The sequence below is a fragment of the Streptomyces sp. NBRC 110611 genome, from assembly GCF_001590865.1.
In the GTDB taxonomy this organism is placed as follows: Bacteria; Actinomycetota; Actinomycetes; order Streptomycetales; family Streptomycetaceae; genus Streptomyces.
On record NZ_BBUY01000003.1, the window covers coordinates 404,057 to 460,662 of the forward strand.

Below are 56,606 nucleotides of genomic sequence, written 5' to 3' on the forward strand. Positions count from 1 at the left end.
GCGTGAGGCCGGACTGAAGAAGATCCCCGCCATCGTCAGGGAAACCGACGATGAGAAACTCCTCCTTGACGCGCTCCTGGAGAACCTGCACCGGGCGCAGCTCAATCCGCTGGAAGAGGCCGCTGCCTACGACCAGTTGCTGAAGGACTTCCAGTGCACGCATGACGAACTGGCCGACCGGATCGGGCGCTCGCGTCCGCTGGTCTCCAACACCCTGCGTCTGCTGAACCTCTCGCCGTCGGTGCAGAAGCGGCTTGCCGCGGGAGTGCTCTCCGCAGGACATGCCCGAGCCCTGCTGCCGGTGGAGGACTCGGAGGAGCAGGATCACCTGGCACGCCGCATCGTGGCGGAGGGGCTGTCGGTGCGCACGGTCGAGGAGATCGTGAAGCTGATGGGCTCGACGCCGAAGAGCGCGAGCAAGGCGAAGGGTCCCCGAGCGGGCACCCGGGTGTCCCCGGCACTCACCGATCTCGCCACTCGGTTGTCCGATCGCTTCGAGACCAGGGTGAAGGTCGACCTGGGGCAGAAGAAGGGAAAGATCGTTGTCGAGTTCGCCTCGATAGACGATCTGGAGCGCATTCTCGGCACCCTCGCTCCCGGTGAGGGGCGTGTCCTGGGCAAGTCGCTGGCCGAGGAACAGAAGGACGACGAGTGAGCTGACGCCTCTGGCCCCGGGGGCGGGGTGTGTTCCGGCAGCTCTGCCGGAACACACCCCGCCCTTTGCTTTCTCCCGGTACCCGTGCCCGTAAAGGGTGGATACGATGCGTTCGGGTATGGCACGCGTCCATGTGGAGACACCTCATAGCGAGGAGACGGCCATGCGATCGGTGAGCCGCACCGGACTGCTGGCAGCGGGTTTCGGTCTTGCAGTCGTGGGAGGGTTCGTTGGTGGTCTGCTCAGGGAGCAGGCGGCGCTGACGGCGCTGCGTGGTGCGGCAGGCGAGAGAAGTGAGGACCTGGTTTCATGGGCCGTCGGCTCGTACCGCTCACGCTGGACAACCTTCCGGATCTCCCCAAGCGCTGTCGCTCCTGCGTCTTCTGGGAGCTCGACCCCGTCAGTGGCGAGGCCGCGGTAAAGGCGGGGCGTCCGGAGCTGGAGAAGGAAGCCTGGATCTCGGCGGTACTACTGGAGTGGGGATCCTGCGGGCGGGTCGTTTATGTCGACGAGGTACCCGTGGGGTTTGTGATGTACGCCCCGCCGGCCTATGTGCCGCGCTCCATGGCCTTCCCCACCAGTCCGGTGTCGCCGGATGCGGTGCAGTTGCTGACGGCGTGGCTGATCCCCGGCTACCAGGGACAGGGGCTGGGACGGGTGATGGTCCAGACAGTCGCCAAGGACCTCATCCAGCGGGGCTTCAAGGCCATCGAGGCGTTTGGCGACGCCCGCTGGACCGAGCCGGCCTGTGTGCTGCCCGCCGATCATCTCCTCGCGGTCGGGTTCAAGACCGTACGTCCCCACCCCCGCTTTCCCCGGTTGCGTCTGGAGCTGCGGGCCACGATCTCGTGGAAGGAAGATGTGGAGCTGGCGCTCGACCGTCTGCTGGGAGCCGTTCAGAAGGAGCCGGCCCTGCGGCCGCTGTAGGGCCGGGCGATCGCGCGGCAGGATGTTTCACGTGAAACACGGCGCTCTGTTTCACGTGAAACAGCGAACGGGCCCGCCCCTCGATGTGGGCGGGCCCGTTTCACGTGAAACAGCGACGGCGTGCCTCAGGCGAGGAAGTCCTCCAGGTCGCGCTCGATCGCGGCCTTCGCCTTGGCGCCGACGATGGTCTTCACGACCTCGCCGTCCTTGTAGACGTTCATGGTCGGGATCGACATCACACCGTACTTGGCGGTGGTCGCCGGGTTCTCATCGGTGTTCAGCTTCGCGATGACGATCTCGTCGTGCTCGGCGGCAATAGCCTCCAGGGAGGGGGCGATCTGGCGGCACGGGCCGCACCAGGTGGCCCAGAAGTCCACGAGGACGGGCTTGTCGCTCTTGAGGACGACCTCTTCGAAGTTGGCGTCCGTGACGGTCACCGTGGCGCCTGCCATGGCAATCTCCTTACTGCGTGGGTGATGGGAAAGCTGGGTGCGCGAGTCAGACGGAAGCGGTCTTGTCCGGCTCGGCCACTGCCTCGCCGTCCGACATCGCAGCGAGGAACCGCTCGGCGTCGAGGGCGGCGGAGCAGCCCGTGCCGGCCGCGGTGATGGCCTGGCGGTAGGTGTGGTCGACCACATCGCCGGCGGCGAAGACGCCCGACAGGTTGGTGCGGGTGCTGGGCGCGTCGACCTTGAGGTATCCCTCGTCGTCGAGGTTCAGCTGGCCTTTGAAAAGCTCGGTCCGCGGGTCGTGCCCGATCGCGATGAAGAGACCGGTGACGGGGAGCTCGGAGTTCTCGCCGGTCTTGACGTTGCGCAGCGTCAGACTCTCCAGCTTGCTCTCACCATGGATCTCGGCGACCTCGCTGTCCCAGATGAACTTGATCTTCGGGTCGGCGAAGGCACGCTCCTGCATCGCCTTGCTGGCCCGCAGGGCGTTGCGGCGGTGGACGACCGTGACCGACTTGGCGAAGCGGGAGAGGAAGGTGGCCTCCTCCATCGCGGTGTCACCACCACCGATGACGGCGATGTCCTGGTCCTTGAAGAAGAACCCGTCGCAGGTGGCGCACCAGGAGACGCCACGGCCGGACAGCTCGTCCTCACGGGGCAGGCCGAGCTTGCGGTGCTGAGAGCCGGTGGCGACGATGACGGCCTTCGCGCGGTGCACCGTGCCCGCGGTGTCGGTGACCGTCTTGATCTCGTCGCTGAGATCGACCGCGACGATGTCGTCCGGCACGAGCTCGGCCCCGAAGCGCTCGGCCTGAGCGCGCATGTTGTCCATCAGGTCCGGTCCCATGATGCCGTCGCGGAAACCGGGGAAGTTCTCCACGTCGGTGGTGGTCATCAACGCTCCTCCGGCGGTGACGGCACCTTCGAAGACGAGAGGCTTCAGGGACGCACGGGCGGTGTAGAGCGCTGCGGTGTAGCCCGCGGGCCCGGAGCCGATGATGATCACGTTGCGGACGTCGCTCACGGGTGTCTTCCTTGTCTCTGCCGACTGCTTGCTGGGGCCTGGGGAACTCTCACCCCACCCAACGGATCCTACGGGGCGAGCATTCCCGGAGTGGCACAGCGCACTTCTCGCCGCTCAGTCTCGCGGGTACGAGCGCGACAGCAGCACCTTCCCAGAAGCCGGCGGTGTGGCGGAGGCACAGGAGGAAGCCACGACATACGCCGAGACACGCTGGGGGTCGGCCGGATCCGGAAGGATGACGAGGAATGCGTCCTCGCCCTGGTACCGGGTGCGGCTGGACACCAGTGGTGCCTCCGGGCGCCCTATGCCCTGGCGGACGCACGCGGGAATCGCGTCGGTGGTGCCCCGAAAAGGGGTGTCGGGGGAGCTGCGCGCGCCGATGCCCGGGGACATGTGCGGCCTCTTGGACGCGAGCAGATCGCGGACATGCGCTCCAAGGCTGGCGGCGGTGAGACCGGCCGCTCCGTCCGAGCTCTTCGGTGTGGCGATGGCCTCATCCTGGCGTGCCCGGGTGCCGTCCATGGCGGCGTGCTGGACGAGCAGGCCACCCAGGCTGAGGACCACCGCGGCCGCTGCGGTGGCCAGCAGAATGCGGTGCCGGCGCCGTGAACGGGGGGATCGGCGGTCCGGCGTGTCCCTGCCCGGTCCGGTGGCCCCCCGTGGGCGCCCCGCGGGACGGCTGGACGGTGTTCCGCGGTCGTGAGAGGCGGCGTCGGGGGCACGGTCGGTTTCGGTGCCGGTTTCACGTGAAACGGAGACGGGGACGGAAGCAGGGGCAGTACCGGTTTCACGTGAAACAGCGAGGGGGACGTCGTCCGCTTCACGTGGAGCGGAGACCGAGGTGACAACTGTTTCATGTGAAACATGGCCGCCCGAGCCAGGGGCGGTGGCATCCAGCAGCGCCTCGGCGGCAAGGGCGGCGTCGATGCGCTCGGCGATATCGGTCGGCATCCGTGACGGGCTGGGAAGCGTGCCGAGCAGTCCCCGGATCTCTTCCAGCGACGCATAGACGTCCTCGCACAGCTCACAGGCCGCGAGATGGTCGCGCAGATCCGCGGTGCGGGAGAGGGAGAGCAGTCCGTCGGAGAGTTTGCAGATCTCGGAGACCTCCGGGTGCTCACCCGTGCCGGTCGTCGACGTCACGCTCGCCCACCTCCGTCCTTCACGGCACCGGTGCCCGTTGGTCCTGCCGTGGGTGGGACGGATGTCCCCGGCGCCCGGTTCCTTCCCCTGCTTGCCGGTTCGCTACCCCCGTCGCCGGCGCGCAGATGGGTGACCAAGGGGAGGAGCCGAGCACGGCCTCGTGCGCAGCGGCTTTTCACTGTTCCGGTCGGGACATCGAGGATCGCGGCGGCTTCTGCGACCGGATAGCCCTGCATATCGACGAGGACGAGCGCGGCTCGCTGTTCCTCGGGGAGGGTGTGCAGCGCGCGGAGCAGTTCACGATGCAGATCCTCGCGTTCGGCGGGGGCCGCGGCGGACTCCTCCGGCTCGAGGAGCTGCTCCAGCCGTTCGGTCTCGGCGACGGGGGAGGTACGCCGGGAGGCGGCCTTGCGGGCCCGGTCGAGGCAGGCATTGACGGTGATGCGGTGCAGCCAGGTCGTCACGGCGGACTGGCCACGGAAGGTGTGCGCCGAGCGATAGGCGGATACCAGGGCATCCTGCACGGCGTCAGCGGCTTCCTCGCGGTCGCCGAGGGTCCGCAGTGCCACGGCCCAGAGCCGATCGCGGTGCCGCCGGACGATCTCCCCGAACGCGTCGGGGGCGCCTTTCACATGCAGGGCGAGGAGATCGGCGTCGGTTGGTGTCGAACCTGCGTCGCTGTCGGTGGACACGGGCCCCCCGGCCGTAGCTGCCTGATCTCGGGTCCCATTGAAGCCCGCCGGGTGCAGAAAGTAAATGAGCCGAACGACCGCCGAACCCGGCTGACCAGCGGGGCACGGCCAGATGTCCGGCCGTGCCCCCTGGCCACTGCTGGGTGTGTGTCGTAGGAGTCAGCTGGTGAACGAGACCTCTGTGATGCCCTGCTTATAGCCCGGATCGCTGAACTCATCCGTCGGCGCATAGGGCATCGCCGTGATCCACACGACCACGTAGCGTGCCGTGGCAGGTTTCTCCAGTTTGATCTTCGCGGTCGAGCCCGACGTCTGGCTTGAGCCCAGCTTGCGCAGGGAGCTCACCGGCGCGGATGGTGAGAACGAATCGGAGGCATAGAGCGTCATGGTGGTGTGACCGCCGAGGTAGTGCAGTCCTACCGATGCGCTGCTCAGCTGCTGTTCCGAGCCGAGGTCGTAGATCAGACCGACGCCCTGCTTGAAGGCCGGATTCAGATCGGGGCCCTCTCGGTAGCTCTTGCTGCGCCAGTAGGAGCTGGGGTCGCCGTCGTAGGTCTTCCGTGCCTGCTCGGGGTTCTGGGGCCTACCGTCCGGGTAGTACTCCTTGGCGTTCTCGATCTTGACCGGTTTGCCGCCCGGCTTCTTGGCGGGGCCTTCGGCCGGCTGTGAGTTCCGCGGGTCGTCCTGGTCGTTCTCCCGCTTCAGCAGGGTGTCCGCAAGCTGCCAGCTGCCCAGTCCCAGTGCCGCGATGAGCAGTGCGGAGACGGACCACTTCAGTGCCCGGCCGGTACGGCTCTGCAGCGGAGGCGGGGGCGTCGGTACCGGCTGAGTGCGGCCGGCCGAGCCGGTGTGAGCGGACGTCTGGCGGTAGCTGCCCTGCTGGTACCCCGTGCGCTGGTACGGCGGCGGTGTGGTGAACGCCGTCTCCGGAGGCCGGATGCGCGGCATGGCGGCGACGGCCTTGGCCAGCTCCTCCGGCGTGGTGCAGGGCGGCTCCTGGCGGGACGCCGTGGCGCCGTCGTTGATCAGAGCGCGCATGGCGAGCTCGGACAGCCCGCGGTGCACACCGGCGCGTACCTGGTCGGGCGCGATCAGTCCGACGCCCTTCGGCAGGCCGGTCAGGCCGTGGGCATCGTTCTCGTACGGCCAGCGCTGGGTGAGTGCGGCGTACAGCAGCGCGCCGATCGCTTCGGTGTCCGTGCGCTGCGGGTGCTCGCTGGTGATGCCGCGCAACGCCGCCATGACGGCCAGCCCGCGGATGCGGTACTGCCCGGTTTCCGTGCGCAGTACCGAACCGGGAGTGATCCGCAGATGGGAGAGGCCTTCGCGGTGCGCGGCGGCCATGGCCTGGGAGACCTGGCTGACGAGCTGGTAGGCGTCGTGCGGCTCAAGGGGGCCGCCGGCGAGCACGGTGGTGAGTTCGGTCGCGTCCGGCAGCCATTCATGGACGACGTAGACGAGGTCGTTCTCCTCGACGGCGTCGAGGACCTGGACGAACCGGGGGTCGCCGAGCAGCGCCGAGGAACGGGCGGCGGAGAGCACCGGGCGGGCTCGCGGATGGTCGGCGGGCAGGATGTGGACGCCCACCGCCCGGCGCAGTTTCTCGTCGACCGCACGCCAGCTGCTGAATCCGTCCAGACGGGTGACGCACTCCTCGAGGCGGTAGCGTCTGGCGAGCTTGTGGCCGCTGTGTAGTTCCGGTGGCTGGGCTTCGGTCGCGTCGGCACGCTTCTCGTCGGTGCGTGCGGCGTCCATCTCCCCGCCGGATACCTTCTCGGCCCTAGCACCGTCGTCCGTGGCCTTGCCCGCCTTGGCGGGCAGCGGTTCCGCACCGCTCGTGTCGGCCACGTCGACGGCAGCCGTGCTCCGTTCCGCCACCGTCGTTCCTGCCTCCCCATCCGTTGCAGGCTCAATGAGCCAAGACAATTGTGCCCACAGTCCGCCACTATGCACGACACACGGTGGCAGTCGATGGTTGTGCCCGGTCAACGCCCAAGCTTCGACCGGACCATGCCGACCAGAGCGTTCATTTCCTCGATGCGCATTTTGCGTGCGGCGACGTAGAACACGGCCAGAAGCGCGGCGGCACCGACGATCAGAGCGGTCAGCGAACCCAGGAATCCACTCCCGAGCAGCTGCATCAGGGCGTAGACCACGGCCCCGGAGACGAGCGTGGCCGGGATGCTGGCCCCGGCCAGCCGCGCATAGGTCCGCACGACACGAGTCGTGTCCAGGTCGTCGTCCATCCGCTTGCCCAGTCGGCGCCAGGCCACACCTACACCGATGACGTACGCCAGACCGTACGAGGCCGCCATGCCGACCACCGCCCAGCGTGCGGGCAGGATCAGGAAGCACAGTCCGGAGGCCGCCGCGTTGACGGCGGCGACGATCACCGTGTTGTAGAAGGGCGTGCGGGTGTCCTCGTACGCGTAGAAGGCGCGCAGGACGACGTACTGCACCGAGAACGGGATCAGGCCCACGCCGAAGGCCATCAGCATGTAGCCCATCGGGATACCGGCACCGGACGAGCCGTAGACCAGCATGCACAGCGGGATGCCGAGCGAGAGGAAGCCGAACGAGATCGGGACGATGGCGACGGCGGAGGTGCGCAGGCCCTGCGAGATGTCGTCCCGCACGGCCCCGGTGTCACCGTCGTGTGCGGACCGTGCCAGCCGCGGCAGCAGCGCCGCCATCACGGAGACGGTGATGATCGCCTGCGGCATGTTCCAGATCAGCTGGGCGCTGGCGTACGAGATGAAGCCGGTGCCCGGGTGGCCCTGCCGGTCGGCGGTGTTGCCGGCCCAGGTGGAGAGCTGGGTCACGACCAGTACGCCCGCCTGGTTGGCGAGCACGAACAGCACCGTCCATTTGGCCAGCTTGGCGGCCTTGCCCAGGCCATGGCCGCGCCAGTCGAAGCGCAGACGGAGCGCGAAGTCGGCGTCGCGCAGGTACGGGATCATCGCCAGCGCCTGGACGACGAGCCCGAGGAGGGTGCCGATACCCAGCAGCCGGATGCCCTCATCGGGGATGGTGGTGACGCCGATGTGCGAGGTCGTCGCCGTGCCGTAGACCCAGATGAACAGGCCGAACGTGGCGATCATGACGATGTTGTTGAGGACCGGGGTCCACATCATCGCGCCGAAGCGGCCGCGGGCGTTGAGGATCTGCCCCAGCACCACATGCAGACCCATGAAGAAGATCGTGGGTACGCAGTAGCGGGTGAAGGCGACGGCGACCTCGTTGGCCGCCGGGTCACGTGAGATGTCGAAGGAGACCAGCTTCACCAGGATCGGCGCCGCGACCACCGCGAGCACCGTCAGGGCGCCGAGGACCACGACGACCAGCGTCAGCAGCCGGTTGGCGTAGGCCTCGCCGCCGTCGTCGTCCTCCTTCATGGCACGCACCAGCTGCGGGACGAAGACGGAGTTCAGCCCGCCGCCGATGGTCAGGATGAAGATCATCGTCGGCAGCTGGTAGGCGACCTGCCACGAGTCACCGAGCACCGCACCACCGAGCGCCGCGACGATCAGCGCCGAGCGGATGAAGCCTGTCAGGCGGGACACCATCGTGCCGGCAGCCATGACCGCGCTGGACTTGAGCAGGCCGGACGCGCGGCCGCCGGACCGCTTGCCGGTCGCCGCCACGGGCGCGGGCTCCGGCGGTGCGCTCTGCTGCGGAACGGGGTCCGGGGTCTGCACCGCACCGGCCGCGGGCGGGCCGACGGGTGCACCGGCAGGCGGCCCGGCGGCCGGGCGCTGGGGCTCATAGGGCTGCTGGTCCCGGTAGAGATGCGCAAAGGCATTGGGCTCCGGGCGCTCGTCGGCGGCCTGGCGGAACGGCTCGTCGACGCCCGCGAACTGGGTGGTCGCGGCGGCGTCGCCGTATGAGAAGTGGTGGGCCGGCGCCTGCGGCTCGGGCGGCGGGGGGGAGGGCCACTGCTGTGGGTCCGGAATGTGCCCGCCCGGCGCGGGCTGATGGTAGAGCGGCTGCGTGGGCTGCCCTGGGGGCGATGGCGGCGACGCGGGGCGGTCGTGGCGCGCCTCGGTCACCGGTCCTTGGACCGTGGGGTCCTGGGGCCGGTATGGATCAGTGCGGTGGGTGTCCTGGGCAAAGGGAGCCCGGTCCGTGGGGAACGGGGGCGTCGGAGGGACCGGCCCCGTGGGGTCGCCATCGGCGCCCCGGCCCCGGTCACCGTCGTACGGCGCATTCATCGCTGCTGCCCCACCTCATCCGTCGCCGGCCATCCGGCCCCGCCATATATCAACGGTCCACTTTCTCACCTGAGCCGGACGGGCCGGAGTTTTCCGAACCGGTGTCCGGCGTGGGGTCACTCGGCTGCTCAGGGGTTTCTCCGTCCGTGCCGCCGTTGTCCCCGTCCATGCCTGCCGTGCCGTCGGTACCGTCGCCGTCCGCCCCTTCCTCGGCGCGCCGGGCCGCTGCCCGCTTGCGCTGGAAGTAGATCCGTACGCCGGCGAGGACGAGCAGCAGCACGCCGCCCGCGATGACGAGCATCACGGTCGCGGTGATCTCCGTGACGTTCACCTGGAACGTCATGGGGGCACCGTAGGGCTTTCCGTCGGCCGAGTAGAGCTGTGCGGTCACCCACACCCGGCCGTTGGCGTTGGCCGTGGTGTCGAACTTGAACGACTGGCTGTGCCCGCCGTCCACCGTGATCTGCTGCGGCTTTCCCACGTCCAGACGGTTGGGCTGGGAGGAGGTCAGTTTCAGCGTCATGTTCTTGACGCCCTGGAGCAGGTTGTTCTGCACCGTCACCGGAATCGTGGCGCTGCGCCCGGAGAGCGTGGCCCCCGACTTCTGGATCAGGTGGACCTTCTTCGTCAGTCCGTCGAGATAGCTGCGTACGGAGCGCCGGTAGGCGGCGGCACCGGAGGCCTCTCCCCGCCACCCCGTCGACATCTCCCGCATTATGGCGTTGCCGAACGGGGTCACCACGCGCTCCGGCTGGGCCAGGTTTACCCGGAAGTCGTCCAGCGCGGTCTGGGTGCCCTGGATCTGCCGGAAGGCATCGGTGGGGAGCTCCTGCTTGCGCAGCCAGTACGGGTAGGCGCTGCCGCTCGGCACCTGCCGGTCGGCCGCGGGGTCGGGCTTGGCCTTGGTCGCGCCGCTGAGGTTCAGCGCCTGGGTCCAGCGTCCGGCGTCCTCCAGCTGCCGCAGCGCGGTGGCCATGGCGTGGGCCTGGCTGACCGACGGCATGCGCTGGGGGGCGACGACGATGCTGCGCTGACGGTCCGGGTCCTGGAGGTTGATCATCTGGGTCTGGGCGAGGAACTCCTGCACCGCATGGATGGCGTCCGTGGCCTTCGACATATCGCCCTCGAAGGCCCGGGAGAGCTGTGCGTCCGCGACGATCGCGGTGTTGCCGCCGCCGATGGGGCGGGCCGCCGTCGGCGTGTACGACAGCTCACGTGTCTCCTGCAGGCTGTCGCTGCGGGTGATCACGTTGTGGGCTCCGGCCGAGGTGGCGACGTCGACGATGGAGCGGTCGATCGCGCCGTTCACAGGCCAGGCGAAGTCCGTACGGGGCTTGACGCCGAGGACTGTGTCAACGGTCTTGTCGGCCAGCTTGGTGGCGGGGCCGAGGTGGCGGAGCGCGCTGGGTACGCCCTTGCCGTGGTGGGCCAGCGAGGCCAGGTCGGGGTCGGCGAAGGGCAGCGCGACGACCTCGTGCGTCTTGACCGCCTCTTCGAGCTCGTGCAGCCACTGTTTGGCGACGGCCTGGTTCCTGCCCATCGGGCCGTCCGGACCGTTCACCCGGTACGGCCTGGTCATCGCATCGACGGTGGCGAGCAGGTCGGGGTCGATGACGAAGGTCACCGGGAGGTTCTTGCCCAGCGTGACCATCTGCTGGAGCCGGCCTCCCGGCGCGAGCTCAGCGGCGAGGTCGTCGTCGCGGAAGACCGGCGTCTGCTGGGGATCGGCCCCGGTCTCGGCGGTGAGGTGAGTGGTGGAGATCAGCGGCCACAGGTATGTGAGCTGCGTCTTCTTGTCGGCGTTGGCGGACTGCCAGGGGAGGAACGTCCGGTCGATGCCGAGAATCTGCTCGGATGGCGAGGCCTGCGAGCGCCCGGACAGCGAGACGCCGATCTGATACACGCCGTCATCATTGAGTTCAAGATCCTTGACGGGCAGGCTGAGAGTGAAGGGGCGGCTGACGCCCGGTTCCAGCTTGTCGACTTTCTCCTGGTGCCCCTTGATCTCCTGGCCGTCCACTCCGGGCAGATAGCCGGTGCGATGCGTCGCGGCTTCGATGGCGCTGCGGCTGCTCAGTGCTCCGCCGACGCGCAGACCCACATGCGCGTCGGTGATCGTGCTGCGGCCGTCGTTCTTCAGGGTGCCGGAGACGGTGACCGTGTCGCCCTTGCCGGGAGCGGACGGGGACATCGAGTCGATGGAGACGTCGACCGTCCGGGAGCCGGTCGGGGCCGCCTGGGCGGAGGCGGGGTGCGGGAGCTGGAGCAGCCCCGCGAGCAGGGGCACGCCGGTGAGTACGGTCACAGTCCTTCGCAGCCATCGACCACGCGGCCGTTCACTCCCCTGGAACCCTGCCGCCTCGGCCACGCGCTCGCCCGTCCCTCGTCGTCGTCAGTGGTCGTCGGAATGTGCGTCCACGAATGGTAACGAGGCCCGGCGCGCTGGAGTGCCGGGGACTGCGCCACATGATCGCGAGGCCTGACTGCCGGGTGACCGGCCTGTCCCCTTTATTACGTGACGCCTCGCGCGGCGCGGCCACGTACCCTGTTCTGTTGTGCCGAACGCCAACGATGACCTCTCCACCCCGCACGCCGAGCGGACGCCGCAGTCGACGAACGCGCTGAACCATGTGCAGCGGCGCGCCGTGAGCGAACTGCTGCGGGTGTCCCCCGTCGCGGATGACCTGGCCCGTCGATTCCAGGAGGCCGGGTTCACGCTTGCCCTGGTCGGCGGCTCGGTCCGGGATGCATTGCTGGGCCGGCTCGGCAACGATCTGGACTTCACCACGGACGCCCGTCCGGAAGACGTCCTGAAGATCGTCCGGCCGTGGGCGGACGCGGTCTGGGAGGTCGGCATCGCCTTCGGCACCGTCGGCTGCAAAAAGGACTCGTTCGACATCGAGGTCACGACCTACCGCTCCGAGGCGTACGACCGGACCTCCCGCAAGCCCGAGGTGTCCTACGGCGACTCCATCGAGGAAGATCTCATCCGCCGGGACTTCACGGTGAACGCCATGGCGGTCCTACTGCCGCAGAAGGAGTTCGTCGATCCGCACGACGGGCTGGAAGACCTGGCTGCCCGGGTGCTGCGGACGCCGGGAACTCCGGAGGAGTCCTTCTCCGACGATCCGCTGCGGATGATGCGGGCGGCCCGTTTCGCTGCCCAGCTGGACTTCGAGGTCGCGCCCGAGGTCGTGGCCGCGATGAAGGCGATGTCGGACCGTATCGAGATCGTCTCCGCAGAGCGTGTACGGGACGAGCTGAACAAGCTGATCCTGGCGCCGAACCCGCGCAAGGGGCTGAGGCTGCTGGTCGACTCGGGTCTGGCCGGCCACATCCTGCCCGAGCTGCCGGCCCTGCGGCTGGAGAGTGATGAGCACCACCGCCACAAGGACGTCTATGAACACACGCTGACGGTCCTGGAGCAGGCGATCGGCCTCGAAGAGGACGGGCCCGATCTGGTGCTGCGGCTGGCGGCCCTGCTGCACGACATCGGCAAGCCCAAGACGCGGCGCTTCGAGCTGGACGGCCGGGTCTCCTTCCACCACCACGAGGTGGTGGGCGCGAAGATGACCAAGAAGCGGATGACCGCTCTGAAGTACTCGAATGACATGGTCAAGGACGTCTCGCGGCTGGTGGAGCTTCATCTGCGCTTCCACGGCTATGGAACGGGCGAGTGGACGGACTCCGCGGTCCGTCGCTATGTCCGGGACGCCGGCGCGCAGCTGGAGCGGCTGCACAAGCTCACCCGCTCGGACTGCACCACCCGCAACAAGCGCAAGGCCGCTGCGCTGTCCCGCGCCTATGACGGGCTCGAGGAGCGCATTGCGCGACTGAAGGAGCAGGAAGAGCTGGATGCGATCCGTCCGGACCTGGACGGCAACGACATCATGCAGATCCTGGGCATCCGTCCGGGGCCGGAGGTCGGCAGGGCGTACAAGCAGATGCTGGAGATTCGGCTGGAAAACGGTCCGATGGAGCGCGAGACGGCGATCGCCGCGCTGAAGGAGTGGTGGGCGACTCAGGCCGATGAGGGCTCTCAGGGCTCTTAGTGCTGCTGTTTCACGTGAAACGAACGGTCGGGCGGCTCCGGTGTTTCACGCGAAACAGGTCGGATGGGCCCGGCGTTTCACGTGAAACACCGGGTGAGCGAACCGGGGTGGTGTTTCACGTGAAACACCACCCCGGTTCGCTCACCCCTGTGTGCGGTCCGGCTACTTCTTCACCGTGGTCAGGCAGAGCACCATGGCGGTGTCGGCACGCCTGCGCCGGTGTGTTGTCTTGACGTAGGACGGCTCCCCCGCAGGGCACACGGAGGTGTCCGAGGTGCCGTTGTGCACCGCGGTCACCTTGTACTGGGCCTTTGTGTCGCTGCAGTCCACCACCTCAAGGCCGTCGTCGAGCGAGCTGCTGGATTTGTGCACACAGTCGCCGGCCTCGGCGGAGCTCGCGTTGTCCTGACTGCTGAACCAGGCGACCGCGACGACGATCACTGCGACGACGGCGCCGATCCCCCGCAGAATGCCTTTGACGGACCGGCGCTTGGCGGGCTGCGGCGGAGGTACCGGAGCTCCGCCCTGCATGTGGGGCTGCTGCGGTGGCACGGGGTAGCCCGGCTGCGGCTGCGGTGGGCCGTACGGAGCCTGCGGCTGCTGGGGGTACGGGTATCCGCCCTGGGGTGGCTGGCCATAGGGAGGCTGAGGCGCCGGCGCCGGCGGGTACGGACTCTGTCCGTACGGCTGCTGTCCGTACGGCTGTTGTGGGTACGGCGCCTGACCGTATGGGTTCTGGCCCTGCGGCGGCGTGGTCATGGAACTCCCCCGATATTGATATGTACAGGCTGGTGTAGGACGCCCGTAAGGTATCCGGTCTGGCTGATGCGCTGCACCAGTGGGATCCCTGAAGAGGAGGCCTCGGTGCCTAACTCCGCCTGAAACGGACCATTGCCGTGGCGACGATCGCGTAGAGCACGGTTACCACGAGGATCAGGGTGCTCGATCTGCCGTCCGGCGGCAGCATGAGTGCGGCGGCCGCGGCGGCGCCGACGAACGCGACGTTGAACAGGACGTCATAGAGGGCGAAGACCCGCCCGCGGAAGGCATCGTCGACGGACGACTGGACGATGGTGTCCGTGGAGATCTTGGTTCCTTGAGTGCTGAGGCCGAGGACGAATGCGGCGGCCAGCATCGGTCCCGGCAGAAAGAACAGGCCGAGCGACGGCACCAATACCGCGCCCAGAGCGGCACAGCAGGCGATCCAGCCGAACGGCGAGAGCCGGGCGACTGCCCAGGGGGTGATGACAGCGGCCATGAAGAAGCCGGCCCCTGACACCCCGACAGTGACGCCGAGCAGGGCCAGGCCCTCGGGCTCGGTGCTCGACCATGAGTACCGACTCAACATCAGCACCATGACGGTCAGCGCTCCGTAGCAGAAGCGGACCAGTGTCATCGCGGCCAGTGCACGGGCCGCGGTACGCCGCTCGGCGAGGTGCCGTAGCCCATCCACGAGACCTCGCGCGGTGCTCAACAGAGCTTCCCGCAGGTCGGTTTGGAGCATGGTCGGATCAGGGCCGAGCAGCTGCGGCGCCATCCGCAGGGCGGTCAGTGCCGCGCAGAAGTACAGGGCGGCGGCGAGCAGCACGACGAACGCATCCACAGTCGAGCCGGCCAGGCGTACGGCGAAGGCGAGTGCGCCGCCGGCCGTCGCGGCGAGCGTCCCGGCCGTAGGGGCGAGGGAGTTTGCCATGACCAGCTTCTCCTCACCGTCGACCACCCGTGGAAGCGCGGCGGAGAGCCCGGCCAGGACGAACCGGTTCACGGCGGTCACCGAGAGGGCCGAGGCGTAGAAGAGCCAGTCGGGGACCTTTGCCACGATCAGCGCGGCGGTCGCCATGGCCAGCAGCGTCCGCAGCAGGTTTCCGTACAGCAGGACCTGACGTCGCCGCCAGCGGTCGAGCAGGACACCGGTGAACGGGCCGAGAAGCGAGTACGGCAGCAGTAGGACCGCCATGGCGGAGGCGATGGCTGCTGGTGAGGTCTGCTTCTCGGGCGAGAAGACGACGTAGGTGGCGAGCGCGACCTGGAACGCTCCGTCGGCGGCCTGGGACAGCAGCCGTACGGCAAGCAGTGAGCGGAAGCCGCGTAGCCGGAGGAGCACGCGCAGACTGCGCAGAGCATGCATGAGGCACAGCCTCACACAGCTCATGGGCCCCCGGGGGGAATACCCGGGGGCCCATGGAGAAAGGGTGCGGCGGGCGCGTCAGCGCTCGACTTCGCCGTTGATGAACTTCTCGACGTTTTCCCGCGCCTCGTCGTCGAAGTACTGCACCGGCGGCGACTTCATGAAGTACGAGGAGGCGGAGAGCACCGGGCCGCCGATGCCTCGGTCCTTGGCGATCTTCGCGGCGCGCAGCGCGTCGATGATGACCCCCGCGGAGTTCGGGGAGTCCCAGACCTCGAGCTTGTACTCCAGGTTCAGTGGGACGTCACCGAAGGCGCGGCCCTCGAGGCGGACATAGGCCCACTTGCGGTCGTCCAGCCAGGCCACGAAGTCCGAGGGACCGATGTGGACGTTGTCCTCGCCCAGCTCACGGTCCCGGATCTGGGAGGTGACGGCCTGGGTCTTGGAGATCTTCTTGGACTCCAGGCGCTCCCGCTCCAGCATGTTCTTGAAGTCCATGTTGCCGCCGACGTTCAGCTGCATCGTGCGGTCCAGGATGACGCCCCGGTCCTCGAACAGCTTGGCCATCACGCGGTGCGTGATCGTAGCGCCCACCTGCGACTTGATGTCGTCACCGACGATCGGGACGCCGGCCTCGGTGAACTTGTCCGCCCACTCCTTCGTGCCGGCGATGAAGACCGGGAGGGCGTTGACGAACGCGACCTTGGCGTCGATGGCGCACTGGGCGTAGTACTTCGCGGCGTCCTCGGAGCCGACGGGGAGGTAGCAGACCAGGACGTCGACCTGCCTGTCCTTGAGGACCTGGACGATGTCGGCCGGCTCCTCGGCGGACTCCTCGATGGTCTGGCGGTAGTACTTGCCCAGGCCGTCGAGGGTGTGGCCGCGCTGGACCTGCACACCGGTGTTCGGCACGTCGCAGATCTTGATGGTGTTGTTCTCGCTGGCGCCGATGGCGTCCGCGATATCGAGGCCGACCTTCTTGGCGTCAACGTCGAAGGCAGCCACGAACTCGATGTCACGCACGTGATAGTCGCCGAACTGCACATGCATGAGCCCGGGCACACGGCTCTTCGGGTCGGCGTCCTTGTAGTACTCGACGCCTTGTACCAGTGAGGCGGCGCAGTTGCCCACGCCGACGATGGCTACGCGAACCGAACCCATTCCGGTTGCTCCCTGTGTTCTCGATGAGGGCCTGCGCGGCAGAGCCTCATGTGGTGGTGTCGTCGGACGGGTCCGGCCGGGATCCACCCCGGTGCCGGGGCAGGCCGCCCGTATCTCCTGACTGGTTCTTCCGCTCCTGCGCTGCGGGACGCGGTGGGCGCTGGCCGCGCCCGGCACGCTCACTCTCGATGAGCCCGTTCAGCCAACGGACCTCGCGCTCCACGGACTCCATACCGTGACGCTGCAGTTCGAGGGTGTAGTCGTCCAGCCGCTCGCGGGACCTGGCCAAGGACGTGCGCATCTTCTCGAGGCGCTCCTCCAGCCGGCTGCGGCGGCCCTCCAGCACGCGCATCCGTACGTCCCGCGATGTCTGGCCGAAGAATGCGAAGCGGACGCCGAAGTGCTCGTCCTCCCAGGCATCCGGGCCGGAGTGGGCGAGCAGCTCCTCGAAGCGCTCTTTGCCCGCCGCGGTCAATCGGTAGACGATCTTGGCTCGGCGCCCTGTCAGTGCCGCGGTCGGAACGGCCTCCTGCGCGCCGTCCGCCTCCTCGACGAGCCAGCCGTTCGCGACCAGCGCCTTGAGGCAGGGGTAGAGGGTGCCGTAGCTGAACGCACGGAACACCCCAAGCGAGGTGTTGAGTCGTTTCCGCAGCTCATAGCCGTGCATCGGGGATTCGCGGAGCAGTCCGAGGACGGCGAATTCGAGGATTCCGGAGCGTCTGCTCATCCTCCACCTCCTCGGGCCGGTGCGTTCTTTATGCCGTGCTGATGTATCGACTCGATACATCCAGACGATAGGACGGCCCTCAGGGGTGAACAAGTGGGAGGAGGGTGAACGGCATCACATCACCGATTCGTGCGATGCGACCTGACTGATTTGGAGTGAATTTCGACACTGGGCAGGTTTTGGCCGTGCGTAGTCTGTGCGGCATGCAGACTGCCGGGAACCGCGGGCCGATTTCTGGTGTCCCCGTCCTCGGCGTAGTGCGGCCCGCGCAGCATGAGCGGCCCGCGCATCGGGGGGACCTGAAGGCACCTGCCGCCTTCAGGCGACGAGAGAGCACGCCTGCCCGAGGAGTAACCGTTCCATGAGCGAGCACCGTCGCAAACCGCCACAGCCGCAGGGTGGCGGACGTGCCGCGGCCCGACGCGCCGCACAGCAGTCACCGGGGCGTCGCGCCGCCCCTTCGCGTGGCTCTGGCGGCGGTCCTGTCCCCTACGGCGAGGGGTCGGGGCGAGGGTCGCGGGCGGGCGGCCGTGCCGAGGCGCGCAGAGCGGCCCAGCGCGGTGGCCGGCGGGGTGCGTCCGACAACACCATGGAGCTGGGCTCCGTCGGCGCCGGTGGCCGCGGTGGCGGGCGCCGCGGCGGTGGTGGCGGTGGCGGCGGCCCCGAGGGAGGGCGTGGGCGCGGTCGCGGTGGCGGAAAACCCGCCAAGCGGCGCCTCATCGACTATCCGCGCGCTGGTCGCGTCGGCTGGCGGCGCTTCGTGCCGTCCTGGAAGCAGGTCGCCGGCATCTGTGTCGGGTTCGCTGCTCTGATCGTGGGAGGTGCCGGGGTCGCGCTGGCCATGGTGACCGTTCCCAAGGAGAGTGACGCCGCCAAGTCGCAGAACAATGTCTACCTCTGGTCCAACGGCAAGGTCATGGCGCGCGATGGTCACACGAACCGCCAGAACATCGACATATATGACGTCCCGCCGTCCATGAAGAATGCGGCGGTCGCCGCGGAGAACGCCTCCTTCTGGAACGACTCGGGTGTGGACCCGATGGGTATCGCGCGTGCTCTGCTCAACATGGCCAAGGGCGGCGAAACGCAGGGTGGTTCGACCATCACCCAGCAGTACGTCAAGAACGCGATGCTGACCCAGGAGCAGACCCTCGACCGCAAGTTCAAAGAGCTCTTCATCGCGATCAAGGTCGGCTGGAAGATGACCAAGCCGCAGATCCTCCAGGGCTACCTGAACACCAGCTACTACGGCCGAGGTGCGTATGGCATCCAGGCGGCCGCCCAGGCGTACTACGGCAAGAACGCCAAGGACCTGAAGCCGGACGAGGGCGCTTTCCTGGCGACCGTGCTCAAGGGCGCCGACCTGTACGACCCGGCGGGCGGCACCGGCCCGGGGGCGACGCGGGAGGCGAACACAAAGCGCGCCCAGGCGCGGTGGAGCTGGATCCTCGACCGGGAGGTCGAGAACAAGATGATGTCGCAGGCGGAGCGGGCCAAGTACACCAAGTTCCCCATGCCCATCCCTCCGAAGCCGGTGGCCAGCAAGAGCGGTCAGATCGGCTATCTGATGGATACCGCCAAGAAGTACGTGCTGAAGCACGCGAACATCAGTGAGGCCCGGTTCGACAAGGGCGGCTACACGATCCAGACGACCTTCGACGAGAAGAAGACCCGCCAGCTCGAGGCGGCGGTGAAGACGGTCGACAAGCGGTACATCGACCCGGAGAAGCGCGAACGGGACAAATACGTACAGTTCGGTGGCGCCTCCGTGGTCCCCGGAGATGGTGCGATCGTCGCCCTGTACGGCGGTGCGGGGTACAACAAGGGGCACTTCAGTAACAACGCGGACACCTTCGGAGTGCCGGTCGGTTCGACCTGGAAGCCGTTCGTGCTCGCAGCGGCGATGCAGTACGGCGTGCCCCGGACCCAGCCCCAGGGGTTGTCACCGGACAGCCGGTACAACGGCAATGACCGCCTCAAGGTGAAGAAGGCGGACGGCAGCTATGTGATGAAGCGGGACAACACCCCCTTCTATCAGGTGAACGAGTCCGACTACCCCTGGGGGTACATCAGCCTGAACAAGGCGATGGAGCAGTCCGTCAACACCCCGTTCGTGCAGCTCGGCATGGATGTGGGGATGGACAAGGTCCGTGACGTGGCGCAGGCCGCGGGCATCTTGCGGGCCAGCTTCGACAAGAACCTCAACCCGTCCTTCGCGTTGGGCACCTCGACGCCGAGTGCGATTCGCATGGCGGACGCTTATGCAACGTTCGCCGAGTCGGGGACGAAGGTCGAGCCGTACTCGGTGACCAAGGTGATCTCCAAGGGCGAGGAGCTGACGGGGTTCGAGAAGCCCAAGCAGGAGACGGCGATGGACGCGAACATCGCCAACAACGTGACCAAGGTGCTGGAGAACGTCATCAAGAGAGGCACGGCCAAGAAAGCCAATCGGCTCGGCATGCCGGCAGCGGGCAAGACCGGTACCACCGACGAGAACAAGTCGGCCTGGTTCGTCGGCTACACCAAGCAGCTCTCGACGGCCATCACGATGTTCCGTGAGGACCCGAAGAACCCGCGTCAGCTGTCCATGAACGGAGTCGGCGGATTCGACTCGATCCATGGTGGCGCGCTCCCCACCGAGGTGTGGACCGAGTTCATGGTGCACGCGATGGAGGGCGTCACCCCGGAACGGTTCCCGGCCGCCCTGCCCATCGGGGAGCGGGCGGACCAGGCAGGTATGCCGTCGCCGACGCCGTCTCCCAAGCCCTCGGACACGCCGTCCCCGACCCCATCGCAGCCCCCCAGCCAGTCGGCCACTCCGTCGGGCACGCCGAGCGTGACCCCGAGCGACACCTGCGCGCCGTGGGACGTCGACTGCAAGAACAGCGGTGGTACGGACACCGGCGGTATGGACGGCGGTATGGACGGCGGCACCACCGATGGCGGTGCGACGGCCACCCCGGACCCGGGCACACCCGGAGGCGGTAACGGGGGAAACAACGGGGGAGGTAACGGCGGCGGCCTCTTCGGCGGGATGGGCAGCTGACGCCCGCCCACTGTTTCACGTGAAACACACCGACGGTTTCACGTGAAACAGGGAGACACGAAGCCCCTGACCGGCCTCTCCGGACGGGGGCTTCGCCATGTTCTGCCCAGGGCCGTACGGCAGGATGGGGCCATGACGAGCGTGCGACAGGACGGGCCGGTACCGCCGACGAGGCGGGATGAGGTGGCGGCGGCCGGCAGCGAGCTGATCGGTGGACCGATCGGCCGGCGCGCACTGCTCGGAACGAGCTGGCTGACGCCGGTGCGGGTCATCGTGCTCGTCGCGCTCGGCATGTTCGCGCTCGGCATGGTGCAGAAGCTGCCCTGTTACAACGGTGGCTGGTTCTTCGGCGCCACCAGCCAGTACACGCACGCGTGCTACTCCGACATCCCCCACCTCTACGCCGGGCGAGGCTTCGCCGACGGGCTGATCCCGTACTTCGACCGGTTGCCGGGAGACATGGAGTACCTCGAGTACCCCGTGCTGACCGGGGTCTTCATGGAGGTCGCCGCCTGGATGACACCGCACAGCGGGTCGATCCAGGACCGTGAGCAGATCTACTGGCTGGTCAACGCCGGGATGCTGATGATCTGCGCCGCAGTGATCGCGGTATGCGTGACCCGCACCCACCGGCGCCGCCCCTGGGACGGCCTTCTGGTCGCCCTCGCACCCGCCTTCGCGCTGACCGCCACCATCAACTGGGACCTGCTGGCGATCGCGCTGACCGCCGCCGGGATGCTGATGTGGTCCCGCAGCCGCCCGCTTGCAGCCGGCGTGCTGCTCGGGCTGGCGACGGCGGCGAAGCTGTACCCGGTGCTGCTGCTGGGCCCGCTGCTGGTGCTGTGCTGGCGCGCGGGCGCCTGGCGCGCGTACGGGAAGGCCGTGGCGGGTGCCGTGGCGTCCTGGCTGGTGGTGAACCTGCCGGTGATGATCACGCACGATGCGGCCGGATTCCACATCAGGGAAGGCTGGGCGAAGTTCTACACCTTCAGCCAGGAGCGGCCCATCGATTTCGGATCGGTCTGGCTGCTGATCTCGCAGCGCACCGGGTACTCCCTGGAGAACGCCAACACCTACGCCACTCTGCTGATGATCCTCGGCTGTGGCGCCATCGGGCTGCTGGCCCTCTACGCCCCCCGCCGGCCGCGCTTCGCGCAGCTCGCCTTCCTCGTCGTCGCGCTGTTCATCCTCACCAACAAGGTCTACTCACCGCAGTATGTGCTGTGGCTGACTCCCCTGGCCGTGCTGGCCCGGCCGCGCTGGCGGGACTTCCTGGTCTGGCAGGCCTGCGAGGTCATGTACTTCCTCGGGATCTGGATGTACCTCGCCTACACCGGCAACGGAGACAAGCATCAGGGCCTGCCGACGGAGGGCTACCAGCTCGCCATCGCCCTGCACCTCCTGGGCACGCTCTACCTGTGCGCCGTGGTCGTACGGGATGTGCTGATGCCGGAACGCGATGTGGTCCGCAGGGACGGAGACGACGATCCGTCGGGCGGTGTCCTGGACCGCAGGCCCGATGTGTTCGTGCTCGGACGGGCCGCACACCGTCCGCCTCGGCCCGCGGTGCAGTTCGAAGGAGCGCCGCAGGTGCGCTGGGGTGTCGTACGGGACTGAGCCCGCAGTAGTGGACAGGCACAGGGCCCGGCGCCGCAGCGGTCTGCGGAGCCGGGCCCTTGGTATGTCCGGACGCCGGGCGGATACCGCCCGGCTCAGTGGTCCACGAGGCGGTCGTACTGCGTGGTGGTGTGCCGCAGATGGGCCACCAGCTCCTCGCCGACCTGCGGCTCGGGCGCGTCCGCCGGCACGAACAGGATCGACACCTGCATGTGCGGCGGCTCCGCGAACCAGCGCTGCTTCCCGGCCCAGACGAACGGCGCGAGATTGCGGTTGACGGTCGCCAGTCCGGCCCGGGCCACGCCCTTGGCACGCGGCATGACCCCGTGCAGCGCCTTGGGCGATTCCAGACCGACACCGTGTGAGGTACCACCGGCCACCACGACCAGGTACCCGTCGGAGGCCGCCTTCTGCTGGCGGTAGCCGAAGCGTTCACCCTTGGCCACCCGGGTCACATCGAGCACCGAACCGCGGTAAGCGGTGGCGTCGTGGTCGCCCAGCCACAGCCGCGTACCGATCCGTGCGCGGAACCGGGTCTGGGGGAACTGCTGCTGGAGACGGGCGAGTTCGTCGGCCTTGAGGTGGCTGACGAACATGGTGTGCAGCGGCAGGCGGGCGGAGCGCAGCCGGTCCATCCAGCCGATGACCTCCTCGACCGCGTCGGACCCGTCGGTGCGGTCCAGCGGCAGGTGGATCGCGAAGCCCTCCAGCCGTACGTCCTCGACGGCCGCGGCCAGCTTCGGCAGGTCCTCCGGCTTGACGCCATGGCGCTTCATGCTGCTCATGACCTCGATGACGACCCGGGCGCCGACCAGGCCGCCCACGCCCTCGACCGAGGAGACCGAGCGGATCGCCCGGTCGGGCAGCGGCACCGGCTCCTCGCCGTGCCGGAACGGGGTCAGGACGAGCAGGTCACCGCTGAAGAAGTCCTTGATGCGGGCCGCTTCGTAGGTCGTCCCGACCGCGAGGAGGTCGGCGCCGAGGAGGGTTGCCTCTTCCGAGAGACGCTCATGGCCGAAGCCGTAACCGTTGCCTTTGCAGACCGGGACCAGCCCGGGGAACTGCTGGAGAACACTCTGCTGATGCGCCCGCCAGCGCACGGTGTCGACGTAGAGGGTGAGCGCCATGGCCGGGCCCGGAACCTTTCTCGTGGTGGGTCTCTCAGGGGGATGAACGGTGTGGTGGAGCGGTCAGCGGCGCGACATGTAGATGTCGAGCGCCTTGTGGAGCAGCTTGTTGAGCGGGAAGTCCCACTCGCCGACGTACTCGACGGCTTCGCCGCCCGTGCCCACCTTGAACTGGATCAGGCCGAAGAGGTGGTCGGTCTCGTCCAGGGAGTCGCTGATGCCGCGGAGGTCGTAGACGCTGGCGCCGAGCGCGTGGGCGTCCTGCAGCATCCGCCACTGCATCGCGTTCGACGGCCGGACCTCGCGGCCGATGTTGTCGGAGGCGCCGTAGGAGTACCAGACGTGCCCGCCGACCACGAGCATCGTGGCGGCAGAAAGGTTCACGCCGTTGTGGCGGGCGAAGTACAGGCGCATGCGGTTGGGGTCCTCGGAGTTGAGGGCCCGCCACTGCTGCTGGAAGTAGCTGAGCGGACGCGGCCGGAACTTGTCGCGCTCCGCCGTGATCTCGTACAGCCGCTGCCACTCGGCAAGGTCTTCATAGCCGCCCTGGACGACCTCGACGCCGGCCTTCTCGGCCTTCTTGATGTTGCGGCGCCACAGCTGGTTGAAACTCTTGTGGATCGCTTCCAGCGAGCGGTCGGCCAGCGGTACCTGGAAGACGTAGCGCGGCTGGACGTCACCGAATCCGGCGCCGCCGTCCTCGCCCTGCTGCCAGCCCATGCGGCGCAGCTTGTCGGAGACCTCGAAGGCGCGCGGTTCGATGTGCGTGGCCTCGACGTCGCGAAGGCGCTTGACGTCCGGGTTCTGGATGCCCGCCTTGATCGCCGGGGCATCCCAGCGGCGGATCACGACGGGCGGGCCCATCTTCACGGAGAACGCGCCCTGCTTTTTCAGGTGGGCGAGCATCGGCTGCAGCCACTCGTCCAGATTCGGGGCGTACCAGTTGATGGCCGGACCCTCGGGGAGGTACGCGAGGTAGCGCTTGAGCTTGGGCAGCTGACGGTAGAGCACCAGGCCCGCGCCGACCAGCTGGCCGGTTTTGTCGAACCAGCCAAGGTTCTCCGAGCGCCACTCGCTCTTCACATCAGCCCACGCCGGGACCTGGCAATGACTCGCCGACGGCAGGCTCTGGATGTACGCCAGATGCTGCTCTCGACTGATGGTCCTCAGGGTCAGGCTCATGCGGGGCGCTCCTCGGCAGGTGTGTCCCCGTGGTCGGGGCTCCGGCTCTCGCGCCGAAGCCTACTGTGACCGTGGAGCGCCCCGTCTGGGCCGTACGGGCTGGGGGCCATCCCGGACCGGCGCCGTGCCGTACCGGGCGACCGCCGGGCGTGCCTCAGCCGATGACACCGCCGAACAGGCCGCCGTGTGCCATGCCGAGGTAGAAGCCGAGGGATGCCGCTCCGAGGCCGATGATCAACAGGAAGCGTTCGCCTGTCGTCGACGAGATGAGCTGGCCCCACAGGCCGGTCCCGATGCCGACCAGGCCGACCCAGGAGCTGACCAGGTGCAGACTGGGAGAGAGCGTGGTGAGGACGGCGATCGCGCCGAGCACCAGTGTCACCACGGCAAAGGTGTTCTCGACGGGATGTTCCTTGCCGTCGCTGTTGAGAAGTGAAAGCAGAGAGCGCTGGGTCCTAGCTGCCTGTGCCACACGGCACCTCCGATGACAGGGCGGCGCACTGTAACGCCGCTCACACCCGTTGTGTTCCAGATTGGGGGGTACCTCGGGCGGATTTCAACCGGAAGGCTTCCGCCAGGTACTGTGTACGGTCTGCGCCTACTGTCTGTCCGATGACCGGCCGGACCGGGCGCGGAACGCATATGACCCTCCTGCCACGGAACGACCGTGGCCGCTGAGTCCAAAGGAGGTGGGTTCCACATGCGTCACTACGAGGTGATGGTCATCCTCGACCCCGATCTCGAGGAGCGCGCTGTCTCCCCGCTGATCGAGAACTTCCTCTCCGTCGTCCGTGAGGGCAACGGAAAGGTCGAGAAGGTCGACACCTGGGGCCGTCGTCGTCTCTCGTACGAGATCAAGAAGAAGCCCGAGGGCATCTACTCGGTCATCGACCTGCAGGCCGAGCCTGCGGTCGTCAAGGAGCTCGACCGTCAGATGAACCTGAACGAGTCGGTCCTCCGGACCAAGGTCCTCCGTCCCGAGACCCACTGAGCGCGTCAGCGTCCAGCGGTAACCGGGTCCGAGTAGCAGCAACACCAGCAGCCAGCAGCACACCCGCCGAGAGGTTCCCCTAATGGCAGGCGAGACCGTCATCACGGTTGTCGGCAATCTTGTCGACGACCCCGAGCTGCGTTTCACCCCGTCCGGTGCGGCGGTCGCGAAGTTCCGCGTCGCATCCACTCCCCGCACCTTCGACCGTCAGACCAATGAGTGGAAGGACGGCGAGAGCCTGTTCCTGACCTGCTCGGTGTGGCGTCAGGCGGCGGAGAACGTCGCCGAGTCCCTGACGCGGGGTACCCGCGTGGTCGTCCAGGGCCGCCTCAAGCAGCGGTCGTACGAGGACCGCGAGGGCGTGAAGCGCACGGTCTACGAGCTCGACGTCGAGGAAGTCGGCGCGAGCCTCAAGAACGCCACGGCCAAGATCACCAAGACCAGCGGTCGCGGTGGCCAGGGCGGCGGCTTCGGCGGTGGTCCGCAGGGCGGTGGCCAGGGTGGCGGTGGCTGGGGCGGCGGCCCCGGCGGCGGCCAGCAGGGCGGCGCTCCTGCCGACGACCCGTGGGCGACCGGCGGCCCGGCCGGCGGCGGCCAGCAGGGCGGCGGCGGTGGCTGGGGCGGTGGCTCCGGCGGCGGTGGCTACTCGGACGAGCCGCCCTTCTAGGCCCGGCAGCCGGCTCGGTCGGCGTTGTTTCACGTGAAACAACGCCGTGGAACGGCCGGCAGCGGCCTTGAGGGCGTCAGCACACACTTCTTGAACTCATTGGAGAGAGACAATGGCGAAGCCGCCTGCTCGCAAGCCTAAGAAGAAGGTTTGCGTGTTCTGCAAGGAGAAGATCTCCTACGTTGACTACAAGGACACGAACCTGCTGCGGAAGTTCATCTCCGACCGCGGCAAGATCCGTGCCCGCCGAGTCACCGGCAACTGCACCCAGCACCAGCGTGACGTCGCCACGGCCGTGAAGAACAGCCGTGAGATGGCGCTGCTGCCCTACACGTCCACCGCGCGATAAGGGAAGGGTGACCGACACATGAAGATCATCCTCACCCACGAGGTCTCCGGCCTCGGCACCGCCGGCGACGTCGTCGACGTCAAGGACGGTTACGCCCGTAACTACCTGGTCCCGCGCGGTTTCGCGATCCGCTGGACCAAGGGTGGCGAGAAGGACGTCGAGCAGATCCGCCGCGGTCGCAAGATCCGCGAGATCGCCACGATCGAGCAGGCCAACGAGGTCAAGGGCCAGCTCGAGGGCGTCAGCGTGAAGCTGGCCGTGCGGGCCGGCGACGCGGGCCGTCTCTTCGGTTCCGTCACCCCGGCCGATGTCGCCTCGGCGATCAAGGCCGCCGGTGGTCCGGACGTCGACAAGCGTCGTGTCGAGCTGGGCTCGCCGATCAAGACCCTGGGCGCGCACCAGGTCTCCGTGCGTCTGCACGCCGAGGTCGTTGCGAAGCTGGGCGTCGAGGTCGTCGCCGCCTGATCGCAGGACAACGCCGAAGGGCCGCACTCCCGTCACCGGGGTGCGGCCCTTCGCCGTATCCGAGGGCCGTCGCGACGGCCCGGTCTCACTGCTCGTCCTGGGCGCGTTTGTAGAGCTTGGCGATGTCGTCGTCGAAGTATGAGGCGTAGGAGACGTCGTCCTCGTCACCGCCGCTTTCGTAGCCGCCCAGGACGCCGATGACCGTGCCGGTATGGCTCTTGGGGTCGTAGTCGGCCAGCCAGGGGCTGCCGCTCGTCCCGCCCTCGAAGTCGGTGCACTGGACGCGCATCTGGGTGCCGCTGTACTTCTCGGTGCGGTTCTGGCAGGAGATCGGGGTGTTACGGCTGGTGGGGTAGCCGGTGATCTTGACGTAGTTGTCGAAGCCCCGGTGGATCCCGAGGGTGTTGCCGCCCAGGACGTCCTGGATTTCCTTGCCGTCGTTCTTGTCGAGGATGAGGAAGGCGAAGTCGAGGTCCTCGTCCTGCGACGCCGCCCAGCGGTCGTCGACGATCACCTTTCTGACCTTCCACAGACCGGTGGGTTCGTCGCCGTCGCGGAAGTCCGGTGCGAAGACGAGATCCTTCATCGTGGATCCGGCTTCGGCGTCGTAGGCGCAGTGCGCCGCCGTGATCAGCATGTTGCGGCCCGGGCTCTGCACCACGCTCGCGGTGCAGAAGTGGTCGCCGGAGTCGTCCTTCTCGAAGATCGCGCCGACCCGGGCGTTCTGCTCGGTCCGGCGTGGGGTGTACGCGCTGCCGTGATCGGCCGGGGACGTGGCGGCCGGTTCCTGGTCCTCGGGGTCCTGGTCGGCCTCGTCGGACTCGCCCGGCCTGGCGTAGCGGCTGTGGCTGCTGAGGGATATCTCGGAGTGCTCCGCGGCGTAGCCGACCACGGCAGCAGCCATCAGGACGATGATGGTCAGGGGCAGTACGGACTTCCTGGCAAGCGGGCGCACAGGGTCATTATCGGCATGCGTTCTGTGTTGCGGGAGGGTCTTCAGCGAGAGGCCCCGGTCACAATCCACCGGCCGGAACGGGTGCGCAGCCAGAGCGTCAGCATCCGCGCGGTCATCATGAGCGCCATGGCCCACCACAAGGCGACCAGTCCGCCGCCGAAGGCCGGTACGGCCAGCGCGGCCGGCACGAAAAGGACCAGTGTCGCCACCATGGCCCAGGCGAGATACGGGCCGTCGCCCGCGCCCATCAGGACACCGTCGAGGATGAAGACGATGCCGGAGACCGGTTGGGTCGCGGCCACGACCAGGAGCGTGGTCAGCAGCGGGCCCTGTACCGCGGGGTCGGAGGTGAAGAGCGGGATGAACAGCGGCCGGGCGAGCACGACCAGCACCCCGAGGACCAGGCCCGAGGCGATGCCCCACTGGACCATGCGCCGGCAGGCGGCCCTGGCGCCTTCCTCGTCGCCCGCGCCGAGGAAGCGCCCTATGATGGCCTGCCCGGCGATGGCTATCGCGTCCAGTGCGAAGGCCAGCAGGGACCACAGCGTCAGCACGATCTGGTGGGCGGCGACCTCGGCGTCGCCGAGCCGGGCGGCGATGGCGGTCGCGATCATCAGAACAGCGCGCAGCGAGAGCGTACGGACCAGCAGCGGGACGCCTGCCTGGGCACAGGCGCGGATCCCCGCTGTATCAGGGCGCAGCGAGGCACCGTGCCGGCGTGCGCCGCGGATCACCACGGCGAGGTAGACGGCGGCCATCCCGCACTGGGCGAGGACCGTGCCCCAGGCGGAGCCCGCGATGCCCAGGCCGGCGCCGTAGACCAGGCCGACGTTGAGTGCGGCGTTCGCGGAGAAGCCGCCGATGGCGACGTAGAGCGGGGTGCGGGTGTCCTGGAGGCCGCGGAGCACGCCGGTGGCGGCCAGCACGACGAGCATCGCAGGGATACCGAGCGCGCTGATGCGCAGGTAGGCCGTCGCGTGCGGGGCCGCGGTCGGGGAGGCGCCGAAGGCTTCGACGAGCCATGGGGCGCCGGGCAGCACGGTGGCGAGGACCACGGCGCCGAGCAGCAGGGCGAGCCAGATGCCGTCCATGCCCTGGCGGATGGCGGCGGGGAGGTCACCGGCGCCGACCCTGCGGGCGACCGCCGCGGTGGTGGCGTAGGCGAGGAAGACGAAGACGGAGACGGCGGTGGTCAGCAGGCCGGCGGCGACGCCGAGACCGGCGAGCTGGGAGGTGCCGAGGTGGCCGATGACGGCGCTGTCGACCATGACGAAGAGCGGTTCCGCGACCAAGGAGCCGAAGGCCGGCAGGGCGAGGGAGATGATCTCGCGGTCGTGGCGGCGGACGATGCGCCGCGGGGTCGCGGGAGCCTGGGTCATGGCGTTCAATGTAACCTTCCACAGGTAAGAGACGCAATCCCGCTGCACTCCTTACTTTCCGCTGTGTGGAGTCGTCTCCTCCGTGCCGTTTGTCGTGATCTTGCGCGGCCGGCCGAAGTTTTTCTCCCCCACAGGCTATGGATGAGAAAGTCGCAGGTCAGAGGCTTAAGGGTGGGGCGATTGTGTGCTTGTCCACAGAAGTTTCCCCCGGGCCGTGCACAGGATCCGGGGACTTCTCCACAGCTGAGGGCCGGTCATCCACATGGCCTGTGGATAACCAGATTGGCGGACGGTGCCCACCGGCCTACCGTGGACCGGCGCCCGCCATCTGTTCCGGCCTGGGCAACCGTCCGAACTCGACGCGCCGTAACCGGAGTCGGGCGTCTCGATTGTCAGAGCTGTGCCGTAAGAAAGAACAGCACAGCAAGGTCCGCGCCGCGGACGGGAGGAGGTGCCGGGGTGAGCATTCCCGAGCCCATGGAAGACCCCTGGACGGACTCCGGTCCCAGCGACCTGCTGCCCGCCGCCCGCTCCCGACGGGACGACGGAAAGGGCCGTGCCCGCGGCGACAGGACGGGGCGCGACGGCGAGGACGGCGGCTCCTGGGCCGGCGGGTTCGAGCGCATTCCTCCGCAGGACCTGGACGCCGAGCAGTCGGTGCTCGGCGGCATGCTGCTGTCCAAGGACGCCATCGCGGACGTCGTCGAGGTCCTCAAGGGCGAGGACTTCTACCGTCCCGCCCATGAGCTGGTCTTCCAGGCGGTCCTCGATCTCTACGCCAAGGGCGAGCCGGCCGACCCCATCACGGTGGCCGCCGAGCTGACCAAGCGCGGTGAGATCGGCCGGGTGGGCGGCGCCTCGTATCTGCACACCCTCGTCCAGTCCGTACCGACGGCGGCGAACGCCGAGTACTACGCCGAGATCGTCCACGAGCGCGCTGTGCTCCGCCGGCTGGTCGAGGCCGGCACCCGCATCACGCAGATGGGATACGCCGCGGACGGCGACGTCGACGAGATCGTCAACAAGGCCCAGGCGGAGGTCTACGCCGTCACCGAGCAGCGCACCAGTGAGGACTACCTCCCGCTCGGCGACATCATGGAGGGCGCCCTCGACGAGATCGAGGCGATCGGCTCACGCCAGGGCCAGATGACGGGTGTGCCGACGGGCTTCACCGACCTCGATTCCCTGACGAACGGCCTGCACCCCGGCCAGATGATCGTGATCGCGGCCCGCCCCGCCATGGGTAAGGCCCTGGCCCTGGACACCCCCCTGCCGACGCCCACCGGGTGGACCACCATGGGCGAGGTACAGCCCGGTGACTACCTGCTCGACGCCGAGGGAAAGCCGACGCGCGTGGTGGCGGCCACCGAGGTGATGACGGGGCGGCCCTGCTACGAGCTCGCCTTCGACGACGGCGCCACGGTCATCGCGGACGCCGAGCACCAGTGGCGCACCTGGGACCAGAAGACCCGCGCGGCGTACGCCGCCGCCGTACCGGATACGTCTCCGTACCCGGACAACTGGCCGTCCTGGTCGCCCGAGCCGTCGTCGGCCCAGCCGTACGCGCCCGGTGAGCGCGACCGGACGCCCCCCGCGCCGCGCACGACCGCCGAGATCGCCCGCAGCCTCCGTGTGCACGGCGAAGCGAACCATGCGATTCCGGCGGCCAAGGCGCTTCTGTGCCCCGAAGCCACAGTGGCGATAGACCCCTACGTGCTGGGGCATCTGCTGGGTGACACGGACGCGGCCGGGACCGGCCGTGTGGTCTGCGAGCCGGGCGACCGCGAGTGGCTGATCAAGGAGTTCGACGCCGCCGGGTACGACATCGGCCCGGACGGCGGCGACGGATCCTTCTCCGTGCCCGGGCTGGGCGAAGCGTGGCGTGCGCTCGACCTGCCCCCGGGCACCCGCATCCCCGTCGACTACCTGCGCGCCTCCGCCACCCAGCGCCTCGCCCTGGCACAGGGCCTGATCGACGCGTACGGGGACGCCGACGGCCAGGGTTCCTACCGGTTCGTCAGCACCGACCGTGCGCTCGTCGACGGCTTCTGTGAGCTCGTCCGCACGCTTGGGTGTGTCCCCCGGGTCAGCCGCCGTGCCGAGTGCACTCGGACAGCGGAGGTCCACCCGGCCTTGGCCACCGGGGGCGCGGCCACCACCGACTCCGTCCACTCACACGCGGCGGAGGTCTCTCCCGTAGGGGGGGCTGCCTCGCACGCAGCGGAGGCCGCCGGATGGGAAGTCGTCGTGGCGACCGACCTCCCCCTGGCCCGGATGCCGCGCAAGGCGTGCTCGGCACAAGGGCAGTTGAGGCGGGCACAGCTCACCCGGTACATCACCGCTGTCACTCCGGTGGAGAGCGTCCCGGTCCGCTGTGTCCAGGTGGACAACCCGGAGCACCTGTACCTGGCCACGCGGTCGATGGTCCCCACCCACAACTCGACCCTTGCGCTGGACTTCGCCCGCGCTGCCTCGATCAAGAACAATCTGCCCAGCGTGATCTTCTCGCTGGAAATGGGGCGCAACGAGATCGCCATGCGCCTGCTGTCCGCCGAGGCGCGGGTGGCGCTGCACCACATGCGCTCCGGCAGTATGACGGACGAGGACTGGACGCGGCTGGCCCGGCGGATGTCGGACGTCTCCGCCGCGCCGCTCTACATCGACGACTCGCCCAACCTGTCGATGATGGAGATCCGCGCGAAGTGCCGCCGGCTCAAGCAGCGCAATGAGCTCAAGCTGGTGGTCATCGACTACCTCCAGCTGATGCAGTCCGGTGGCTCCAAGCGCGCCGAGAGCCGTCAGCAGGAGGTCTCGGACATGTCCCGAAACCTCAAGCTGCTGGCCAAGGAGCTGGAACTCCCGGTCATCGCGCTCTCGCAGCTGAACCGTGGCCCCGAGCAGCGTACGGACAAGAAGCCGATGGTCTCTGACCTGCGAGAATCCGGTTCGATCGAGCAGGACGCCGATATGGTCATCCTGCTGCACCGCGAGGACGCCTACGAGAAGGAGTCCCCCCGCGCGGGCGAGGCGGACCTGATCGTGGCCAAGCACCGTAACGGCCCGACGGCGACGATCACGGTGGCGTTCCAGGGCCACTATTCGCGGTTCGTGGACATGGCGCAGACGTGAGCGTCGGTGCAGGTCCTCAGCCTCTGTGTCACGTTCTCCGCTGTCATGTCCTTCATGTCCTGTCATGGCGACGGCAGGCCTGACGCTTCAGCTCACTCCGTTACGGGCATGCACTCGGCGAGCAGGTTGACGACGTCGCGCCAGGCCCGCTGCGCGTGCTGAGGGTGGTAGCCGATGCCGGGGAGCACGGTCTGGTCGACCGGCGGGTGGTGAAAGCCGTGCAGGGTGCCGCCGTAGACCACGAGGCGCCAGTCGGCGCCCGCGGCCTGCATCTCGGCGGCGAAGGCAGCCCGTTGCTCAGCGGACATGATCGGGTCCTCCGACCCGACCCCGGCCCACACGGGGCAACGGATGCGCGCCGCCTCACCGGGGCGGCCCGTGGTCAGTGCGTTGATAGTCCCGATCGCCCGCAGGTTGACGCCGTCGCGCCCGAGTTCCAGCACGATTGCGCCCCCGGTGCCGTAGCCGATAGCGGCGATCCGGTCGGCGGCGGTCCGCGGTTCGGCGCGCAGCACATCGAGTGCCGCATGGCCGATGCCCCGCAGCCGGTCGGGGTCGGCGAGCAGCGGGGTCAGGCGCGCCAGCATCTCCTGTGGGTCGGTGAACCAGCGCCCGCCGTGGATGTCGAAGGCCAGTGCCACGTAGCCCAGTTCGGCGAGGGCGTCGGCCCGGCGGCGCTGGAAGTCGTTCAGGCCCGGCCCCTCCGGCCCGATCAGGACTGCGGGTCGGCGGTCGACACCGGCGGGGAGCGCGAGGTGCCCGATCATCGTCAGGCCGTCGGCGGGGTATTCGACCGTGCGCGTGGTGACCGTCGTCATGAGACGGGAAGGTAGTGATTGTCGCGCCCGGTCGGGCGGGGATTCACCGTCGGCGGAACAGCGCGGGTGCGGGCCCGTGGAGGGGTACTGTGGGCGGCTCTCCTTCTGGGGCACGTCCGGCCCCAGGGAGCCGTGAGACCCTCCGGCACGCGCGCTCCCTCGCATACCGCACATACGGCACGAGCCGTCGTATGCCGAAGAGTCTCCGGGACGAGGCGCTCAGGCCAGACGTGACGTCAGCGGCCGGAGCAGTTCCTGCACGGGGCGGATCAGGGAGAGCGACTTCGGCCGGGCGTCCTGGTCGCGGCTCTCCTTCATATCTCTGTGTGGTGGCGCCGAGTTGGAGCAGTTCATGACGGGTCCGACCCTCCTGGTCTGAGGAGGCTGGTTGCTCAGCACGCTGATGGAGGGCCACGCCACGATGTTCCGGGAGGTCGATGAGCAGCCCCGGGTGTGCTTGACGATGCGCTTGCCGTCCTTGGTGGTGTGGATGGTCTCGAGCCGGTAGATGCAGGTGCGGTTGCCCTGGGCGTCGTGGCTGCAGTGGCCGGTGATTCCTGCGGCGTACGCCTGGGGGGCACCGGCGCAGGTCAGGGCGAGGCCGCCCAGGAGCAGCGAGACGACTGTGATCTTCTTGCGACTGAACATGTAAGGCGTTCCTTGTCCCTTTGTGGCCGATGACGATCGATGCTCGGGCGCAATGGACGAAGAACCGGTCCGGGCCCGGGCTTTGAAGAGGGGCGGAAGCGGGGTCCCGGTGCCGGGCCGACGGCTCGGACACCGGGACCCTTCCCGTTACTTGCCCTTGCCGTGGCCGTCCTCGTTGCAGCCCATGCTGGAACCGATCGGGCTGGACTGTGCGCCCGGGGAGCCTTCGCCGTTCAGCGCGTTGCCCAGGAGGCCGTTGAGGATGCCGATCTGGCCGAGGATGTCGATGTTGAAGTCGTGTTGCTTGCAGAAGCCGCCTTCTCCGCCGGCGTAGGCGTTGCCGGTACCGAGGAAGCTGGCACTGCCGAGAATGGCAGCCACGGCGGCTGCCCTGTAGAGCTTGCGCATTTCTCCTCCATCGATGGAACCGTTGCGATCTGTGACAGATCAACTTCGAGCAGTGATGTGGAGATTAATATGAAAATATGCCTCGATGCTCATCGGCGCTGGCATCCGGTGTACGCGGCACTCCGGGCGGTTGATCCGACCGGTTTCGTGAGCGGCTTCCGCACCTGTCGGCGATGCCCCCAATTGGCCACCTGTGCAACGGGGTCGAGCAACTCGTCGCCCTGGCGACACGCCGACGACACGCCGACCGAGGGCGCACGTGACGTGTGGTCAGGGAGACGGTGTTACGACAGGAATCCGCTGGTCAGGGCGGCACCAGGGGCTAGCTGTGAAGGGACCTGACGCTGTGTGGGCGAGATTCCACGCGTCCTGAGGGTGTATAAGGTCCGTGAGTTACCGGCCCCCCTCACGAATGTGACGGCCCATCACCGTCGACGGACCCCGGCGCGGACGGTTGTCGTGTTGCGGTGTCCGCCACCGCCCTTCTCTCGCTCGGCGATCTGCGCGAGCGTGTCCGGCGCCACCACCTGGAGGCGGCGTACGTCGGTGACGTTCTCGGACGACAGCGAAGACCTGTTGAGCATCGGCGCCTTGCCTGACGTGCGTGCCTGGGGACGAGTGCGCTGCGGTTCTATGACGACTGCGGGGTGGGCTGTACGGCATCGGGTCATCGTCGACCGGGTGGAGCTGCGGGATGCGGTGGCCGGGCGCGTGGGAGCGGGGGCGTGGTTTCACGTGAAACACCGCCCAGGCCTGAGGTCGAGTAGGTGCTGGAGGTATCCGGTGGAGGGCGGACACCCGTCCGCCTCCGGCGCTGGAGGCCGGAGTGAGGTCTGATGTGCTGCTGGTGATTGCTTCGGTGGACCGGCCGGTCGACACCAGAACTCGCCTGAGAATACGCTGCGTTGGAACCAGGAGTGTGTGCAGGGGCTGCTGTCGCGATGGTGCGCACGGGCCGAGCTCAAGGCGCTGGGGCTGACGCTGCCGGCCTACCTCGGCTACCTCGGAACGGACATCGGCGGGCTGGATCAGCGGGGCCGGAGAGGCGAAGCTGTGTGCCGTCAATGCGTCGGCCGGTTCAGATCTGTCGTTGAGGAGCGCCATGACCATCACCGACTCCACGGAGTCCCAAGGGGCCGGAGCGAGCGAGTCCGGGCCATACGGCCGTGTCCCGCTGCCGCTGGATACCGCCGAGACGTTCACGGATCTGCTGCCCCGGACGCGGCGCGCGTTGCTGCGGCGGTTGGCCGTTGGGCAGGCCGAGGGACGGGCGCCCTCGATGATGGGCGCGGTGGTCCGCGGCGGGCGGGCAGTGTGGACCGGGGCCCGGGGTTCGGCCGGGGGGAGGGAGATGTTGCACGCCGATGTGCAGTACCGGATCGGTTCGATCACCAAGACCTTTGTGGCCGTACTGGTGATGAGGCTCCGTGACGAGGGATTGCTGTGCCTGGAGGACCCGGTCGGCAGATATCTGGAGGGCGCTCCGGTGCCGGACGCGACAATCGCCCAACTGCTGGCGCACAGTTCTGGATTGGCGGCCGAGGCCCGGGGACCATGGTGGGAGCGGACCCCCGGTGAGCTGCGGCCGGAGTCGGCCGACCTGTTCGGTGACCGTCCGCGGCTGCTTCCTCCCGGGCGAAGGCACCACTACTCCAACCCCGGCTACGCACTCCTCGGTGCGCTGGTCGAATCCCTGCGAGGCGGTACGCCCTGGTACGTGGTGCTGCGGCGCGAGGTGCTGGAACCGCTCGGCATGGGCCGTACGACGCGGCATCCGGAGATGCCGCACACGGAGGGCTGGGCGGTGCACCCATGGGCCGATGTGATGCTGCCGGAACCGGCGCAGGACACCGGGCTGATGGGGCCGGCCGGGCAACTGTGGTCGACGCTGGAGGATCTCTGCCGGTGGGCGGCGTTCCTCCTGCGTGGTGATGAGCGGGTACTGAGTGCGACGAGCCTGGCCGAGATGCGGACTCCGGCGGTGCCGCCGGAGACGGGCGGGTGGGACGCCGGATTCGGGCTGGGGCTTCAGCTCGTACGTCGTGAAGGGCGGACGCTGGTCGGGCACACCGGATCGATGCCCGGGTTCCTGGCGGCGCTGTGGACCGACGCCGAGCAGGACACGGCCGGGATCGTGCTCGCCAACTGCACGTCGGGACCGGCTGTCCCGGCCATCGCGGCCGATCTCCCCGGGATCGTGGCCGAGCACGAGCCCCGGATCCCGGAGCCGTGGCGCCCGCTGCCCGGACCGCTGGAGCCGGAGCTGCTGGCGCTGACCGGGCCCTGGTACTGGGGTGCGAACCCGCATGTGCTGCGGCTGCGGGCCGAGCGTGGGCTGGAGCTCGCTCCCCTCTCAGGGACAGGGCGATCCTCGCGGTTCCGGGCGGAGAAGGACGGCACCTGGACAGGGCTGGACGGCTACTACCAGGGCGAGACGCTGAAGGTGGTACAGGGCCGGGATGGTTCGGTCAGCCATCTGGACCTCGGCACCTTCGTGTTCACACGCGGCCCCTACGAGCCGTCGGAGCCAGTGCCCGGCGGGGTGGATCCGGAGGGCTGGCGGGCCTGATGCCGCCCGCGTGGACGGGCGTCAGCGCGTACGGTGCGGCGCGACCGGCGGACGTACAGTCGGAGCCAGACGTCAGGAGCCGCCCGGAGCGGCTCGCTACCGCTGGAAGGCCCTGTGACTGCCGTGTCTGACCCGACCGCGAACTCCACCACCCCGCATCTGCTCGATCTGCCGCCGCTCACCGCGGCCCGGTTCGCGCGGATCGAGGACAAGGTCGCCGCGCTGATCCGCACCCGGTGCGATGTCGTGACGATGCAGGGCGAGGCGCTGCTGCCGCTGGAGGCCTGCATCCGCTCCGCCGTACGGCCCGGCAGCACCGCGCTCAACATCATCACCGGCCCGTACGGCGAGACCTTTGGCGGCTGGCTGCGCTCCTGCGGTGCCGAGGTGGTCACGATCAGCGCGCCGTTCACCGGTGCCGTGGACCCACAGAAGGTGGCGGATGTCCTGAGGCAGCACCCCGCGATCGACTTCGTCAGCCTTGTGCACGCCGAGGCCGCCACCGGTAACACCAACCCCGTCGCCGAGATCGGCTCGGTGGTGCGGGAGCACGGCGCGCTGCTGATGCTGGATGCGGTGGCTTCGGTGGGTGCCGAGCCGCTGCTGACCGATGAGTGGGGTGTGGACCTGTGTGTCATCGGCGGGCAGAAGGCGATTGCCGGGCCCGCCGGGGTGTCCCTGGCATCGATCAGTGCTCGTGCGTGGGAGCGGATCGGCGCCAACGAACAGGCTCCGCGGCGCTCGTACCTGTCGCTCCTGGACTGGAAGGAGCGCTGGATCGAGGGTGGCCGCACCGCGCTGCCGCATGCCCCGGCGCAGCTGGAGATGCTCGCCCTGGAGCAGGCGGTGGACCGTATCGACGCCGAGGGCCTGGATTCGGTGATCACCCGGCACCGGGCGGCGACCGCGGCCGCCCGGGCCGGGGTGCGGGCGCTGGGCGGGCTCACTCCGTACGTCGTGCGTGATGAGGACGCCGCGCCGGCCGCGACGACGCTCAGGGCGCCCGAGGGAGGAGACGCCCGGGAGATCGTGGCTGCCGCACTCGCCATGGACGCAACTGTGCCGTTGCAGGCCGCGACGGGCACGCTCACCAAGGAGATGATCCGGGTGAACCACTATGGTCGCGCCGCCGATCGGTCCGTGGTCACGGCCTCACTGTTGGCGCTGGCCGGCGGGCTGCGCGCACTGGGCGTGTCCGTGGACGTGGAGGCTGCGGCTGTGGCGGCGGGCGAAGCGTGGGATGCCGTGATCGCCTGCTGAGGTGTGGCTGGTGCTGCTGGGGCCGTGTTTCACGTGAAACACGGCCCCAGCTCTTTTGGGTGAAGCGGCGTTGTTTCACGTGAAACACGGCAATGGGCGGCACCCCTCGATGCCCCACGTGTGCCACAAATCCCCTGCTTCATAACGGAGTTGCGCGCTATGAAGGGATCCTTCCTGGCAAGGAGTAAGCGCAGTGGCGGGTCGGAGGCTCCAGGCTCAGGCTGGGTACTGAAGGCGCTGCACTTGCCGTCGATCGCGGACTTCGGCGTGCGGGGCGCCGCTAACGATCATGTCTAAACTCTCCTCTAGAATCGGAACGGGAAACCCGCTTGATATTCCGGAGTTCTCGGTCCGGATGCCGATGTTCTTCAGGAGGTCCGGCGATGACGGAAGGTGGTGTCACTCCGTCACGTGCGGATGCGCGGCGCAACAGGGGGCTGGTGCTCCAGGCCGCCCGATCTGCCTTCGAGGAAGAGGGGTTGGCGGTCCCGCTAGGCGAGATCGCACGCCGCGCAGGGGTCGGGGCAGGAACCGTCTACCGTCATTTCCCTTCCAAGGACGTCCTGTTCAGAGCGGCGATCGTGGAGCGAATCGAGCTGTTCACTGATACTGCAAGGGACTTGGCCGAAGCTGAGGACCCCGCCGGGGTGTTCTTCCGCTTCCTTTCCTCGGTGGTGCGGCTCGCGTCACGGAACAAGGCGTTGTGTGACGCACTGGAAGCGTCGGCGGCAGGGCGTTTCGAGCCGTCGCCGCATGTGGCGCAGGACTTCGATGATGCTCTGGAAACCCTGCTCAGCAGGGCCCAACAGGCCGGTGCCGTGCGGAAGGACGTGGGGATAAAGGACCTCAGGGCCCTTCTGGTGGGCTGTCTTGCGATGGAGCGGGCCAGGCAGGAGGCGGAGCCTGAAGGCGGGACGGACGGGCGGATGGCGGCGCTGATGTGTGATGCGCTGCGGGCGGTGCCGACCATAACGAAACTGCCGCACGGATCCGGGAACCGTAACGAAACCCGCTGTGCGATGTGTGGCGGGGCGATGACGCTTGCGCGTACGGGCCGGCCCGCGCGGTACTGCGGCGGTGCCTGTCGGCAGAAGGCTCACCGAGCCCGCGGCCGCGCACGGCAGGCGTGAGCCGGACGCGTCAGAGCGCCAGCTTGAAGCCCAGGTGGGAGGCCGCGAGGCCCAGGCGCTCGTAGAAGCGGTGCGCCCTCGCGGCCCTGTGTCTCCCCCGCCCGTCAGCGGTCCGCGGTCGGTGCCAGCGTCTCGACGGCGGTGACCAGCGGAGCCAGCTCGGGCCGTTGCGCGGCGTCCTGGAGAGCCTCGCACAGCGCGCCGTCATGTGTGGGACGTGCCTCCACCAGGAGCGCGACCCCCTGGGGTGTGACATCTGTGTAGATGCCGCGCCGGTCATCGGGACACAGGTAGCGGGAGAGCAGTCCGCGCTCCTCGAGCCGGGTGACCAGGCGGGTGGTCGCGCTCTGGCTGAGGACGACGGCGTCCGCTACCTGGTGCATCCGCAGGTGGCCGCCCGGTCCGTCGTGCTGCTCGCTGAGCACGCTGAGGACCGAGAACTCGCGGACGCTGAGGTGGTGCTGTGCCTGCAGCACGCGCTCGATGTGCGATTCGATACGGCCGTGCAGGGCGGAGAGCGCGCACCAGCCCTGCGCGAGCCCGGGCGTGGGCGCGGGCGGGCAATTGGGCTCAGCCGCGGTAGCCGGCTGTGAGGCCGCCGTCCGCTTCTGCTGGTGCCGCTTCTGGCGCGTCTGCTGCGTCATCGAAGACCTCCTCAAAGGGCGCACCACCAGGATAGGACACCTTTGAAATAGCCAGCGCTTGCAATTAGTGTGCGTATGCAATTATTGTGGGCGCTCGTAAGAGATGGACGCAATGATTGAAGGGATCCGTCATGCCTCTCGCACTCCTGGCTCTCGCCATCGGTGCATTTGGGATCGGAACGACCGAGTTCGCGGTTATGGGCCTGCTGCCCGACATGGCGGTCGGCTTCGGCGTCTCCATCCCGCTTGCCGGGTATGCGACGACCGTCTACGCCCTCGGCGTGGTCATCGGCGCGCCCCTGATGACCGCTCTCGGCACACGCTTCACGCGCAAGCAGATGCTGTTGCTGCTGATGGGCCTGTTCATCGTGGGCAACCTGCTCACGGGGGTCGCACCCAACTTCTGGATCATGCTGGCCGGCCGGATCGTCGCCGCGTTCGCGCACGGTGCGTTCTTCGGCATCGGTGCCCTCGTGGCCGCCGACCTGGTCGCACCGGAGAAGCGTGCCGCTGCCATCTCGCTCATGTTCAGCGGCCTGACCGTCGCCAATGTCGTGGGCGTACCGGCCGGCACGATGCTCAGCCAGCAGTTCGGCTGGCGCACCACCTTCTACGCCATCGGCGTCCTCGGCGTGATCGGCCTGCTCGGCATCGTCAAGCTGGTCCCAGCGGAGCGGGCGAGGGCGGCCGCTCCGATAGGCAGCGAAATCGCGGTCTTCCGTAATCCGCAGGTCGGTCTCGCGATGCTGATGACGATCCTCGGATTCGGCGGGGTCTTCGCGGCCATCACCTACCTCGCCTCGATGATGACCGAGGTCACCGGCTTCGCACCGTCCTCCGTCATCTGGCTGACGGCCGTCTTCGGCCTCGGCATGGTCGCCGGCAACCTGATCTCAGGACGCTTCACCGACCGCGCGATGATGCCGATGCTCTACGTGTCGCTGGCCGGCCTTGCGCTCTCGCTGGCCGCTTTCACCTTCACGGCGCACGACAAACTCGCCGCGACCGTCACCATCGCGCTGATCGGCACCTTCGGCTTCGCGACCGTTCCGCCGCTGCAGAAGCGGGTGATGGACCAGGCGGCGTCGGCGCCCACCCTCGCCTCGGCCGGGAACATCGCGGCCTTCAACTTCGGTAACGCACTGGCTGCTTGGCTCGGCGGGATCGTCATCGCCGCGGGCCTCGGCTACACCGCGCCCAACTGGGTGGGCGCGCTGATGGCGGTCGCGGCGCTCGCCGTGGCGGTATTCGCTGCCGCTCTGGAGCGCCGTCAGAAGTCCCTCGGTCACACGGTGGCCGCGGGCGGCCCTGGCGCCATCGCCGACGAGCCCATACCGGCAGCACACCGCTGACGGCCCCGGCCGCCGTACGGTCACCGACAGCCCGCACCACCCCGCATCACGGCGCCACATCATCACCCCGTCGCGGCACCGCCACCACGCACTCCCACCCACCCGTACAGCCAGTTCCCCCACGCCAAGAGCGGGGCTGACACCACACCCCCGGAAGGAAACCTCATGTCCACCACCCCCACTCCCACCTCTACCTCCACCCCCAACCCCGCTGCTATCCCCACTCCGGCGGTCCGCCCCCTGACCACCCGCGAAGCCGAGCGACTCATCCAAGCCTCGGTACGGGCTGCCGACGGCCTCGGAGTTCGCGGCAGCATCACCGTCCTGGACGCGGGAGGGCAACTACTCGGCTTCCGACGGGATGACGGCGCCGTGCTGATCTCCGGGGAGACCAGCACCCGTAAGGCCTACACCGCACTACAGATGGACGCTCCGACCGCCGACCTGGTCGACCTCGTACGGCCCGACGGGCCCTTCCACACGCTGCCGACGGCGCTGGACCGGCCGCTGCTCTTCATTGCAGGCGGTGTGCCGCTCCACCGCGACGGCCGGCTGATCGGCGCGATCGGCTTCGGCGGCGGAGCCCCCGAACAGGACCACGAGATCGTTACTGCAGCAACAGCGGAGGGCGGTCTCTCCTGACGACGGCCCGGCGGTCACGAGGGCGTCCAGGTTCGTGTCGAGATCTCCCGGCAGCTCGGGTTGGATCTGTGGGCCGCCGGGCTGACCGAGGACCATGTGGCGGCGGACTTCGATGGTGCACCCCGGTTGTCCGGAGTGCGGTTCGCGCCGGCCCTCGGCGCCTGTCCGGCAGTCCGTGGAACCGGCCGGGATTCTCGCGTCGGTCCCGTGTTCCGTGGCAGTGAATGCCGATCACCGCCTCAGTGACCTGGCCCTGTACGCATACGCGGGGCGTGATCTGTGTGAGGCATACGAACCTGTCCGTACCGATCGGTAATCCCTCGCTTTTCTGCGAGGGGATCGCCCTGAGTATCGGCCGGAAAACGCGCTCTGTGGGGAGGGTTGAGGTTAGCGGAAGGGGTTCGCGGAGTTTTCGAAGATCAGGGCTTGTGGTTTCCACTGCTGCCGGTATGGTCGGGTCCGGGGTGGCGGGGTGAGGCCCCCGTGGGTCGCCAACGGCGGGCAAGGTCCGTCAGCCTAGCGGTGAAGTGGCCCGTGACACTCGGACTTCCAACTATTTGTCCGTTGCGGTGGTCCGCGGTGGCATGCTGCTGACGGGGCACCTGTTCCGCCTCTTGCAGGGGGTGGTGGTTGTCCGCTTTGGAGAGTCTTGCCGGAATCACTCGAGTCGATGAAGAATTCCGGAGCAGGACGGGGGAATTCCGGGCAGTTCCGAACCACAGAAGTGCGAAGACAACCGTAAGGCGTTCGAGGCGAGGCAGACCATGGACGTTCCGACCACCACATCGGCCGATGGCGGTTCTTCTGGCGGCAATGGCGGCAATGGGGGCGATGGGGGTTGGTTCACTCCGTCAGCGAAGAAGTCCCCCGCGGAACAGGAAGAAGATCAGGGGCGTCACAACGTCCAGGGGAGCCGACAGGACGGGAATCGCGGGTCCGAGCTAGGCGACCGGGGTGGGCCGTGCGATCGGGGTCGGTTGAGCGGCCCGGGTCGGTCGAATGAGCGGAGCGGACCGGACGATCGTGCGGAACACGGCGGCGCTGGCCAGCGGTACGAGCGGTACGGGGCGCACGAGGGGAACCGGCGGAACGAGGAAAGTGATCGGGCTGATCGGGTTGGTCGGGCGGAATGGTGTGGGCGGGAACGGATACCCAGCCGGCCGGTCAATCCGATCCGGCCAGTAGGCACCGCTGCCGAGCGTGGGCGAGAGGCGGAGGCGCCGCAGCCGTACCAGCCGCAGTGCGACGCGAGGGATCGTCAGCCGGGCGCCCCGGTGCCGGCCCCCGAAGCGGAGCCGGACAGAGCCGCCGAGCCCACCGGGGACGCCGGACAAGCCCGCGACCGTCGGCCGGTGAGTCCGCCTTTCTGGGAGCACCGGCCCGCCTGGAACCACGAGCCCGAGCCCATACACGAAACGGCACGGACCCCGGTCGTTCCCGCAGATGCCGCCGCGGAGGCCATCGCCGCGGACGCCGCCCTCCCGGGCTCCATGCCTGCAGGTCCTCTCCCTCCAGGCTCCCCGCCCCCCGAGTCCACCTCCCGGACCGCCGCCTCCCACGCCCCTGACGCTGTCCCCGCTCCTGCCCCCGCCCCCGCCCCCGCGCCGACCGTCTTCACCCACGCCGCCCCCCAACAGCGCCCCACCCCTCCCGCCCCCGCGCCCTCCCTCCAGGCCGTGGAGGCCTCGGCCGCCACCTCCGCAACGCCCGCCTCACCCGACGCGATTCTCATCCGTCGCACCATGGCCGAGATCAGGCCGGTGGCCGACAAGGTCACCTCGTACTTCTACGCGCTGCTGTTCGTCCAGCACCCCGACCTCCGGGCGCTGTTCCCCGCTGCGATGGACGTCCAGCGTGACCGGCTGTTCAAGGCGCTGCTCACCGCCGCCCAGCATGTCGACGACGCCGATGTGCTCACCGCGTACCTGGCGAACCTCGGCCGCGGGCACCGCAAATACGGCACCCTGCCCGACCACTACCCGGCCGTCGGAGAATGCCTCCTCAGCGCGCTCGCGCGCTATGCGCCGTCCAGCTGGAACCCGGAGACCGAGGCCGCATGGGTGCGCGCCTACACCGCGATCTCCCAGATCATGATCGACGCGGCCGCGGAGAACGAGGCAGTGGCGCCCGCGTGGTGGCAGGCGGAGGTCGTCTCGCACGAACTGCGCACATTCGATATCGCGGTGGTCACGGTCCGCCCCGACCAGCCCTATCCGTTCCTCGCCGGCCAGTACACCAGCGTCGAGACGCCCTGGTGGCCGCGGGTCTGGCGGCACTACTCCTTCGCCTCCGCGCCGCGCTCCGACGGCCTGCTCTCGTTCCACGTGAAGGCCGTCCCGGCCGGTTGGGTCTCCAACGCCATGGTTCACCGTGCCCGTCCCGGCGACGTCATCCGGCTCGGTGCGCCGGCCGGTTCGATGACCGTCGACCACTCCACCCGCAGCGGTCTGCTGTGTGTCGGGGGCGGTACCGGCATCGCGCCCATCAAGGCCCTGGTCGAGGACGTCGCGGAACACGGTGTCCGGCGCCCGGTGGAGGTCTTCTACGGCGCCCGCAGCGGCCATGACCTCTATGACCTCGACACCATGCTCCGTTTGGAGCGGACCCACCCCTGGCTCGCGGTGCGCCCGGTCGTCGCCACCGGGCGCACCGCCCGTGGCGGGATCAGCGCCGAAACCGGCCAACTCCCCGACGCGGTACGGCTATACGGGCCGTTCAGCGAGTACGACGCCTACCTTTCCGGCCCGCCGGGGCTGATCCGCAGCGGCGTGGATGCTCTGGTGGGGGTCGGCATCCCGACCGACCGCATAAGGCACGACTCAGTGGAAGAGCTGGTCTCGGCTGGAGACTAGAGGTCTCGACAGCGCAGGGTGGCAACCGGCCGAGAGGGGAAGGGGAGGGGCGTCGGCGGTCGCTGACCCGGTCTGTGCGACGGTGCCAGAGCCCGACCCGGCCGGCTGTTCAGCCCAGATCGGGTGCGTGCATCGCCCGTACGCCCTCGATGTTGCCGTCCAGGTAGTGCCGCAGTGACAGCGGTACGACCTCGACGGAGGCGATGCCGACGCGGGTGAAGGGCACCCGGACGATCTCGTAGTCCCCGCAGGGCTCCTCGACCTCGGGGCCGTGGCGGCGCGAGAGGTCCATCGAGTCGAGCCGGCAGACGAAGAAGTGCTGTACCTTCACGCCGTCCACCCCGACGTCGCTGAAGTGCTCGACGGTGTCCACGAAGACCGGCACGACGTCCGTGATCTTCGCACCCAGCTCTTCGTCCAGCTCGCGGTGGAGGGCGTCGATGACGGTGGCGTCCGCGGGCTCGACCCCACCACCGGGAGTGATCCAGTACGGGGCCCGGCCGGGCTTGGTGCGCTTGATCAGAACGAGATCATCACCGTCGAGCAGAATTGCGCGGGCGGTGCGTTTGACGACTGGCCGTACGGTCATAGTCGACAGATGCCGCAACCACGCCCTGGTGAAACCCCTGCCCCTCGGTCACCAGTCGACGGCGGACCGCAGCAGCCACTCGTGCGCCCGGGCGATATGCGGCAGACCGAGCGTCCCGGTCCGTACGGCGAGAAAGTACGTGCGCAGCGGGGGCACCGGCGGGTCGAGCAGGGCGACCACCGCGCCGCGGCCCAGCGCGTCGGCACACAGATAGCGGGGCAGTACGGCGAGCCCCGCGCCGGCCGTGACGCAGGTCAGCACCGCGCGGAGGTCCGCCGCGATAACGGCGGCGGAGACCGCGGGCTCGGCGTCGAAGACGGTGGACCAGTAGCGGGCGATCAGCGGCAGGCTCTCGTGGACATCGACCAGCGGGACCGGGTCCAGTGCGTGGAGGCCCCCGGCCTGCACCGTGGCCGGGTCGCCCAGCCGCGCCGCCCAGCGTGGCGCGGCGATCAGTACGTGTTCCTCGTCGCAGAGCGGGGTGGCGGTGAGCAGCCCACCGCGCGGCCGGGTGGTGGTGACGGTCAGATCGTGGTGGCCGGCGGCCAGGCCGGTCAGCAGTTCGTCGGCGGAGCCGAAGGCGGTCCGTATGGACAGGCCCTGGGCGACGAGCGGGGTCAGGGCAGGGAGCGCGCGTTCGGCGAGGAACTCGGGAGGTCCGGCGAGGTGGAGGGTACGGGCGACCGAATCGCGGTCCAGGCCGGTCTCGGTGATCGCGGTGAGGGCGTCCAGATGTGGCGCCACTTTGTGGGCGAGCTCGTCGCCGATGGTGGTGGGGGTGACGCCACGGGCGTAGCGGAGGAAGAGCGGGCGGCCCAACTGCCGCTCCAGGGCCCGGATCTGGCTGGTCACGGCGGGCTGGGAGAGGCCGAGTAACGCCGCGGCGCGGGTGAAGGAGCCGGCTCGGTGCACCGTGACGAAGGTGCGCAGCAGAGCCAGATCCATCGCGTACCTCCTGCGCCGCTGGGAAGCCTGGTCGCGGGCCAACTATAAATTTGTCGATAGGGCAGTGTCGCTAGCGTGATTGGACACTGACGCTCAGTCAACTAGCCTTGTTCAGGCGGTTCGTTTCACGTGAAACATCCGGTCATACGGTTTCACGTGAAACACGTGGACGAGTGCCACGCGGAGCCGCGGCCGGCGGGGCGACGAGGGGGGATGTCCCGCCGGCCAACTGGTCAGTGCTGTGCGGCCACATCCAGCGCGCGGGTCACATCCGCGATCAGATCCTCCGGCTCCTCGACGCCGACCGAGAAGCGGATGAAGCCCTCGGGTACGGCGTCGCCGCCCCAGCGGGCGCGCCGTTCGGCGCTGGACCGTACGCCGCCGAAGCTGGTGGCGTCGTCGACGAGGCTCAGCGCGGCGAGGAAGCGCTCCGCATGTGCCCTGTCCGGCAGCGTGAAGGACACCACGGAGCCGAAGCGGCCGGGACGCATCTGCCGGGCGGCGAGCTGATGGGACGGGTCGGACGGCAGTCCGGGGTGGCGCAGACCGGTGATCTCGGGGCGGTCCGCCAGCGCCGTGGCGAGCGCCAGCGCACCGGCCGACTGCTGGCGGACGCGCAGGGCGAGGGTGGCGAGTGAGCGGTGCGCCAGCCAGCTCTCCATGGGCCCGGGGATCGCGCCCACGGTCTTGCGCCACAGCCGTACGGAATCGGCGAGCGCGGCATCGCGGGTGGTGGCGTACCCCAGCAGGACATCGCCGTGGCCGGTCAGGGCCTTGGTGCCGCTCGCCACGGAGAAGTCCGCGCCGAGGTCGAGCGGGCGCTGGCCGAGCGGGGTGGCGAGAGTGTTGTCGACGGCGACCAGTACGCCCTGGCGGTGTGCCGTGTCGGCCAGTCGCCGGATGTCGCAGACGTCGAGTCCGGGGTTGGAGGGCGTTTCGATCCAGAGCAGCCGGGCGCCGTCCAGCGCGTCGAGCTGTGCGTCGTCGGCGGTCGGCGCGGTGCGGACCTCGATGCCGTAGCTCTCCAGGCGGGTGCGGACGGCCGGCAGCAGCTGGTACCCGTCGCTGGGCAGTACCACTGCGTCACCGGAGCGCAGTTGGGAGAAGAGAACAGCGCTGATCGCCGCCATCCCTGAGGCGAAGGCGACGGTGTGGGCCTCCTCGTCCGGCGATTCCAGCTCGCCGATGGCCTGTTCCAGACGGGTCCAGGTGGGGTTGCCGTCCCGGCCGTAGGTGTAGGGGCCGAAGGCGTCGCCGGGGAGGTGGAAGTGCGCCGCGAAGACCGGCCCGGGAAGGGCCGGCTCATAGGCATCGGACTCCGGAAGCCCGGCTCGTACGACGCGGGTGCCGTCGCCGGTCATGCGCTCTCCCGCTCCTGTGGGCTGTGCGGGGGCCGCGTGGTGTGCCGGCCGTCGTGCGCGGAGGTGCGGGCCGGGATCAGGCACCGGGCCGTGACCGCGGTGCGGACCGCGGTCAGCAGGCCGTCGCAGGCTTCTTCAATCATGTCCAGGCACTCCTCGAAACCCTCGAAGCCGCCGTAGTACGGATCGGGCACATCGAGGTCGTCCGCCGTTGTGTCTGCCGCGTCCGTCCCGCTCGCCGCATATGAGCGCAGCATCCGGACCTTGGCGGCGGCTTGTGGGTTGGGTGCCAGCCTGTGCAGCGCGCGCAGATGGCCGGAGTCCAGCGCGATGACCAGGTCGAGGCGGTCGAACCAGGAGGGGTGGAACTGCCGGGCGGTGTGGGCGGAGCGGTAGCCGGCCGAGCGCAGCACGGCGACCGTGCGGGGGTCGGCGTCGTCGCCCTCGTGCCAGCCGCCGGTTCCCGCGCTGTCCACCTCGATCAGACCGTCGAGTCCGTCCTCCGCCAGGCGGGCGCGGAAGACGGACTCCGCCATCGGCGACCGGCAGATGTTGCCGGTGCAGACGAAGCAGACGCGGAACGGGTCGGTCACGGTTCAGTCCTCATCGGGGAGGACCACATTCATCGCCCACGAGACGATGGAGATGATCACGCCGCCGAGCACTGCCGTCCAGAAGCCGTCCACATGGAAGGCGAGATCGGCCTGGCCGGCGAGCCAGGACGTCAGCAGCAGCATCAGCGCGTTCACGACCAGTGTGATCAGGCCGAGCGTGAGGATGAACAGGGGGAACGAGAGCAGTTTTACCACGGGCTTGACGACGAAGTTCACCAACCCGAAGATCAGCGCGACGAGGATCAGCGTGAGTACTTTCCGGCCTGTGTTCTCGCCGGTCAGCGTGATGTCCTTGAGCAGCCAGATGGCCACGGCAAGCGCCGCGGCATTGGCGATCGTCTTGACCAGAAAATGCTTCATGGTGAGATCGTCGCAGACGAGACCGAAACATCGAGGGGTGCGAACGGCATGAAGGCTTTCCGGCTGGATGAACTGGAAGCGGAACGGGCGGCGAACGACGGCGCGTATCTGCAGTTCATCAGGGAGCGCAACATGTCGGTCGGGCTGTACGCGCTGGACGCCGGCAGTGTCGATCCGCAGCAGCCGCACCGCCAGGACGAGGTGTACTTCGTGGTCAGCGGGCGGGCGGCGATCACCGTCGGGGCCGAGACGGAGCCGGTCGCGCGCGGCAGCGTGGTGTATGTGCCGGCCGGGGTCCCGCACAAGTTCCATCACATCAGCGAGGATCTGCGGGTGATGGTGGTCTTCTCTCCTCCTGAGAGCTAAGGGGCGGGGTCCGGAACCCGTAGGGGAAGAGTCAGGGTAGGGCCAGGGTTGCGAAGCCCCCATGGCCTTCTTCCGCGGCCTAGCATCGTGGGTGATGGGAGAGCCGGAGTCGGCGAGGCGTCAGCGGCGCCGCGTGGAACGGCCGCCATCGGCGCGACAGAGAGCGCCAGGGACAGATAGCGCGGTACGGACACCGGCACAGACAGCGACACACAGAAAGCAGGGCAGAGCAGTGGCTGGTAAGGGGATAATCGCAGGGCTTCCGTGGTGGGTCACCTGGGTCGTGGTGCCTGTCATCCTGCTCGTGGTCTTCGGTGGAGTGCTTGCCACCGTGTTCGGCATCCTGATCGGTCTGCTGTTCAAGATCCTGATCGCCGCGGCCCTGATCGCCGGAGTCGTCTACCTCGTCCGCAGGGTCACCGGCTCGTCCTCCTCGTCGAAGAGCGACTGGTAGCCCGACCGGAGCGACGGGTAGGCCACTGGCCCCGCCCGCACGGCACCGTCCGCGCTCGGCGGCGCCCGGCGAACCGGTGGTGTTGGCAATGGTGAATGGTGAAGCCGTCGCTTGCCTCACCGTGAGCGGTCGGGGCGGCGGCACTCCGGCTGCTGGAGGCGGCGGCCGCGGGCCGGCGGTCAGCGATGAGTCGGAGCGGCCGCCGGTGGAGGGGTAAGCCGACTTTCGTACCGCGGCGCACGCTCATGCGATCGGGCAGTGTCCGCTCGCGCGGATTGACGAGGCCTCAAGAAAGAGGTCCGTCTCGCGCGGCACTCCGCCCAGCCGACAGCGCCAATCTCCATGCGTAGCACGGGCGATCCGTTGCGCCGCCTGGATACGGTCCGTCGCGGCCAGGCGGCCGTCGCGCCTCAGAAATATGCCCTGGGCATGGTGTGTTCGGCGATTCCCGTCCAGGGCAGGTCGGCGACCGCGACGCCGACGGCATCCCCTCTCGTCCCCTGAACTGCATCGATTGCGATCCGTCATGGAATGACTACGCAAAATGATGGAGGTGATACTAACGACGGTCGGCTTCTCTATCAGTATCTGAAAACTCACTCCTTGTGATCTTCCTGTCCGTGCCAGACGATGGCGTCCACAGGGCTATGGGGGACGTTTCCCGGCCATCTCCGATCGAGTGCGGGGCAGTAGTAGATGACCGACACAGTTCAGGCAGAAGTGATCATGAGCTTCGTCGTCTCGGAAGAGCTCGCGTTCCGGATTCCGGTGCAGCTGGACTTCGACAGCGCCGATCCGTACGCCGTCCGGCTCACCTTCGATCTGCCCGGCGATGCGCCTGTGACCTGGGCGTTCGGACGTGAGTTGCTGCTGGACGGGCTGAGCCGGCCGTCCGGTGAAGGCGATGTGCGCGTCGAACCGGCCTCCCCCGAGCACCTCAGTGACGTCTTGATCAGCCTTCAAGTGGGCATCGAGCGCGCCCTGTTCCGGGTCAGCGCGGCGCCGCTGGTGGCGTTCCTGGACCGTACGGACCGGCTGGTGCCACTCGGCAAGGAGGAGGTCTGCGACACGCTCGAGGCGGTCCTGGACCGGATCCTCACGGAGGCGCCCGCCGGCTGACCTCGCCACCCGCTGCATCGCTCCCTCCAGCGCCGCCCCGGGGGCATCGGCCCGGGAACGCCGGCCCGTGCCGGGCGCCCCAGGGCCGACCCGTGCCGGTCTCTCCGGGTGTGCGAGTCATGCCGCGTACCCGGGGCTCCCGTCGTCCGCCGTGGGCCTGTACGCTCCCCCGCTTGTCGTGGTCCCGTACGTTTCACCGCTTGCCGTGGGCCTGTACGTCTCACCGCTTGCGCCGGCGGCCGCGTCCGCCCCGCCGTCGGGATCGGCCGCCCGCGGCCTTCGCCCCGCTCCCCGGTCCCGGCCCCGTGTCCGTACCCCCCGACGCGTCCGGCGTGCCGAGCCGCTTGCGGTCCGCCGAGACGACCAGGGTCGCCAGCAGCGTCGTCAGGGGGACGGAGGCGACCAGGCCGATGCTGCCCACGAGTGTGCGGACAATCTCCTCCGCGATCACCTCGCTCGACGCGACCGTACCGACGCTGCTCTGTGCGATCGAGAACAGCAAAAGCAACGGAAGTGCGGCGCCCGCATAGGCCAGGACGAGGGTATTGACCACGGACGCGATATGGTCCCGGCCGATCCGCATCGCCGCTCCGTACAGCGCCCGGCGGCCGGCCGACGGATCCGCCTCCTTCAGCTCCCACACCGCGGCGGTCTGGGTGACCGTCACATCGTCGAGTACGCCCAGTGACCCGATGATGATCCCTGCCAACAGCAGACCGCGGATTTCGAGGCCCGGATACAGGCCGTGCACCAGGCTGGTCGTGTCGTCCGTTTCCCCGGTCAGCAGCGCCCAGTTGATGAACAGCGAGCCGAGCAGCCCGATCAGCAGCAGCGAGGCCAGGGTGCCGAGCACCGCCACCGACGTCCGGGCCGTCAGCCCATGGCACATGTACAGCGCGATCAGCATGATCGCGCTGCCCCCGACCACCGCCACCAGCAGCGGATTGGAGCCCTGCAGGATCGCCGGGAGGATGAACAGCGTCAGCACGATGAAGCTGGCCGCCAGCGCCACCAGCGCGAGCACTCCGCGCAGCCGGCCGACGACCACCACCGCGAAGGCGAAGACTGCCGCCAGCACCCACATCGGAAGGGTCCGGTCGACATCGGTGACCGAGTACTGGAGCTCCTTCGGCGCCTTCGGCGAGTACGCCACCACCACCTCCTGCCCGGCCGTATAGCGCCGCAGGGCGTCCGGCGTCACCACCGTCCGGAAGGTGCGTCCGGCGTTCTCTCCCGTGGTGACCTTGATCGTCGCCTGCTGGCAGGGCTTGTCCTCGGCCGTTCGCCCGGCAGGTGGCTGCTGCCCGGTCGGCGATGGCGTCCGGGGCGGCTGCTGTGCGTGGACATCCGCGCAGTTCACCTCCACCACCTTGACGACCCTGGCCTGCTCCGTCGGTTGGTCGAAGCCGACACCGGACGGTTTGTGGGGCGGGGCACCGCCCGGCCAGAGCACGACCAGTCCGACCGCCACCGCGGCCGCGAACGGAATCAGTACCGCCGCGATGACCTTGCGCAGATGACGGGAAACGGGAGCGGCAGGGCCGTGCCCGTGGGTGTGGGCATGCGGGACGGAGTGGTGGTGCGACTCGTGAGGGCTCACGGCGAGATCATCGCAAGACTTCATGGGGGCCCCTGTTCACCCCGCCGTAACGGCCGCTACCGTGGTGGCACCTTTGCAATCGCGGGAGCTCGGAGCACCGGGCTGAGAGGGCGCTGACCGCCATCCCAGCGATGTTTCACGTGAAACGTCGACGGATGGGAGCCGCTGCGTCGACCGCCGAACCTGTTACCGGGTAATGCCGGCGTAGGGAGTTGGGTCTTTATGACTCTGCAGGATGCACGCACGCCCACACACGACAACGGTGCCGACGACAGCAACGAGCCGCGGATCGGCTGGCACAAGGGCTATATCTCCGGATCACGGCCGGATCTCCGGGTCCCGGTCCGGCGGGTGCACCTCACCAACGGCAAGGACGTGACGCTCTACGACACGTCAGGGCCGTACACCGACCCCACTATCGAAACCGACGTCCGCCGGGGCCTCGCGCCGCTGCGGGAGAACTGGATCATCGCCCGCGGTGACACCGAGGAGTACTCGGGACGCCCCCTGCGGCCGGAGGACGACGGCCTCAAGCACACCTCACCGCGTGGTGGCCTCAAGAACCTCGACGCGGTCTTTCCCGGCCGTCCCCGCCAGCCGCGCCGTGGCCGTGACGGCGCGGTGGTCACTCAGCTCGCGTACGCACGACGCGGCGAGGTCACCGCGGAGATGGAGTACGTCGCACTCCGCGAGAACGTCACACCCGAGTTCGTCCGCGACGAGATCGCGGCCGGGCGCGCGGTGCTGCCGGCCAACGTCAACCACCCGGAGATCGAGCCGATGATCATCGGTAAGAACTTCCTGGTGAAAGTGAACGCCAACATCGGGAATTCGGCGGTCACTTCCTCCATCGAGGAGGAGGTGGAGAAGATGACCTGGGCGACCCGCTGGGGCGCCGACACGGTGATGGACCTCTCCACCGGCCGCAACATTCACACCACCCGCGAGTGGGTGCTGCGCAACTCCCCCGTCCCGATCGGCACCGTCCCCCTCTACCAGGCGCTGGAGAAGGTCGACGGCAAGGCCGAGGAGCTGACCTGGGAGATCTACAAGGACACCGTCATCGAGCAGGCCGAACAGGGCGTCGACTACATGACGGTGCACGCCGGAGTGCTCCTGCGGTACGTACCGCTGACCGCCCGCCGGAAGACCGGCATCGTCTCCCGCGGCGGCTCGATCATGGCTGCCTGGTGCCTGGCGCACCACAAGGAGTCGTTCCTCTACACCCACTTCGAGGAGCTTTGCGAGATCCTCGCTGCGTACGACGTCACCTACTCGCTCGGTGACGGCCTGCGCCCCGGCTCCATCGCGGACGCCAACGACGAGGCGCAGTTCGCTGAGTTGAGGACGCTCGGCGAGCTGAACACCCTCGCCAAGCGGCACGGCGTACAGACCATGATCGAGGGGCCGGGCCATGTCCCGATGCACAAGATCAAGGAGAACGTCGACCTCCAGCAGGAGATCTGCGAAGAGGCCCCGTTCTACACGCTCGGCCCGCTGACCACCGACATCGCGCCCGCCTACGACCACATCACCTCCGGTATCGGCGCGGCGATGATCGCCTGGTGGGGCACCGCGATGCTCTGCTACGTCACGCCCAAGGAGCATCTGGGCCTCCCGGACCGCGACGACGTCAAGACCGGTGTCATCACCTACAAGATCGCGGCCCATGCGGCGGACCTGGCCAAGGGCCACCGTGGCGCCCAGGAATGGGACGACGCGCTCTCCGACGCCCGCTTCGAGTTCCGCTGGGAGGACCAGTTCAACCTGGCCCTGGACCCGGACACGGCCCGCGCCTTTCACGACGAGACGCTCCCCGCGGAGCCGGCGAAGACGGCCCACTTCTGCTCGATGTGCGGTCCGAAGTTCTGCTCGATGAAGATCAGCAGAAGCATCACCGAGCAGTTCGGCGGTGAGGAGACCGGCGCCACGGACGAGGAGATCGCCGACGGCATGCTCCAGAAGTCCAAGGAGTTCGCGGCCTCGGGCAACCGGGTCTACCTGCCGCTGGCGAACTGAGCCCGGCGAACGTACCGGCCCGCGACCTCATGGGGGAGGCACGGGCCGGTACGTCGTGAGCGGATTGCCGAAGGGCGACGCCGCTTCCGGTCGTCCGCCGCAAGCCCCAGGGTTCGGGCGAGGTGCCTGGTCATAGCCCGAAAGGGCGGAATCCGGGACCGGCGCGGTCTCTGCGAGGGGCGCGGTGGAAGACCTACCGGCGGCGGTACAGAGCCGTCGGCGGTGCGGAGCCGCCTTGTCCGTGCTGTCCCGACCGGGAAAGGCAGAGATGATGCTGACGAAGAAGAACGCGGCGGCGGCGCTCACGGCCGTGGTGGTGGCCGGCGGCGTGACTACCGGAAGTGCCTGGGCTGCGGACACACCCCGCCCGAAACCCCAGCACAGTTCGCCCCGTCATGCGGGCGATGCCTCCGAGTGCCGGGGCGCGGGTCCCCAGCAGCAGAGCGAGAGTGCTCCCATTCTCGGTGGACTGGTGACCGGCGGGCTGCTCGGTGAGGCGTTCGGCAGGTCTCATCTCTGCAGGATCGAGGTCTCCGTCGTCGACCGTGAACCGGGGCGCAGCGACGTCCTCTCCTGACGGCGGCCCGCTCGACCGCCGCTGCGGCACGGCTGCCCCGGCTCGGCTACTCCGGGGTGTGGTCCGTGCCGCCGTAGTCCGGGCTGGTGAAGTCGGGGCTGGAGTACCGCGGGCGGGAGGCCGATGAGCCGCGGTCGGGGCTGGTGAATTCGGGACGGGTGTAGCCGAGCGTGGGGATGCGGCTCTCGGGAGCCGGGGTGCCGCGCGGGGGATAGCCGACAGGGGCGTCGTCCGGACCGGAGAGCTGGTCGGAGGTCGGGCCGGCGGCCCGGTTGTCGGTCGGGCCGGCCAGGGCCTCCCGGAGGAACGGCAGAAGACCCCGCTCCAGAAGGGCGTGCCGCCAGGCCTCGCGGGCGGCGTCCAGCGCCTCGCCCACCTCCTCGGCTCTGGCGCTCTGCGCGGACGGGCCGTTGCGCAGTGCCGTGACGAGCAGGCCGCCCATCGCGACGAGGGCACCGGCGGCGGCGAACGCCGCGAAGATCCAGCCCACGCTGATCAGAGACTGTGCCAGGGAAGTGTCGGGGCTGATCACGCGCAGGACGTAGCCGATGAGCAGGAAGAGCACGGCGGCGATACCGGCGAGGACCGGGGCGAGGACGCAGATCATCGCGGCCAGTCCGGCGCCGGTGCTGTCGGCCTCGGCCACGGGGGTGCCGGTGGCCGGACCCTGTCCTTCACCGGCCCCCTCGTCCGGCGCCGGGCCGTACGCGCCGGTGCCGGACGGCCCGGACGCCGGCGCGCGCGATGCGGCGCGCAGGTGTACGAACCGCTGGTATTCGGCCGTGGCGCAGGCGGCGATGGCGGTGGTCGCGTTGAGTGCCATGGTGCGCAACTGCTCGGTGGTGAGGTGCTTTCCGGCGGCGGCGCCGGGGTCGTCCGGGCGGTTTTCGGCGGTACGCAGCGCCTCATCGAGGAGCCGCGCGAATTCCGCGCGGTCCTCGTTCAGCAGGTGCGGAGCGCTGTTCATGTGCATCCCCCGATGCTCCGTAGGGCCGTACGGCCGGCGTGGGCCGGGCGGTGGGCGGAAACGGAGGAGAGCCTGCTACGGATAGACCGATGGTAGAGCGCCTCCGGCGTGGGGTGACAGAGAGTTTGCGGAAATTGAGTACTGCCACGACCGGATTCCGCCCGTGCCGCCTCCCGTTTCCGCCCCGACCGGCCGCCCGCCGGTCCGCCCCGCACCTGCCCCGGACTGCTCAGACGGCCACGGGGAGTTGAACGACCAGCAGCTTTCCGGCCATGGTGATGCCGCCGTCCATGGCGATGGCCAGACCGTCGGCGTAGACATGCGGACCGTCGACCGTGATGCCGTCGCTCTCACCGTCCTCCGTGCCGACCTCGCCCAGCAGATACGGGATCGGGCTGTGGCCGTGGACGACGCGGTCGCCGCCGTACGTGTCCAGGAGTTCGCGTACGGCCTGGGCGCCGGACGCCTCGTCGCGGAAGGCGAAGCGCTTGGTGAACTTCCGGAAGAGATCCCAGACTTCGTCGGCGTCACTGCGGGTGAGGATCTCGTGGACGGTGTCGTTGACGGCCTCGATGGAGTCGCCGTAGTCGAGGTAGGCGGTCGTGTCGGAGTGCACGAGCAGATGCCCGTCCTCCTCCATCACGGCGTCCAGGCGGGCCATCCACTGGAGATGGTGGTCCTCCAGGCGGTCCATGTCGTTCTTCTGGCCGCCGTTGAGGAGCCAGGCCGCCTGGAAGGAGGCGGTGCCGGCGCCGGACTGGACCGGGGTGTCGCCGAACCGCTTGGCGCCCAGCAGCAGCAGCTCGTGGTTGCCCATCAGGGCCTTGCAGTAGCCGCCGGCCGCCGCGGCCTGTGCGGACAGCTGCATGACCAGGTCGATCACGCCGATCCCGTCCGGGCCGCGGTCGGTGAAGTCGCCGAGGAACCAGAGCCTGGTGTTGCCCGCCGCCCAGTTGCCGTCGGCGTCGATCAGGCCCTCGGCGGCCAGGGCCTCCCGCAGCTCGTCGTGGTAGCCGTGCACATCGCCGACGACGTACAGCGGGCCCGGGCCGTCGGGCGCGGGCGAGTCGGGTGCCGCTTCGGGGGCCGGGACGACGGCCGGGCGGTCGATGAGGGTGTCCGTACGGCCCGGGGTGACGACGGGGAGGTCGCGGGCGGTCGGGGTGTAGTCCTCGGCGGGTGGTGCCGCCGGCGGCACCACGGGGGGCACCGGCGGGGGGCCGGCGGGCGGGACGG

Annotated in this window: 50 protein-coding genes and 1 riboswitch (2 of these 51 running past the window's edge); of the genes, 21 read left to right on the plus strand and 29 right to left on the minus strand. The window is 68.8% G+C overall.

What is annotated here, in order from left to right; genetic code table 11:
* On the plus strand, positions 1-655 hold the 3' portion of the coding sequence (locus tag AZE13_RS10020; RefSeq protein WP_079123857.1) for a ParB/RepB/Spo0J family partition protein. It extends 443 nt beyond the left edge of the window; 655 of the gene's 1,098 nt are visible here — the last part of the coding sequence; its start codon lies beyond the left edge, outside the window; its stop codon occupies positions 653-655.
* A gap of 309 nt (positions 656-964) precedes the next feature.
* Positions 965-1,582 (plus strand): GNAT family N-acetyltransferase, encoded by a 618-nt coding sequence (locus tag AZE13_RS10025; RefSeq protein WP_066929190.1) that lies wholly within the window; start codon positions 965-967, stop codon positions 1,580-1,582.
* A gap of 125 nt (positions 1,583-1,707) precedes the next feature.
* Here AZE13_RS10025 and trxA read toward each other — a convergent pair whose 3' ends face one another.
* The 7 genes from trxA to AZE13_RS10060 form a co-directional block, all read right to left on the minus strand.
* Positions 1,708-2,034, minus strand: coding sequence for a thioredoxin (gene trxA / locus AZE13_RS10030; RefSeq protein WP_066929192.1), 327 nt, complete (start codon positions 2,032-2,034; stop codon positions 1,708-1,710).
* Between the two features lie 46 nt (positions 2,035-2,080).
* Complete coding sequence (gene trxB, locus AZE13_RS10035; RefSeq protein ID WP_066929194.1) at positions 2,081-3,055, minus strand: thioredoxin-disulfide reductase; 975 nt, start codon at positions 3,053-3,055, stop codon at positions 2,081-2,083.
* A gap of 114 nt (positions 3,056-3,169) precedes the next feature.
* On the minus strand, positions 3,170-4,198 hold the full coding sequence (locus AZE13_RS10040) for a hypothetical protein (protein WP_066929196.1): 1,029 nt from the start codon (positions 4,196-4,198) through the stop codon (positions 3,170-3,172).
* A complete protein-coding gene (gene sigM / locus AZE13_RS10045) occupies positions 4,195-4,890 on the minus strand; it encodes an RNA polymerase sigma factor SigM (protein ID WP_066929198.1) in 696 nt (231 codons plus the stop codon). Before sigM ends, AZE13_RS10040 begins: the two co-directional genes overlap by 4 nt.
* A gap of 159 nt (positions 4,891-5,049) precedes the next feature.
* Positions 5,050-6,768 carry a protein kinase family protein gene (locus AZE13_RS10050; RefSeq protein WP_066929200.1) on the minus strand — a complete coding sequence of 573 codons (1,719 nt, stop codon included), beginning with the start codon at positions 6,766-6,768 and terminating at the stop codon, positions 5,050-5,052.
* Between the two features lie 107 nt (positions 6,769-6,875).
* Positions 6,876-9,101 carry a murein biosynthesis integral membrane protein MurJ gene (gene murJ, locus AZE13_RS10055; protein ID WP_066929202.1) on the minus strand — a complete coding sequence of 742 codons (2,226 nt, stop codon included), beginning with the start codon at positions 9,099-9,101 and terminating at the stop codon, positions 6,876-6,878.
* 49 nt (positions 9,102-9,150) lie between these two features.
* Positions 9,151-11,406 (minus strand): DUF6049 family protein, encoded by a 2,256-nt coding sequence (locus AZE13_RS10060; protein ID WP_066929204.1) that lies wholly within the window; start codon positions 11,404-11,406, stop codon positions 9,151-9,153.
* Between the two features lie 250 nt (positions 11,407-11,656).
* On the opposite strand from AZE13_RS10060, the gene AZE13_RS10065 reads away from it, so the two are divergent.
* The gene (locus AZE13_RS10065; RefSeq protein ID WP_066929206.1) at positions 11,657-13,153 is read left to right on the plus strand and encodes a CCA tRNA nucleotidyltransferase; all 1,497 of its coding nucleotides are present in this window, start codon (positions 11,657-11,659) and stop codon (positions 13,151-13,153) included.
* A 162-nt stretch (positions 13,154-13,315) separates the two neighbouring features.
* Here the strand turns inward: AZE13_RS10065 and AZE13_RS10070 are convergent, their stop codons facing one another.
* The 4 genes from AZE13_RS10070 to AZE13_RS10085 form a co-directional block, all read right to left on the minus strand.
* Positions 13,316-13,684, minus strand: a complete 369-nt coding sequence (locus tag AZE13_RS10070; RefSeq protein ID WP_181690301.1) for a hypothetical protein — start codon at positions 13,682-13,684, stop codon at positions 13,316-13,318.
* Between the two features lie 337 nt (positions 13,685-14,021).
* Complete coding sequence (locus tag AZE13_RS10075) at positions 14,022-15,281, minus strand: MFS transporter (protein WP_066929209.1); 1,260 nt, start codon at positions 15,279-15,281, stop codon at positions 14,022-14,024.
* A gap of 78 nt (positions 15,282-15,359) precedes the next feature.
* Positions 15,360-16,442 carry an inositol-3-phosphate synthase gene (locus AZE13_RS10080; RefSeq protein ID WP_066929211.1) on the minus strand — a complete coding sequence of 361 codons (1,083 nt, stop codon included), beginning with the start codon at positions 16,440-16,442 and terminating at the stop codon, positions 15,360-15,362.
* 46 nt (positions 16,443-16,488) lie between these two features.
* On the minus strand, positions 16,489-17,169 hold the full coding sequence (locus AZE13_RS10085; RefSeq protein WP_066929213.1) for a PadR family transcriptional regulator: 681 nt from the start codon (positions 17,167-17,169) through the stop codon (positions 16,489-16,491).
* A 361-nt stretch (positions 17,170-17,530) separates the two neighbouring features.
* Here AZE13_RS10085 and AZE13_RS10090 point away from each other — a divergent pair, with 361 nt between their 5' ends.
* Entirely contained in the window at positions 17,531-20,215 is a 2,685-nt protein-coding gene (locus tag AZE13_RS10090; RefSeq protein ID WP_079123858.1) for a transglycosylase domain-containing protein, read from the plus strand.
* 132 nt (positions 20,216-20,347) lie between these two features.
* Entirely contained in the window at positions 20,348-21,832 is a 1,485-nt protein-coding gene (locus AZE13_RS10095) for a glycosyltransferase family 87 protein (protein ID WP_066929215.1), read from the plus strand.
* A 95-nt stretch (positions 21,833-21,927) separates the two neighbouring features.
* On the opposite strand, the gene AZE13_RS10100 is transcribed toward AZE13_RS10095, so the two are convergent.
* From AZE13_RS10100 to AZE13_RS10110, 3 genes are all read right to left on the minus strand, one after another.
* Positions 21,928-22,959 (minus strand): alanine racemase, encoded by a 1,032-nt coding sequence (locus AZE13_RS10100; protein WP_066929217.1) that lies wholly within the window; start codon positions 22,957-22,959, stop codon positions 21,928-21,930.
* Positions 22,960-23,022: 63 nt separating this feature from the next.
* Entirely contained in the window at positions 23,023-24,141 is a 1,119-nt protein-coding gene (locus AZE13_RS10105; RefSeq protein WP_066929218.1) for a lipid II:glycine glycyltransferase FemX, read from the minus strand.
* Positions 24,142-24,295: 154 nt separating this feature from the next.
* Positions 24,296-24,613: a hypothetical protein gene (locus AZE13_RS10110; protein ID WP_066929220.1), complete on the minus strand. Its 318-nt coding sequence runs from the start codon at positions 24,611-24,613 to the stop codon at positions 24,296-24,298.
* A 228-nt stretch (positions 24,614-24,841) separates the two neighbouring features.
* Here AZE13_RS10110 and rpsF point away from each other — a divergent pair, with 228 nt between their 5' ends.
* The 4 genes from rpsF (at position 24,842) to rplI (ending at position 26,613) form a co-directional block, all read left to right on the plus strand.
* Positions 24,842-25,132, plus strand: coding sequence for a 30S ribosomal protein S6 (gene rpsF / locus AZE13_RS10115; RefSeq protein WP_006604399.1), 291 nt, complete (start codon positions 24,842-24,844; stop codon positions 25,130-25,132).
* An 82-nt stretch (positions 25,133-25,214) separates the two neighbouring features.
* Positions 25,215-25,799: a single-stranded DNA-binding protein gene (locus AZE13_RS10120; RefSeq protein ID WP_066929222.1), complete on the plus strand. Its 585-nt coding sequence runs from the start codon at positions 25,215-25,217 to the stop codon at positions 25,797-25,799.
* 112 nt (positions 25,800-25,911) lie between these two features.
* Positions 25,912-26,148, plus strand: coding sequence for a 30S ribosomal protein S18 (rpsR, locus tag AZE13_RS10125; protein ID WP_003978893.1), 237 nt, complete (start codon positions 25,912-25,914; stop codon positions 26,146-26,148).
* Positions 26,149-26,166: 18 nt separating this feature from the next.
* Positions 26,167-26,613 (plus strand): 50S ribosomal protein L9, encoded by a 447-nt coding sequence (rplI, locus tag AZE13_RS10130; RefSeq protein ID WP_046927048.1) that lies wholly within the window; start codon positions 26,167-26,169, stop codon positions 26,611-26,613.
* A gap of 85 nt (positions 26,614-26,698) precedes the next feature.
* Here the strand turns inward: rplI and AZE13_RS10135 are convergent, their stop codons facing one another.
* Positions 26,699-27,568: a trypsin-like serine peptidase gene (locus AZE13_RS10135; RefSeq protein ID WP_066929224.1), complete on the minus strand. Its 870-nt coding sequence runs from the start codon at positions 27,566-27,568 to the stop codon at positions 26,699-26,701.
* Positions 27,569-27,609: 41 nt separating this feature from the next.
* The gene (locus AZE13_RS10140; RefSeq protein WP_066929227.1) at positions 27,610-28,947 is read right to left on the minus strand and encodes an MATE family efflux transporter; all 1,338 of its coding nucleotides are present in this window, start codon (positions 28,945-28,947) and stop codon (positions 27,610-27,612) included.
* 477 nt (positions 28,948-29,424) lie between these two features.
* Here AZE13_RS10140 and dnaB point away from each other — a divergent pair, with 477 nt between their 5' ends.
* Positions 29,425-32,076 (plus strand): replicative DNA helicase, encoded by a 2,652-nt coding sequence (gene dnaB / locus AZE13_RS10145; protein WP_258527724.1) that lies wholly within the window; start codon positions 29,425-29,427, stop codon positions 32,074-32,076.
* A gap of 92 nt (positions 32,077-32,168) precedes the next feature.
* Here the strand turns inward: dnaB and AZE13_RS10150 are convergent, their stop codons facing one another.
* From AZE13_RS10150 to AZE13_RS36805, 4 genes are all read right to left on the minus strand, one after another.
* A complete protein-coding gene (locus AZE13_RS10150; RefSeq protein WP_066929229.1) occupies positions 32,169-32,894 on the minus strand; it encodes a dienelactone hydrolase family protein in 726 nt (241 codons plus the stop codon).
* Between the two features lie 219 nt (positions 32,895-33,113).
* Positions 33,114-33,542 carry a hypothetical protein gene (locus AZE13_RS10155; protein WP_066929231.1) on the minus strand — a complete coding sequence of 143 codons (429 nt, stop codon included), beginning with the start codon at positions 33,540-33,542 and terminating at the stop codon, positions 33,114-33,116.
* 147 nt (positions 33,543-33,689) lie between these two features.
* Positions 33,690-33,950, minus strand: coding sequence for a hypothetical protein (locus AZE13_RS10160; protein ID WP_066929233.1), 261 nt, complete (start codon positions 33,948-33,950; stop codon positions 33,690-33,692).
* 425 nt (positions 33,951-34,375) lie between these two features.
* Positions 34,376-34,534 carry a hypothetical protein gene (locus AZE13_RS36805; protein ID WP_181690302.1) on the minus strand — a complete coding sequence of 53 codons (159 nt, stop codon included), beginning with the start codon at positions 34,532-34,534 and terminating at the stop codon, positions 34,376-34,378.
* A 518-nt stretch (positions 34,535-35,052) separates the two neighbouring features.
* Between AZE13_RS36805 and AZE13_RS10165 the strand changes: the two genes are divergently transcribed.
* From AZE13_RS10165 to AZE13_RS10175, 3 genes are all read left to right on the plus strand, one after another.
* Entirely contained in the window at positions 35,053-36,519 is a 1,467-nt protein-coding gene (locus AZE13_RS10165) for a serine hydrolase domain-containing protein (protein ID WP_079123859.1), read from the plus strand.
* A gap of 123 nt (positions 36,520-36,642) precedes the next feature.
* Entirely contained in the window at positions 36,643-37,779 is a 1,137-nt protein-coding gene (locus tag AZE13_RS10170) for a pyridoxal-phosphate-dependent aminotransferase family protein (protein WP_258527680.1), read from the plus strand.
* A 383-nt stretch (positions 37,780-38,162) separates the two neighbouring features.
* Positions 38,163-38,909 carry a TetR/AcrR family transcriptional regulator gene (locus AZE13_RS10175; protein ID WP_066929237.1) on the plus strand — a complete coding sequence of 249 codons (747 nt, stop codon included), beginning with the start codon at positions 38,163-38,165 and terminating at the stop codon, positions 38,907-38,909.
* A 104-nt stretch (positions 38,910-39,013) separates the two neighbouring features.
* Here the strand turns inward: AZE13_RS10175 and AZE13_RS10180 are convergent, their stop codons facing one another.
* A complete protein-coding gene (locus tag AZE13_RS10180) occupies positions 39,014-39,553 on the minus strand; it encodes a MarR family winged helix-turn-helix transcriptional regulator (RefSeq protein WP_066929239.1) in 540 nt (179 codons plus the stop codon).
* Between the two features lie 131 nt (positions 39,554-39,684).
* On the opposite strand from AZE13_RS10180, the gene AZE13_RS10185 reads away from it, so the two are divergent.
* The 3 genes from AZE13_RS10185 (at position 39,685) to AZE13_RS33885 (ending at position 44,399) form a co-directional block, all read left to right on the plus strand.
* Positions 39,685-40,905 carry an MFS transporter gene (locus tag AZE13_RS10185; RefSeq protein WP_066929241.1) on the plus strand — a complete coding sequence of 407 codons (1,221 nt, stop codon included), beginning with the start codon at positions 39,685-39,687 and terminating at the stop codon, positions 40,903-40,905.
* Positions 40,906-41,070: 165 nt separating this feature from the next.
* Complete coding sequence (locus AZE13_RS10190; RefSeq protein WP_079123860.1) at positions 41,071-41,547, plus strand: GlcG/HbpS family heme-binding protein; 477 nt, start codon at positions 41,071-41,073, stop codon at positions 41,545-41,547.
* A gap of 764 nt (positions 41,548-42,311) precedes the next feature.
* Entirely contained in the window at positions 42,312-44,399 is a 2,088-nt protein-coding gene (locus tag AZE13_RS33885) for a globin domain-containing protein (RefSeq protein WP_079123861.1), read from the plus strand.
* Positions 44,400-44,508: 109 nt separating this feature from the next.
* Here the strand turns inward: AZE13_RS33885 and AZE13_RS10205 are convergent, their stop codons facing one another.
* The 5 genes from AZE13_RS10205 to AZE13_RS10225 form a co-directional block, all read right to left on the minus strand.
* A complete protein-coding gene (locus tag AZE13_RS10205) occupies positions 44,509-44,988 on the minus strand; it encodes an NUDIX domain-containing protein (protein ID WP_066929248.1) in 480 nt (159 codons plus the stop codon).
* 48 nt (positions 44,989-45,036) lie between these two features.
* On the minus strand, positions 45,037-45,933 hold the full coding sequence (locus AZE13_RS10210) for a LysR family transcriptional regulator (protein WP_066929250.1): 897 nt from the start codon (positions 45,931-45,933) through the stop codon (positions 45,037-45,039).
* A gap of 233 nt (positions 45,934-46,166) precedes the next feature.
* On the minus strand, positions 46,167-47,294 hold the full coding sequence (locus AZE13_RS10215) for a cystathionine gamma-lyase (protein ID WP_066929252.1): 1,128 nt from the start codon (positions 47,292-47,294) through the stop codon (positions 46,167-46,169).
* A complete protein-coding gene (locus tag AZE13_RS10220; RefSeq protein ID WP_066929577.1) occupies positions 47,291-47,830 on the minus strand; it encodes a low molecular weight protein-tyrosine-phosphatase in 540 nt (179 codons plus the stop codon). Before AZE13_RS10220 ends, AZE13_RS10215 begins: the two co-directional genes overlap by 4 nt.
* A gap of 60 nt (positions 47,831-47,890) precedes the next feature.
* Positions 47,891-48,268, minus strand: a complete 378-nt coding sequence (locus AZE13_RS10225) for a phage holin family protein (protein WP_066929254.1) — start codon at positions 48,266-48,268, stop codon at positions 47,891-47,893.
* Between the two features lie 48 nt (positions 48,269-48,316).
* On the opposite strand from AZE13_RS10225, the gene AZE13_RS10230 reads away from it, so the two are divergent.
* The 3 genes from AZE13_RS10230 (at position 48,317) to AZE13_RS10240 (ending at position 50,207) form a co-directional block, all read left to right on the plus strand.
* The gene (locus AZE13_RS10230) at positions 48,317-48,634 is read left to right on the plus strand and encodes a cupin domain-containing protein (RefSeq protein ID WP_066929256.1); all 318 of its coding nucleotides are present in this window, start codon (positions 48,317-48,319) and stop codon (positions 48,632-48,634) included.
* A 232-nt stretch (positions 48,635-48,866) separates the two neighbouring features.
* Positions 48,867-49,088: a DUF5326 family protein gene (locus AZE13_RS10235; RefSeq protein WP_066929258.1), complete on the plus strand. Its 222-nt coding sequence runs from the start codon at positions 48,867-48,869 to the stop codon at positions 49,086-49,088.
* 696 nt (positions 49,089-49,784) lie between these two features.
* Positions 49,785-50,207 carry an SsgA family sporulation/cell division regulator gene (locus tag AZE13_RS10240; protein WP_066929260.1) on the plus strand — a complete coding sequence of 141 codons (423 nt, stop codon included), beginning with the start codon at positions 49,785-49,787 and terminating at the stop codon, positions 50,205-50,207.
* 220 nt (positions 50,208-50,427) lie between these two features.
* On the opposite strand, the gene AZE13_RS10245 is transcribed toward AZE13_RS10240, so the two are convergent.
* Positions 50,428-51,831, minus strand: a complete 1,404-nt coding sequence (locus AZE13_RS10245; protein WP_066929262.1) for a YibE/F family protein — start codon at positions 51,829-51,831, stop codon at positions 50,428-50,430.
* Between the two features lie 47 nt (positions 51,832-51,878).
* A riboswitch (TPP riboswitch) is annotated at positions 51,879-52,035 on the plus strand.
* Here AZE13_RS10245 and thiC point away from each other — a divergent pair.
* Both thiC and AZE13_RS10255 read left to right on the plus strand, forming a co-directional pair.
* Entirely contained in the window at positions 52,030-53,826 is a 1,797-nt protein-coding gene (gene thiC, locus AZE13_RS10250) for a phosphomethylpyrimidine synthase ThiC (RefSeq protein WP_066929264.1), read from the plus strand. Its footprint overlaps the riboswitch before it by 6 nt.
* Before the next feature lie 241 nt (positions 53,827-54,067).
* Complete coding sequence (locus AZE13_RS10255) at positions 54,068-54,403, plus strand: hypothetical protein (protein ID WP_147264635.1); 336 nt, start codon at positions 54,068-54,070, stop codon at positions 54,401-54,403.
* Positions 54,404-54,449: 46 nt separating this feature from the next.
* On the opposite strand, the gene AZE13_RS10260 is transcribed toward AZE13_RS10255, so the two are convergent.
* The gene (locus AZE13_RS10260; RefSeq protein WP_066929268.1) at positions 54,450-55,376 is read right to left on the minus strand and encodes a hypothetical protein; all 927 of its coding nucleotides are present in this window, start codon (positions 55,374-55,376) and stop codon (positions 54,450-54,452) included.
* Positions 55,377-55,599: 223 nt separating this feature from the next.
* Positions 55,600-56,606, minus strand: the 3' portion of a protein-coding gene (locus AZE13_RS10265; protein WP_079123863.1) for a metallophosphoesterase. 79 nt of this gene lie beyond the right edge of the window; the window shows 1,007 of its 1,086 coding nt (coding positions 80-1,086); its start codon lies beyond the right edge, outside the window; the stop codon is at positions 55,600-55,602.

Excerpts from the sequence above, each read along its gene's own strand:
- AZE13_RS10025 (WP_066929190.1), top strand. The coding sequence starts at position 965 with ATGGGCCGTCGGCTCGTACCGCTCACGCTGGACAACCTTCCGGATCTC.
- trxA (WP_066929192.1), bottom strand. The coding sequence starts at position 2,034 with ATGGCAGGCGCCACGGTGACCGTCACGGACGCCAACTTCGAAGAGGTC.
- murJ (WP_066929202.1), bottom strand. The coding sequence starts at position 9,101 with ATGAATGCGCCGTACGACGGTGACCGGGGCCGGGGCGCCGATGGCGAC.
- AZE13_RS10070 (WP_181690301.1), bottom strand. The coding sequence starts at position 13,684 with ATGCAGGGCGGAGCTCCGGTACCTCCGCCGCAGCCCGCCAAGCGCCGG.
- AZE13_RS10075 (WP_066929209.1), bottom strand. The coding sequence starts at position 15,281 with ATGCATGCTCTGCGCAGTCTGCGCGTGCTCCTCCGGCTACGCGGCTTC.
- AZE13_RS10080 (WP_066929211.1), bottom strand. The coding sequence starts at position 16,442 with ATGGGTTCGGTTCGCGTAGCCATCGTCGGCGTGGGCAACTGCGCCGCC.
- AZE13_RS10085 (WP_066929213.1), bottom strand. The coding sequence starts at position 17,169 with ATGAGCAGACGCTCCGGAATCCTCGAATTCGCCGTCCTCGGACTGCTC.
- AZE13_RS10090 (WP_079123858.1), top strand. The coding sequence starts at position 17,531 with ATGAGCGAGCACCGTCGCAAACCGCCACAGCCGCAGGGTGGCGGACGT.
- AZE13_RS10095 (WP_066929215.1), top strand. The coding sequence starts at position 20,348 with ATGACGAGCGTGCGACAGGACGGGCCGGTACCGCCGACGAGGCGGGAT.
- AZE13_RS10100 (WP_066929217.1), bottom strand. The coding sequence starts at position 22,959 with ATGGCGCTCACCCTCTACGTCGACACCGTGCGCTGGCGGGCGCATCAG.
- AZE13_RS10105 (WP_066929218.1), bottom strand. The coding sequence starts at position 24,141 with ATGAGCCTGACCCTGAGGACCATCAGTCGAGAGCAGCATCTGGCGTAC.
- rpsF (WP_006604399.1), top strand. The coding sequence starts at position 24,842 with ATGCGTCACTACGAGGTGATGGTCATCCTCGACCCCGATCTCGAGGAG.
- AZE13_RS10120 (WP_066929222.1), top strand. The coding sequence starts at position 25,215 with ATGGCAGGCGAGACCGTCATCACGGTTGTCGGCAATCTTGTCGACGAC.
- rpsR (WP_003978893.1), top strand. The coding sequence starts at position 25,912 with ATGGCGAAGCCGCCTGCTCGCAAGCCTAAGAAGAAGGTTTGCGTGTTC.
- rplI (WP_046927048.1), top strand. The coding sequence starts at position 26,167 with ATGAAGATCATCCTCACCCACGAGGTCTCCGGCCTCGGCACCGCCGGC.
- AZE13_RS10140 (WP_066929227.1), bottom strand. The coding sequence starts at position 28,947 with ATGACCCAGGCTCCCGCGACCCCGCGGCGCATCGTCCGCCGCCACGAC.
- dnaB (WP_258527724.1), top strand. The coding sequence starts at position 29,425 with ATGGAAGACCCCTGGACGGACTCCGGTCCCAGCGACCTGCTGCCCGCC.
- AZE13_RS10150 (WP_066929229.1), bottom strand. The coding sequence starts at position 32,894 with ATGACGACGGTCACCACGCGCACGGTCGAATACCCCGCCGACGGCCTG.
- AZE13_RS10155 (WP_066929231.1), bottom strand. The coding sequence starts at position 33,542 with ATGTTCAGTCGCAAGAAGATCACAGTCGTCTCGCTGCTCCTGGGCGGC.
- AZE13_RS10160 (WP_066929233.1), bottom strand. The coding sequence starts at position 33,950 with ATGCGCAAGCTCTACAGGGCAGCCGCCGTGGCTGCCATTCTCGGCAGT.
- AZE13_RS36805 (WP_181690302.1), bottom strand. The coding sequence starts at position 34,534 with ATGCTCAACAGGTCTTCGCTGTCGTCCGAGAACGTCACCGACGTACGC.
- AZE13_RS10165 (WP_079123859.1), top strand. The coding sequence starts at position 35,053 with ATGACCATCACCGACTCCACGGAGTCCCAAGGGGCCGGAGCGAGCGAG.
- AZE13_RS10175 (WP_066929237.1), top strand. The coding sequence starts at position 38,163 with ATGACGGAAGGTGGTGTCACTCCGTCACGTGCGGATGCGCGGCGCAAC.
- AZE13_RS10180 (WP_066929239.1), bottom strand. The coding sequence starts at position 39,553 with ATGACGCAGCAGACGCGCCAGAAGCGGCACCAGCAGAAGCGGACGGCG.
- AZE13_RS10185 (WP_066929241.1), top strand. The coding sequence starts at position 39,685 with ATGCCTCTCGCACTCCTGGCTCTCGCCATCGGTGCATTTGGGATCGGA.
- AZE13_RS10190 (WP_079123860.1), top strand. The coding sequence starts at position 41,071 with ATGTCCACCACCCCCACTCCCACCTCTACCTCCACCCCCAACCCCGCT.
- AZE13_RS33885 (WP_079123861.1), top strand. The coding sequence starts at position 42,312 with ATGGACGTTCCGACCACCACATCGGCCGATGGCGGTTCTTCTGGCGGC.
- AZE13_RS10205 (WP_066929248.1), bottom strand. The coding sequence starts at position 44,988 with ATGACCGTACGGCCAGTCGTCAAACGCACCGCCCGCGCAATTCTGCTC.
- AZE13_RS10210 (WP_066929250.1), bottom strand. The coding sequence starts at position 45,933 with ATGGATCTGGCTCTGCTGCGCACCTTCGTCACGGTGCACCGAGCCGGC.
- AZE13_RS10215 (WP_066929252.1), bottom strand. The coding sequence starts at position 47,294 with ATGACCGGCGACGGCACCCGCGTCGTACGAGCCGGGCTTCCGGAGTCC.
- AZE13_RS10220 (WP_066929577.1), bottom strand. The coding sequence starts at position 47,830 with ATGGCGGAGTCCGTCTTCCGCGCCCGCCTGGCGGAGGACGGACTCGAC.
- AZE13_RS10225 (WP_066929254.1), bottom strand. The coding sequence starts at position 48,268 with ATGAAGCATTTTCTGGTCAAGACGATCGCCAATGCCGCGGCGCTTGCC.
- AZE13_RS10230 (WP_066929256.1), top strand. The coding sequence starts at position 48,317 with ATGAAGGCTTTCCGGCTGGATGAACTGGAAGCGGAACGGGCGGCGAAC.
- AZE13_RS10240 (WP_066929260.1), top strand. The coding sequence starts at position 49,785 with ATGACCGACACAGTTCAGGCAGAAGTGATCATGAGCTTCGTCGTCTCG.
- AZE13_RS10245 (WP_066929262.1), bottom strand. The coding sequence starts at position 51,831 with ATGAAGTCTTGCGATGATCTCGCCGTGAGCCCTCACGAGTCGCACCAC.
- thiC (WP_066929264.1), top strand. The coding sequence starts at position 52,030 with ATGACTCTGCAGGATGCACGCACGCCCACACACGACAACGGTGCCGAC.
- AZE13_RS10260 (WP_066929268.1), bottom strand. The coding sequence starts at position 55,376 with ATGCACATGAACAGCGCTCCGCACCTGCTGAACGAGGACCGCGCGGAA.